Source organism: Nonomuraea sp. NPDC048881, from assembly GCF_040649795.1.
GTDB lineage: Bacteria > Actinomycetota > Actinomycetes > Streptosporangiales > Streptosporangiaceae > Nonomuraea.
On sequence record NZ_JBEZGC010000004.1, the window covers coordinates 173014 to 229341 of the forward strand.

At 72.0% G+C, this 56328-nt stretch carries 56 protein-coding genes (2 of these 56 cut by a window edge); 35 read left to right on the forward strand and 21 right to left on the reverse strand.

Translation table 11 applies throughout. The annotated features are described in order from the left end of the window. The 4 genes from AB0C33_RS15850 to AB0C33_RS15865 all read right to left on the reverse strand — a co-directional run. Positions 1-204, reverse strand: partial view of a TrmH family RNA methyltransferase gene (locus tag AB0C33_RS15850; RefSeq protein WP_358287929.1) — the 5' end (the start) only. Its footprint begins 300 nt before the window's first position; 204 of the gene's 504 nt are visible here — the first part of the coding sequence; its start codon is at positions 202-204; the stop codon falls past the left edge of the window. 92 nt (positions 205-296) lie between these two features. Continuing rightward, complete coding sequence (locus AB0C33_RS15855; protein ID WP_358287931.1) at positions 297-1544, reverse strand: APC family permease; 1248 nt, start codon at positions 1542-1544, stop codon at positions 297-299. A 96-nt stretch (positions 1545-1640) separates the two neighbouring features. Next, positions 1641-2099: a universal stress protein gene (locus AB0C33_RS15860; RefSeq protein ID WP_357699338.1), complete on the reverse strand. Its 459-nt coding sequence runs from the start codon at positions 2097-2099 to the stop codon at positions 1641-1643. Between the two features lie 110 nt (positions 2100-2209). Further along, positions 2210-2827, reverse strand: a complete 618-nt coding sequence (locus tag AB0C33_RS15865) for a DUF998 domain-containing protein (protein ID WP_352327172.1) — start codon at positions 2825-2827, stop codon at positions 2210-2212. A gap of 216 nt (positions 2828-3043) precedes the next feature. Between AB0C33_RS15865 and AB0C33_RS15870 the strand changes: the two genes are divergently transcribed. Continuing rightward, positions 3044-3394 (forward strand): MerR family transcriptional regulator, encoded by a 351-nt coding sequence (locus AB0C33_RS15870; RefSeq protein WP_358287935.1) that lies wholly within the window; start codon positions 3044-3046, stop codon positions 3392-3394. A 77-nt stretch (positions 3395-3471) separates the two neighbouring features. Further along, a complete protein-coding gene (locus tag AB0C33_RS15875) occupies positions 3472-3723 on the forward strand; it encodes an aldo/keto reductase (protein WP_358287938.1) in 252 nt (83 codons plus the stop codon). Here the strand turns inward: AB0C33_RS15875 and AB0C33_RS15880 are convergent. Next, positions 3720-4859 carry a low temperature requirement protein A gene (locus tag AB0C33_RS15880; RefSeq protein ID WP_358287941.1) on the reverse strand — a complete coding sequence of 380 codons (1140 nt, stop codon included), beginning with the start codon at positions 4857-4859 and terminating at the stop codon, positions 3720-3722. The two genes, AB0C33_RS15875 and AB0C33_RS15880, sit on opposite strands and share 4 nt — an antisense overlap. 10 nt (positions 4860-4869) lie before the next feature. Continuing rightward, complete coding sequence (locus tag AB0C33_RS15885) at positions 4870-5802, reverse strand: anti-sigma factor RsbA family regulatory protein (protein ID WP_358287944.1); 933 nt, start codon at positions 5800-5802, stop codon at positions 4870-4872. Positions 5803-5981: 179 nt separating this feature from the next. Here AB0C33_RS15885 and AB0C33_RS15890 point away from each other — a divergent pair, with 179 nt between their 5' ends. Next, positions 5982-6536, forward strand: coding sequence for a DUF1707 domain-containing protein (locus tag AB0C33_RS15890; RefSeq protein WP_358287947.1), 555 nt, complete (start codon positions 5982-5984; stop codon positions 6534-6536). On the opposite strand, the gene AB0C33_RS15895 is transcribed toward AB0C33_RS15890, so the two are convergent. Next, positions 6506-7618, reverse strand: coding sequence for an aromatic ring-hydroxylating dioxygenase subunit alpha (locus AB0C33_RS15895; RefSeq protein ID WP_358287950.1), 1113 nt, complete (start codon positions 7616-7618; stop codon positions 6506-6508). The genes AB0C33_RS15890 and AB0C33_RS15895 overlap by 31 nt on opposite strands. Before the next feature lie 85 nt (positions 7619-7703). Between AB0C33_RS15895 and AB0C33_RS15900 the strand changes: the two genes are divergently transcribed. The 4 genes from AB0C33_RS15900 (at position 7704) to AB0C33_RS15915 (ending at position 10947) form a co-directional block, all read left to right on the forward strand. After that, complete coding sequence (locus AB0C33_RS15900) at positions 7704-8087, forward strand: TetR-like C-terminal domain-containing protein (RefSeq protein WP_358287953.1); 384 nt, start codon at positions 7704-7706, stop codon at positions 8085-8087. 89 nt (positions 8088-8176) lie between these two features. Next, a complete protein-coding gene (locus AB0C33_RS15905; protein ID WP_352351928.1) occupies positions 8177-8545 on the forward strand; it encodes a hypothetical protein in 369 nt (122 codons plus the stop codon). 115 nt (positions 8546-8660) lie between these two features. Further along, entirely contained in the window at positions 8661-10124 is a 1464-nt protein-coding gene (locus AB0C33_RS15910) for a DUF2079 domain-containing protein (protein WP_358287956.1), read from the forward strand. Positions 10125-10155: 31 nt separating this feature from the next. Beyond that, entirely contained in the window at positions 10156-10947 is a 792-nt protein-coding gene (locus tag AB0C33_RS15915) for an NAD(P)-dependent oxidoreductase (protein ID WP_358287959.1), read from the forward strand. Here AB0C33_RS15915 and AB0C33_RS15920 read toward each other — a convergent pair. Next, entirely contained in the window at positions 10944-12026 is a 1083-nt protein-coding gene (locus tag AB0C33_RS15920) for a glycosyltransferase (RefSeq protein ID WP_358287962.1), read from the reverse strand. The genes AB0C33_RS15915 and AB0C33_RS15920 overlap by 4 nt on opposite strands. A gap of 38 nt (positions 12027-12064) precedes the next feature. On the opposite strand from AB0C33_RS15920, the gene AB0C33_RS15925 reads away from it, so the two are divergent. The 3 genes from AB0C33_RS15925 to AB0C33_RS15935 are packed head-to-tail and all read left to right on the forward strand — an operon-like array spanning position 12065 to position 17459. Beyond that, the gene (locus AB0C33_RS15925) at positions 12065-12883 is read left to right on the forward strand and encodes a PIG-L family deacetylase (RefSeq protein WP_357998908.1); all 819 of its coding nucleotides are present in this window, start codon (positions 12065-12067) and stop codon (positions 12881-12883) included. Positions 12884-12932: 49 nt separating this feature from the next. Then, a complete protein-coding gene (locus AB0C33_RS15930; RefSeq protein ID WP_358287965.1) occupies positions 12933-13991 on the forward strand; it encodes a lysylphosphatidylglycerol synthase transmembrane domain-containing protein in 1059 nt (352 codons plus the stop codon). A 51-nt stretch (positions 13992-14042) separates the two neighbouring features. Continuing rightward, positions 14043-17459, forward strand: coding sequence for a BTAD domain-containing putative transcriptional regulator (locus tag AB0C33_RS15935; protein ID WP_358287968.1), 3417 nt, complete (start codon positions 14043-14045; stop codon positions 17457-17459). On the opposite strand, the gene AB0C33_RS15940 is transcribed toward AB0C33_RS15935, so the two are convergent. Then, a complete protein-coding gene (locus AB0C33_RS15940; protein ID WP_358287971.1) occupies positions 17428-17943 on the reverse strand; it encodes a hypothetical protein in 516 nt (171 codons plus the stop codon). The genes AB0C33_RS15935 and AB0C33_RS15940 overlap by 32 nt on opposite strands. A gap of 155 nt (positions 17944-18098) precedes the next feature. Here AB0C33_RS15940 and AB0C33_RS15945 point away from each other — a divergent pair, with 155 nt between their 5' ends. Beyond that, a complete protein-coding gene (locus AB0C33_RS15945) occupies positions 18099-18620 on the forward strand; it encodes a VTT domain-containing protein (RefSeq protein ID WP_358287974.1) in 522 nt (173 codons plus the stop codon). On the opposite strand, the gene AB0C33_RS15950 is transcribed toward AB0C33_RS15945, so the two are convergent. Next, on the reverse strand, positions 18617-18808 hold the full coding sequence (locus tag AB0C33_RS15950; protein ID WP_358287976.1) for a DUF1508 domain-containing protein: 192 nt from the start codon (positions 18806-18808) through the stop codon (positions 18617-18619). The two genes, AB0C33_RS15945 and AB0C33_RS15950, sit on opposite strands and share 4 nt — an antisense overlap. Before the next feature lie 111 nt (positions 18809-18919). On the opposite strand from AB0C33_RS15950, the gene AB0C33_RS15955 reads away from it, so the two are divergent. Further along, positions 18920-19765, forward strand: a complete 846-nt coding sequence (locus AB0C33_RS15955; RefSeq protein ID WP_358287978.1) for a serine hydrolase — start codon at positions 18920-18922, stop codon at positions 19763-19765. Positions 19766-19822: 57 nt separating this feature from the next. Here the strand turns inward: AB0C33_RS15955 and AB0C33_RS15960 are convergent, their stop codons facing one another. Next, entirely contained in the window at positions 19823-20452 is a 630-nt protein-coding gene (locus AB0C33_RS15960) for a hypothetical protein (protein WP_358287981.1), read from the reverse strand. Positions 20453-20649: 197 nt separating this feature from the next. Between AB0C33_RS15960 and AB0C33_RS15965 the strand changes: the two genes are divergently transcribed. Beyond that, positions 20650-20943: a hypothetical protein gene (locus AB0C33_RS15965; RefSeq protein WP_358287984.1), complete on the forward strand. Its 294-nt coding sequence runs from the start codon at positions 20650-20652 to the stop codon at positions 20941-20943. Positions 20944-20947: 4 nt separating this feature from the next. On the opposite strand, the gene AB0C33_RS15970 is transcribed toward AB0C33_RS15965, so the two are convergent. Genes AB0C33_RS15970 through AB0C33_RS15980 form a run of 3 tightly spaced genes read right to left on the reverse strand, consistent with a single transcriptional unit; the run spans position 20948 to position 23041 of the window. After that, entirely contained in the window at positions 20948-21397 is a 450-nt protein-coding gene (locus AB0C33_RS15970; RefSeq protein WP_358287986.1) for a group II truncated hemoglobin, read from the reverse strand. 59 nt (positions 21398-21456) lie between these two features. Further along, positions 21457-22275 carry an RNA methyltransferase gene (locus tag AB0C33_RS15975; protein WP_358287988.1) on the reverse strand — a complete coding sequence of 273 codons (819 nt, stop codon included), beginning with the start codon at positions 22273-22275 and terminating at the stop codon, positions 21457-21459. Continuing rightward, the gene (locus AB0C33_RS15980; protein WP_358287991.1) at positions 22268-23041 is read right to left on the reverse strand and encodes a DUF4184 family protein; all 774 of its coding nucleotides are present in this window, start codon (positions 23039-23041) and stop codon (positions 22268-22270) included. The genes AB0C33_RS15975 and AB0C33_RS15980 overlap by 8 nt, the downstream gene beginning before the upstream one ends. 141 nt (positions 23042-23182) lie before the next feature. On the opposite strand from AB0C33_RS15980, the gene AB0C33_RS15985 reads away from it, so the two are divergent. The 14 genes from AB0C33_RS15985 (at position 23183) to AB0C33_RS16050 (ending at position 39446) form a co-directional block, all read left to right on the forward strand. After that, positions 23183-23821, forward strand: a complete 639-nt coding sequence (locus tag AB0C33_RS15985; protein WP_358287994.1) for a hypothetical protein — start codon at positions 23183-23185, stop codon at positions 23819-23821. 224 nt (positions 23822-24045) lie between these two features. Next, positions 24046-25728 (forward strand): substrate-binding domain-containing protein, encoded by a 1683-nt coding sequence (locus AB0C33_RS15990; protein WP_358287997.1) that lies wholly within the window; start codon positions 24046-24048, stop codon positions 25726-25728. Between the two features lie 139 nt (positions 25729-25867). Beyond that, positions 25868-27451, forward strand: a complete 1584-nt coding sequence (locus tag AB0C33_RS15995) for a sigma-70 family RNA polymerase sigma factor (RefSeq protein ID WP_358288000.1) — start codon at positions 25868-25870, stop codon at positions 27449-27451. Positions 27452-27725: 274 nt separating this feature from the next. Then, the gene (locus AB0C33_RS16000; RefSeq protein ID WP_352327059.1) at positions 27726-28094 is read left to right on the forward strand and encodes a hypothetical protein; all 369 of its coding nucleotides are present in this window, start codon (positions 27726-27728) and stop codon (positions 28092-28094) included. Positions 28095-28105: 11 nt separating this feature from the next. Next, complete coding sequence (locus AB0C33_RS16005; protein ID WP_358288003.1) at positions 28106-29221, forward strand: GNAT family N-acetyltransferase; 1116 nt, start codon at positions 28106-28108, stop codon at positions 29219-29221. Positions 29222-29371: 150 nt separating this feature from the next. Next, positions 29372-30205: a glycosyltransferase family 2 protein gene (locus AB0C33_RS16010; protein ID WP_357978338.1), complete on the forward strand. Its 834-nt coding sequence runs from the start codon at positions 29372-29374 to the stop codon at positions 30203-30205. Positions 30206-30216: 11 nt separating this feature from the next. Next, a complete protein-coding gene (locus tag AB0C33_RS16015) occupies positions 30217-31158 on the forward strand; it encodes a glycosyltransferase family 2 protein (RefSeq protein ID WP_358288006.1) in 942 nt (313 codons plus the stop codon). Next, positions 31155-31958 carry a polysaccharide deacetylase family protein gene (locus tag AB0C33_RS16020; RefSeq protein WP_358288009.1) on the forward strand — a complete coding sequence of 268 codons (804 nt, stop codon included), beginning with the start codon at positions 31155-31157 and terminating at the stop codon, positions 31956-31958. The genes AB0C33_RS16015 and AB0C33_RS16020 overlap by 4 nt, the downstream gene beginning before the upstream one ends. Beyond that, complete coding sequence (locus AB0C33_RS16025) at positions 31951-33267, forward strand: hypothetical protein (RefSeq protein WP_358288012.1); 1317 nt, start codon at positions 31951-31953, stop codon at positions 33265-33267. Before AB0C33_RS16020 ends, AB0C33_RS16025 begins: the two co-directional genes overlap by 8 nt. 989 nt (positions 33268-34256) lie before the next feature. Further along, positions 34257-36506, forward strand: coding sequence for a hypothetical protein (locus tag AB0C33_RS16030; RefSeq protein WP_358288015.1), 2250 nt, complete (start codon positions 34257-34259; stop codon positions 36504-36506). 70 nt (positions 36507-36576) lie between these two features. Further along, positions 36577-37782, forward strand: a complete 1206-nt coding sequence (locus tag AB0C33_RS16035) for a DUF418 domain-containing protein (protein WP_358288018.1) — start codon at positions 36577-36579, stop codon at positions 37780-37782. Positions 37783-37857: 75 nt separating this feature from the next. Beyond that, entirely contained in the window at positions 37858-38196 is a 339-nt protein-coding gene (locus AB0C33_RS16040; protein WP_352351957.1) for a winged helix-turn-helix domain-containing protein, read from the forward strand. Further along, on the forward strand, positions 38196-38462 hold the full coding sequence (locus AB0C33_RS16045) for a hypothetical protein (RefSeq protein ID WP_352326042.1): 267 nt from the start codon (positions 38196-38198) through the stop codon (positions 38460-38462). Before AB0C33_RS16040 ends, AB0C33_RS16045 begins: the two co-directional genes overlap by 1 nt. A 9-nt stretch (positions 38463-38471) precedes the next feature. After that, positions 38472-39446, forward strand: coding sequence for an NAD(P)-dependent alcohol dehydrogenase (locus AB0C33_RS16050; RefSeq protein WP_358288021.1), 975 nt, complete (start codon positions 38472-38474; stop codon positions 39444-39446). On the opposite strand, the gene AB0C33_RS16055 is transcribed toward AB0C33_RS16050, so the two are convergent. Next, positions 39436-39900, reverse strand: coding sequence for a DUF2867 domain-containing protein (locus tag AB0C33_RS16055; RefSeq protein ID WP_358288023.1), 465 nt, complete (start codon positions 39898-39900; stop codon positions 39436-39438). The genes AB0C33_RS16050 and AB0C33_RS16055 overlap by 11 nt on opposite strands. Positions 39901-39952: 52 nt before the next feature. Here AB0C33_RS16055 and AB0C33_RS16060 point away from each other — a divergent pair, with 52 nt between their 5' ends. Continuing rightward, entirely contained in the window at positions 39953-40528 is a 576-nt protein-coding gene (locus AB0C33_RS16060) for a TetR/AcrR family transcriptional regulator (protein ID WP_358288025.1), read from the forward strand. Positions 40529-40644: 116 nt separating this feature from the next. Here the strand turns inward: AB0C33_RS16060 and AB0C33_RS16065 are convergent, their stop codons facing one another. From AB0C33_RS16065 to AB0C33_RS16080, 4 genes are all read right to left on the reverse strand, one after another. Beyond that, complete coding sequence (locus tag AB0C33_RS16065) at positions 40645-41424, reverse strand: class I SAM-dependent methyltransferase (RefSeq protein ID WP_358288028.1); 780 nt, start codon at positions 41422-41424, stop codon at positions 40645-40647. 538 nt (positions 41425-41962) lie between these two features. Further along, positions 41963-43354 carry a xylan 1,4-beta-xylosidase gene (locus AB0C33_RS16070; protein WP_358288031.1) on the reverse strand — a complete coding sequence of 464 codons (1392 nt, stop codon included), beginning with the start codon at positions 43352-43354 and terminating at the stop codon, positions 41963-41965. A 90-nt stretch (positions 43355-43444) separates the two neighbouring features. Beyond that, positions 43445-44197 carry an SDR family NAD(P)-dependent oxidoreductase gene (locus AB0C33_RS16075; RefSeq protein WP_358288033.1) on the reverse strand — a complete coding sequence of 251 codons (753 nt, stop codon included), beginning with the start codon at positions 44195-44197 and terminating at the stop codon, positions 43445-43447. 16 nt (positions 44198-44213) lie between these two features. Next, positions 44214-45251, reverse strand: coding sequence for a phosphotransferase family protein (locus AB0C33_RS16080; RefSeq protein WP_358288035.1), 1038 nt, complete (start codon positions 45249-45251; stop codon positions 44214-44216). Between the two features lie 157 nt (positions 45252-45408). Here AB0C33_RS16080 and AB0C33_RS16085 point away from each other — a divergent pair, with 157 nt between their 5' ends. Continuing rightward, complete coding sequence (locus AB0C33_RS16085) at positions 45409-46491, forward strand: GNAT family N-acetyltransferase (protein WP_358288037.1); 1083 nt, start codon at positions 45409-45411, stop codon at positions 46489-46491. Further along, the gene (locus tag AB0C33_RS16090) at positions 46488-47618 is read left to right on the forward strand and encodes a DegT/DnrJ/EryC1/StrS family aminotransferase (RefSeq protein ID WP_358288041.1); all 1131 of its coding nucleotides are present in this window, start codon (positions 46488-46490) and stop codon (positions 47616-47618) included. The genes AB0C33_RS16085 and AB0C33_RS16090 overlap by 4 nt, the downstream gene beginning before the upstream one ends. On the opposite strand, the gene AB0C33_RS16095 is transcribed toward AB0C33_RS16090, so the two are convergent. Together AB0C33_RS16095 and AB0C33_RS16100 are read right to left on the reverse strand one after the other, a co-directional pair. Beyond that, positions 47590-48309, reverse strand: coding sequence for a hypothetical protein (locus tag AB0C33_RS16095; RefSeq protein WP_358288044.1), 720 nt, complete (start codon positions 48307-48309; stop codon positions 47590-47592). The genes AB0C33_RS16090 and AB0C33_RS16095 overlap by 29 nt on opposite strands. Before the next feature lie 41 nt (positions 48310-48350). After that, a complete protein-coding gene (locus AB0C33_RS16100; RefSeq protein ID WP_358288047.1) occupies positions 48351-49745 on the reverse strand; it encodes a PLP-dependent aminotransferase family protein in 1395 nt (464 codons plus the stop codon). 71 nt (positions 49746-49816) lie between these two features. On the opposite strand from AB0C33_RS16100, the gene AB0C33_RS16105 reads away from it, so the two are divergent. From AB0C33_RS16105 to AB0C33_RS16125, 5 genes are all read left to right on the forward strand, one after another. After that, complete coding sequence (locus AB0C33_RS16105) at positions 49817-50455, forward strand: pyridoxamine 5'-phosphate oxidase family protein (RefSeq protein ID WP_358288049.1); 639 nt, start codon at positions 49817-49819, stop codon at positions 50453-50455. An 85-nt stretch (positions 50456-50540) separates the two neighbouring features. Next, on the forward strand, positions 50541-52892 hold the full coding sequence (locus AB0C33_RS16110) for a protein kinase (protein WP_358288052.1): 2352 nt from the start codon (positions 50541-50543) through the stop codon (positions 52890-52892). Positions 52893-53006: 114 nt separating this feature from the next. Beyond that, positions 53007-54665, forward strand: a complete 1659-nt coding sequence (locus AB0C33_RS16115; protein ID WP_358288055.1) for a protein kinase — start codon at positions 53007-53009, stop codon at positions 54663-54665. 21 nt (positions 54666-54686) lie between these two features. Further along, positions 54687-56078 carry a hypothetical protein gene (locus AB0C33_RS16120; protein ID WP_358288058.1) on the forward strand — a complete coding sequence of 464 codons (1392 nt, stop codon included), beginning with the start codon at positions 54687-54689 and terminating at the stop codon, positions 56076-56078. Positions 56079-56124: 46 nt separating this feature from the next. Further along, positions 56125-56328 carry the 5' portion of a DUF2510 domain-containing protein gene (locus AB0C33_RS16125; protein ID WP_358288061.1) on the forward strand. 981 nt of this gene lie beyond the right edge of the window, so 204 of the gene's 1185 nt are visible here — the first part of the coding sequence; it begins with the start codon at positions 56125-56127; the stop codon falls past the right edge of the window.

The following is a 56328-nucleotide window of genomic DNA, read 5'->3' on the forward strand; positions in this document are numbered from 1 at the left end:
CCTGGCCAGCGCCTCGGGCACCCAGGGCAGGCGGGGCACGGCCAGGCACGCGCCGGCCGCGTCGCAGGTGCGCAGCAGGGTGCCGAGGTTGACGCCGTGCATGGGCCACAAAGGGGCGACGGTGAGATGGCCGAGGCATCGGGGCCGCCTGCGCCGCCGCTGGGCCTGGAGCTCTCTGGGGGTGCGCACCCGGATGCCGCTCATGCGGCCGGGCGGAGGTTCCTTACGCGAACGTTCACGGGAAGGGCGCTTTCGTCGGCACGCCCGGGCCATCGTCGAGAGGAATCACGCCCAGTCTACGCCCGCGAGCCGCTCGCGCGGTGGCGTACGGCCCAGACGGCCAGCCCCACGGCGAAGACGGCCAGCCCCGCGAGCACGGAGGCGAGCGGCAGCGTGAACGCCAGCACCAGGCACAACACCAGCCCGAGCACCGGCACGGCCTTGACCGGCGCGCCCTCGGCCCGCGAGAGGGTCAGCGCGCAGGCGTTGGCGATCGCGTAGTAGACCAGCACCCCGAACGAGGAGAACCCGATCGCGCCGCGCAGGTCGGCCACCAGCAGCAGCACGACCACCGCGGCCCCGACCGCCGCCTCGGCCCGGCGCGGGACCCGGCGCTCCGGGTCGACCGCGGCCAGCACGCCCGGCAGGTCACGCTCCCTGGCCATCGCGAGCACGGTACGGGAGACGCCGAGCAGCAGCGCGAGCAGCGCCCCGAGCGAGGCCACCGCCGCCCCCGCCCCCACGACCGGCACCAGCCACTCCGCCCCCGCCCGGCGCACGACGTCGGCCAGCGGCGCCGGGGACCCGGCCAGCCCGGACGCCCCGAGCGTGCGCAGGGCGGCCACCGCCACCAGCGTGTAGACGACGAGCGTGACGCCGAGGGCGATGCCGATCGCCCGCGGGATGGCACGGGCCGGATCGCGCACCTCCTCCCCCAGCGTGGCGATCCTGGCGTATCCGGCGAACGCGAAGAACAGCAGCCCGGCTCCCTGGAGCACGCCCCACGGGCCCGCGCCGGGCAGCCCCGCGCCCGGCATTCCGGACGGCCGCTCCCCCGCCAGCCCGGCGACGATCACCGCGGCCAGCACGGCGAGCACGAGCACGACGATCACCCGGGCGACCGCGGCCGAACGTTGGACGCCGAACAGGTTGAGCAGCGTGAGCGCGACGACCGCCGCGACGGCCAGCGGTCGGGCCGCGCCCGGGGCGACGTACGAGCCGAAGGTGAAGGCCATCGCAGCGCACGAGGCCGTCTTGCCGACGGTGAAGCCCCAGCCCGCCAGGTAGCCCCACAACGGGCCGAGCCGCCGCCGGCCGTAGACGTAGGTGCCGCCGGACTCGGGATGGAGGGCGGCCAGGCGGGCCGAGGAGGTCGCGTTGCAGTAGGCCACGACGGCGGCGATCGCGAGGGCGACGAGCAGTGAGCCGCCCGCCGCGGCGGCGGCCGGGGCGAAGGCGGCGAACACGCCCGCGCCGATCATCGCGCTCAGCCCGACGACGACCGCGTCGCCGGTGCCCAGCCGCCGCGCCAGGCCCTCGGCCATGCCGCCCCCTCCACCGCCCTTGACCGGGTCACCGGTCAGGAGATCCCGAGGGCCCCACTCTGCCGCACGCCACCGGCATCCTCGCCGCCGGGTCCGTCAGGAGGTCGCCTCGGGGCCCGGGACCACCAGCACGGGACGCCGGGCGTGGTGCAGGACGCGGTCCGAGGTGCTGCCGAGCAGCAACGATCGCACGCCGCCCAGTCCCCGCGTGCCGGTGACGATGAGGGTGGCGTCGATCTCGTCGGCGACGTCCACGATGGTCGACCACACCGCCACCGAGTCCAGGTCGCACCGCGGCGTCGCGTCGAGGCCGGCCTCGCGGGCCAGTTCGGCGCCGTGCCCGGCCAGCTCGGTCATCGCCTGGCCGATCGCCTCGTCCTCGGCCGCGGTGTTGTCGAGGGTCATCATGAGCCCGGCGGAGGCGCGGGCGGAGGTCATCGCCAGCCGCTCCCAGACGGTCAGCACGACGGCGGACCTGTCCTGCACGGCCCGTCCGGCGAACGCGATGGCGGCCTTGGAGTCGTCCGAACCGTCGTAGGCGATCAAAATGGTCATCTTCACAGCTCCTTGGGCGAGGTCAGAGCCCTCCCTCTTTCCAGGAGCGGACCGTTCTCACACGAAAAGGGGCGGGAAGATCATCCCGCCCCTCGCGAACCGGCCAGGCGTCAGGCCAGCACGGCCGACACCCGCCGCGCCGCCGGCCTGAGCATCGACAGGCCCGCCAGCGCCAGCACGCCGATCTCGGTAACGACCACCACGCGCTGGGTCAGGCCCGCCGGGATGTCGTCGTTGCTCAGGGGGATGCCGAACATGCGCACCACGTACGGGACCACGACCAGCAACAGCGCCCCGAGGGCCACGCCGCTCAGCACGCGCATCGCTCTGGCGTACCGGATCCTGGCCTTGGCCAGCAGGAACCCCGCGGCGGGCATCACCAGGAAGGCGGCGAAGGCGGCGTAGCGGTGGATGCCTCCGGACAACGAGAGCGGCACCCCGGGACGGTCGGTCGGGAAGGCCCCGATCAGGAACATGCTCGCCCCCCACGCCACCAGCAGCGCGACGACCCAGCGGTTGGCGCCCGAGCGGCGCAGCGCCTCGGCGATCAGCCCGGACCCCACGGCGAACAGCGTCAGCGAGGCCGGCAGCAGCCATCCGGACGCCTGGAAGGCATACTCGCTGATGACGCTGTGCAACGGGTCGAGGCCCGCCTCGGCGTGCAAGGTGAGCATCGCGCCGGCTCCGGTGCCGATGGCCGTGAATCCGCTGACAAGCAATCCCCTCATGCCTTAAAGCTCGCGTAAGGCGGCCTTGACCGGCATCGGAGATGAGCCCCCAGCGGGCCCTGATCCGTCCCCTAATACCTTGGTCGGCAGAGCCCGGGGACGGGCCCGTGACCTGCGGGAAGACGACCCTGGGTAGGGTCTGCCTCCTCAGGGTGGGTGCAGTCGGCGGCACCCCCGATTTGACTTGGAGTGCACTCGAAGGGTGACTCTGGATACATGACGATCCAAGAGGCCGCCCAGCGTTCGGGTCTCAGCGCCCACACCTTGCGCTACTACGAGCGCATCGGGCTCATCCACTCGGTCGGTCGCAACGTCAGCGGGCATCGCGACTACGCGGAGGCGGATCTCCGCTGGCTGGACTTCCTCACCAAGCTGCGGACCACCGGCATGCCCATCGCCGACATGTGCCGCTACGCGGAGCTGCGCCGCATGGGCGAGCACACCTCCGCCGAGCGGCTGGCCATGCTGGAGCTGCACCGGGAGCGCGTCCGGGCCAGGATCGCCGAGCTGAGCGCGGACATGGACGTCCTCGACCTCAAGATCGACAACTACCGGGAGCGGATGTGAAGACGCGCGTTCTGGGGACCGGCGGCCCGCGGGTGTCGGCCCTCGGCCTGGGTTGCATGGGCATGTCGGAGTAGGTCGTGCTGGCGACCAAGGTCGGCATCAACCGCCACGACGGCACGCGCACGGTCGAGAACAGCCCCGAGTACATCAGGGCGGCCTGCGACGCCTCGCTCCGGCGGCTCGGCATCGACCACATCGACGTCTACTACATGCACCGCCGCAACCCCGACGTGCCGATCGAGGAGTCGGTCGGCGCCCTGGCCAGGGCGGTGCCCGCGGACGCCGTCCGGGGCGCCCGCTACCCGAACATGTCGGAGGTCGAGCGCTAGGCCGCGCGCCTGGTCGCGCCGGTCACGACCACCAGCGCGACCAGGACGAGCGCCGTCAGCGGGATCGGCGCCGGCGTCAGCGCCGACAGCAGCACGAGCACGGCCGCGGCCAGGAAGGCCGCGCTGTCGGCGGCCCCGTAGCGGTGGGGCCGCACGTGCAGCAGCCAGAGCATCGACAGGAACACCGCGACGGGCACCGACACGGCCAGCGCCGCGCCCGTGGCGGACAGGTGGGACGCGCCCGACGCGTGGTCGATGCTCACCTCGACCCCGGCGCTGAACGCCCCGACCGCCGCGAAGATCGCGTAGTGGCCGTACCCCCAGAGGAGGGCGTGCCTGGTGGAGTCGAGGATCTCGGCGGTCGGCGGGTCGAAGTAGAGCCACCACATGGCGAAGGCGATCACCAGCGCGCCCAGGGCCAGGACGATCAGCTCGGGCCGCAGGCCGGCGGTGCGCGCCTCGGCCTGGAAGGCGACCGTGGCGGCCAGCACGTTCTCGCCCATCATGATGATCGTGAACAGGCCGTACCGCTCGGCGATGTGGTGCGGGTGCCAGGCGGTCGGGCTGCCCCGCTCGGCCCACACGGGCACCGCGAGCTCCAGCAGCACGCCGAGCGCGAACGCCGCCAGGTACCACTCCCCCGGCACGACCAGCAGCGGGATCCAGCCGACCTGCGCGACGCAGATGCCGGCGGCGTACCGCACGGCCGTCCGCCGGCCCGGACGGTCGCCGCAGGCCGCCCGCAGCCAGTGGGCGGCCATGGCCAGGCGCATGATGACGTATCCGGCGTAGACCACGCGGAAGTCGTGCTCCTGGAACGCCCTGGGCACCCCGGCGGCGAGCACCAGCACGCCCGCCATCTGGGCCAGCGTGGTCAGCCGGAACAGCCAGTCGTCGTTGTCGTAGGCGGAGGCGAACCAGGTGTAGTTCATCCACGCCCACCAGACGGCGAAGAACGTCGTCAGGTAGCCGAGGACGCCCTCGGCCAGGTGGCCTTCGCTGAGCGCGTGGTGGAGCTGTGAGCCGGCGAACGAGACCGCGACGACGAAGCACAGGTCGAAGAAGAGTTCCAGGTTGGTGGCGACGCGGTGGGACTCGCCCGCGTCGCGCGCCCGCATGGGCCGTAGCCGGATCATCCTCCGATGTCTACACCAGGGAGGCCGGCAGGTCGAAGTAGGCCCGGACCGCGGTCGCGCCGGGGCGGCTGTGGACGCGTACGAGGTCGGCGAGCAGGTTGACGATGAGCAGGCCGCGCGAGCCGGAGCGGCGTGCCTCGACGGGTAGGCGCCCGGCCAGCGGATCGGTGATGTGACCGCCGTCGGCGACCTCGCAGACCAGCCGCGCGTCCTCGATCCAGACCCTGATCAGACCGGCGCCGCCGCCGTAGTCGAGGCTGTTGGCGCCGAGTTCGGCCACCACGAGCCGGATGTCGTCGAGCCGGTCGTCCCCGAAACCCGCCGCCTCGGCCTGGCCGGCCGCCAGGATGCGGGCCGAGGCCAGGTTGGTGTGGTCGAAGCGCAGCGAGACGCACGCGGCCGGCTCGGGGAGCGGCTGGTTGTGCCGGGCGACGACCTCGTCGGGCGCGTAGCCGGGGCTGGTCCGCTCGCCGGAGGCGTCGCGCAGCACCGGGTGGGTGCGCTCGGCCTCGCGCAGCACCTCGGGCGTCAGCCCCGCCAGGTCGTACGGGCACAGGATCGTGACGCGCCGCCCCGCGAACGACAGGTTGATCAGCGCCTCGTGCTGGGCGCAGGCCGGGTATTCGGTCGCCGAGCGGCCGGGCCAGATCGGCTCGCCGATGATCCGTACGTGCTCGTCAGGATGCCGGTCGGCGACGGCCCGCAGCACGGCCGGGATGATCCGCCCCGGGTTGCGGCCCGCCACGCCCATGTCGAGCATGGTCACCCGGGCCGCGTCGGCGCCCAGCCCCGCCTCGATCTTGGCGAGGTTCGCGGCGGGCACGGCCACCGCCACGGGCTCCCCGGCGGCCAGCCCATCGCGCACGAAAGCCGTGGTGGCAGCCACATATTCCGGGTCACCTCGGTAGAAGAGGGCCGGATGCACGAAAGGGTCCGCCGACATCAGGCACACGGTACCTCCGCATGAGGACTCTTAGACAATCAAATGGGTATTTACAGGGCGTGAAGCGACTTCAGCTCGTGCGCAGGCCCCCGCGGGGGCGCCGGTACTCCCACCTCGATCTGCGGACCCCTTCCGGGCGACGCCTCCCGTTCTGACCGCCGCGAACCTATGCTCAGGACATGTCGGAAATGCAGATGCGGGTCTCCGACGAGGACCGGGAGCGCGCGGCGGAGCGGCTCCAGCACGCCTTCGCCGAGGGCCGCCTGACGCGTCCCGAGCTGGAGGACCGGCTCGGGCTGGCGCTCACCGCCAGGACCTACGGCGACCTGCTCGGCCTGACCACCGATCTGCCCGCCCCGGCGGCCCCGGCCGACGACGTGGTCGAGCTGGAGTCCAAGAGCGGGCACGTGCGCCGTTCGGGTGACTGGGCCGTCCCGCGGCGGCTGCGGATCTCCTCCAAGTACGGCGGCGTCGATCTCGACCTGTCCCAGGCCGTCATCCCCCACCCGGTCGTCGACCTCGAACTCGACCTGGACTACGGCTCCGCCAGGATCACCGTGCCGGAGGGCGCCGTGGTGAACGTGGACGCCTTCCGGACCGACTGGGGCCAGACCGTCGTCGGCGACGTGCCGGGCAGGCGGCGGCCCGGCGTCCTCTACCTGGTGGTCGGCGGCCGGGCCAAGTACGGCGGCCTGCGGGTGCGCTATCCGCGCAGGCGCTGGTTCACCCACTGATGGAAGGCCGAGATGTGGTGCTCGCTCGGCACCAGCACGCCGCCCGCCCGGTAGGCGCGTGACCCCATGCCGAGCTGGGTCCGCTCGCAGGCGTCGAAGTCCTGCTCGTTGACCCGGTGGAACAGCTCGACCGACGGCGTCAGGTCGGCCCCCGAGGCCACCACGTCGGGGTGGTAGAGCCAGTCGCACTCGACCACCGTGCGGTCGGCGGCCATGGGGAACATCCGGTGCAGGATCACGTGGTCGGGCACCAGGTTGACGAACACCTGCGGCTTGACGGTGATCGCGTAGTAGCGGCGGTCCTGCTCCGGGGCCACGTCGGGGAGCCGGCCGAAGCCCGCGCCGCCGTCCACGGTGAATCCCTCGACGCGCTCGGCGAACTCGGCGCCGTGGCCCACGTAGTACTGGGCGGCGTACCCGCCGGCGAACTCGGGCAGCACGGCCACCAGCTCGGGGTGGATCGTGGCGCAGTGGTAGCACTCCATGAAGTTCTCGACGACCAGCTTCCAGTTGGCCTTGACGTCGTAGACCACGCGGCGGCCCAGGGCCAGCCGGTCGACGTGGTAGTTCTCGATGGCGGCCGGGTCGCCCAGGCGTTCGGTGGCCGCGGCGGTGACGGTGTCCTCGAAGGACGGCGGCTCGTCGGCCAGGCACACCCAGGCGTACCCCAGCCATTCGCGCAGGCTCACCGGGACCAGGCCGTACTCGACGCGGTCGATGTCGGGCATCTTCGCCAGGTTGGGGGCGGCGGCCAGCCTGCCGTCCAGGTCGTAGGACCAGGCGTGGTAGGCGCACCTGATCGTCCTTCTGACCTCGCCCCGCTCCTGCACGCACAGCCGCGCGCCGCGGTGGCGGCAGACGTTGAGGAAGGCGCGCAGCAGCCCGTCCCGCCCGCGCACCACGAGCACGCTCTCCGCGCCCACCTGGACGGTCCGGAACGCGCCCGGTTTCGGCAGGTCGCCGGCGCGCACGGCGCAGAACCACATGCTCTCGAAGATCTTGGCCTGTTCCTCGGCGAACAGGTCGGGGTCGGTGTAGGAGCGGCCGGGAAGCGTGGAGATCAAGCTCGACGTGGTGGTCAACCGACACCCCTTGTTGCGTATTACGCACCGAGTTGCTCTATATGCGACATCGTCCGGCGGCCTTCACGAGGCTGTCAAGAGGTAGGTGCTGAACCTGCGCAGCGACGCCGTGTGCATCCTGGTCGCCATCCAGTCGGGGACCAGGCCCGCGAACGAGCGCTGCCGGTTGGTCACCTCCGTACCGGCGATCATGGCGGGACGCCGCGCGATCACGCACGTCGCCGTCCCCGACACCGGCTCGTTCGAAGGCGACCTGCGCGTGGTGGTCTCCGACCCCCTCGCCCTGTGGGGCCACCCGGGCGTCGCCCGCCTGACCAGGCAGATGTACGGCGAGGCCGGCCGCGACCCCGCCGTGGCCGAGATCGTCCGCACCGGCATGCGCACCCGGATGCGGCGCTCGCAGGTCGTCTACATGCCTGACGCCGAGGAGGTCGTCCACGTGCTGGGGCGCGGTTTTACGCCCACCTGACGGCCGGAATGTTAGTGGCGTGCAAGCGGGGATCAACCAGAGATCGCTAATGTCCTCCTCGTACGGAAAACCAACGAAGGGCACCAAAAATGACTCCCCCTCGCCGACTCGCCCTCGCAGTCGCGACGATCTCCCTTGCCGCTCTGTCCACCGCCTGCGGTGTCGGCCAGGCCGTTGACTGCAACACCGCCGTCAACGAGCTCTCGAAGATCACCACCGAGTGGAGCGGCGCCATCACGAAGAACGCCACGGACGCCGCGGCGGTCGGGGACGCCTCCAAGGCCGCCGCCGCCAAGACCAAGGAGCTCGCCGGCAAGTACGACGGCGACGTCGCGGCCGCCCTGAACGACTTCGCCGCCGGTTTCGAGAGCCTGCAGAGCGGCGACATCAGCAAGACGACCGAGTTCAGCGGCAAGATGAGCGGCTTCACCTCGAAGATCACCGCCGCCTGCTCCTGACCGGTCCGCGGTCGCCGCACCGCCTGCGGGGGGCAGGCCGGCGCGGTGACCGCCTCATCCGGTCCGCCGGTACGGGGTACGGACAGGACCGGATGATCCCCTTACGCTTGCTGCCGTGACCGACGAAACGGTGATCACACGGCCTCCGGCAGGCACCGCACTCCCCGCCAGAGTGCTCTTCCGCCACCGCGTGCGGGTCGGCGCGATCGCGCTGCTCGCCGCGGTGGCGTACGCCGTTCTCGGGCTGGTCAAGCTGGCCACCTTCCGGGCGACCACGTTCGACCTGGTGATCGTGGACCAGGCGGTGCGCAACTACGCCCGCTTCCGGCCGCCGTACGTGCCGGTGCTCGGCGTCTTCCACGAGCGCGGCACGGACTACCTCCAGCTCGCCGACCACTTCTCCCCGATCTACGCGCTGCTCGCGCCCTTCTACTGGGTGCACGACGGGCCCGAGACGCTCATCGTGGCCCAGGCGCTGCTGTTCGCCGGGGCGATCCCGTTCCTGTGGCTGTTCACCCGCCGCGTGCTGGGCGCCGGGCCCGCCTACCTGGTCGCCGTGGCGTACGCGCTGTCGTGGCCGATCGCCCAGGCCGTCGCCTTCGACGCGCACGAGGTGATGTTCGTCCCGCTGCTCACCGCGATCATGATCGAGCGCTACCACGCCGGACGCGTGCTGCCGGCGTTCCTGGCGATGCTCGGGCTCCTGCTCGTCAAGGAGGACATGGGACTCCTGGTGATCGGGGCGGGGCTGTACCTGTTCGTCGTCGGCGACCGCCTGCGCGGCCTCGTGTGCGCGCTGGTCGGCGCGGGGGCCGTCGTGCTCGTCCGGGGCCTGCTGATCACCTCGTTCGGCGGCGACAGCAAGGACTTCTGGGCCTACGGCCACCTCGGCCCCGACGCGCCCGCCGCGCTGCTGGCGATGCTGCGCGACCCGCTCGCCGCCCTGCTGCTGCCCTTCAGCGACGAGGCCAAGGTCGACACCCTGTTCCTGCTGGCCTGGCCGACGTTGCTGCTCTGCCTGCTGTCGCCGCTGTCGCTGGCGGCGCTGCCGCACGTGCTCGAACGCCTGCTGTCCGACCGTCCCCAGTGGTGGCAGGCCGACTTCCAGTACAGCGCGTTCACCGTGCTGATCCTGTTCTGCGCCGGCGTGGACGGCCTGGCCAGGCTGCTGCGCTGGACCGGTCGCGCCGACCGGCAGGGGCTCAAGCTGGCCTGGGCCGCCGCGGCCTGCGCCGTCGCCCTCACCCTGGTGCCCAGGTTCGCGCTCGACCAGCTCTACCATCCCGCCTTCTACAAGGAGGACAAGGCCGCCGCCGCGGCCGAGGCGGTGAGCAGGGTGCCCTCGGGGGTGACGGTCGAGGCGGTCAACTCCGTGGGCCCCGCGCTGTCCTCGCGCACCACCGTCCTGCTGTGGAGCGCGGCCCCGCGCGGCGCGCCGTGGATCGTGGCCGACACCGCCCGCTGGGAGTTCCCCTTCGGCTCCGCCGACGACCAGCGCAACCGGGTCGAGCAGCTCCAGACCGAGGGGTACACGAAGGTGTTCGAACGCGACGGGTACGTCGTGCTCCGGCGCAACTGACCGCATCGGCCCGATGCCGCACAATGTCGGCATGAAGATGATCGTGCTCACCGGCGCAGCCGGCATGGTGGGCGGTGCCGTACGCGAGCGGCTCCGCCGGTCCGCCACCAGGCTCGTCCTGGCCGACCGGGCGCCCATGGAGGCCGGGCCGGGCGAGGAGGCCGTCCGCACCGACCTGTCGGACCTGGCCGAGACCGTGGCGCTGGTCAAGGGCGCCGACGCGATCGTGCACCTGGCCGGGGTGCCGGACGAGGCCCCCCTGCCGGACCTGCTCGACGGCAACGTGCTGACCACCCACCGCGTGCTGGAGGCGGCCCGGCTGGCCGGCGTGCCGCGCGTGGTGCTGGCCAGTAGCAACCGCCTGACCGGCATGTACCCGGCCACCGCCACGATCTCCCCCGACCTGCCGCCGCGCCCCGACGGCCTGTACGGCGTCAGCAAGGCCGCCGTCGAGGCCCTCGGCCGCCTGTACGCCGACAAGTTCGGCCTCGAAGTGGTCTGCCTGCGTATCGGCAGCCTGGAGCCCGAGCCCCAGGACGTCCGCCACCTGGCGACCTGGCTGAGCCCGCGCGACTGCGCCGGGTTCGTGCACGCCGCCGTCACCACGCCCGGCCTGCGCTTCCTGGCCGCCTACGCCGTCTCGGCCAACACCCGCCGCTTCTGGCTGCTGTCCCCCGAGCTCGGCTACGAGCCCGAGGACGACGCCGAGTCGTACGCCTCCCGCGTCACCGGCACGCCGGCCGCCTTCTTCACCGACGACACCCCGCAGGGCGGCGACTTCGCCGCGCCGGAGTACACGCTGCGCAGGGGCGGCCTGGCCTAACGCGCGATCGCCTGCTCGTAGGCCCGGTCGAACCCCTCCAGCACCCCGGCCCACGAGCCCGCGACGGGCGGCGTCGAGCGGTTGTGCGCGGCGATCTCCCGGCGCAGCCCGGCGTCGGAGCACAGCCGCGCCACCGCCCCGGCCAGGTCGTCCAGGGTGCGGCCGAGCAGCCCCTCGGTGCCGTCCTTGACGAAGTCGGCGACGCCGCTCTGGGCCCTGGCCACCACCGGCACGCCGGCCGCCCGCGCCTCCAGCGCCGCGATGCCGAACGACTCCCTGGGCGCCGGGGCCACGAAGACGTCGGCCGACTCCAGCAGCTTGGCGATCTGCTCCCGCGAATAGCGGCCCGGCAGCGACACCCAGCCGGTCATGCCGTGCTCGGCCAGGAAACGTTCCATGCGGGCGCGCGCGGGGCCGTCGCCGACGATCGTGGCGCGCATCGGGATCGCGGCGGGCACCCGCGCCCGCGCGGCCCGCAGCAGCCTGAGCAGCCGTACGGGCTGCTTGCGCGGGGCCAGCCGGCCGACGGCCACCACGTGCACCTCCGCCCGCTCCGGCGGCACGCCGGGGGCGGGCGCCCAGCCCGACAGGTCGAGGCCGTTGGAGACCACCCGCACCGGCACGCCGGGCCCGGCCACCGCCCTGATGGGCGCCGCCGCCGCGGTGCTCACCGTGGTGGCCACCAGCCCCCAGCGCTGCCAGCCAAACGCCAGCCGCAGCAGCCGGTAGAGCCCCCGCGTGACCGGGTCCCACATGCTGTGCACGGTGACCACGCACGGCACCCCCGCCCGCCGCGCCGCCCGCACCCCCATCCAGGCGAACGGCGAGACCGCGCCGGTGTGCACGTGCACCACGTCGGGCCGGACGACGGAGACGCCCCGAGTGAGATGCCCCACTCCGAACGGATGCACCGGCAGGTCGAACGGCATCCTGGCGACGACCCTGCGCACCCCCGGCAGCGCCTCGCCCCTGGTCGCCGTGGCCACGACGACGTCGTGCCCGGCCTCGCGCTGCGCCCGCACCAGGTCGGCCACCTGGACCTCGATCCCCCCGAGTCGCGGCAGGTAACAGTCACTCACGTGAAAGATCCGCACCCCTCCCAGACTAATCTGGGCGTGTGCCTCCACGTACCGCGGTCTTCTTCCACGCCCATCCTGACGACGAGGCCCTGCTCACGGCGGGCACCATGGCGATGCTCGCGGCCGAGGGCCACCGCGTGGTGCTCGTGGTCGCGACCGCCGGCGAGCGCGGCCTGGCCGAGATCGGCCCCGGCGAGGAGCTGCGCGAGACCAGGCTCAAGGAGCTCTACGAGTCGGCCGCGCTGCTCGGCTGCGCCCGCGTCGAGTGCCTGGGCTACGGCGACTCCGGGCTCAGCCCCAAGGGCGGCGTCGCCGAGGAGCGGCCCGACAACGCCTTCATCGACGCCGACACCGAGGCGGCGGCCAGGGCCCTCGCGGCGATCCTGGAGGAGGAGAAGGCCGACCTGCTGTCGATCTACGACCCGGCCGGCGGCTACGGGCACCCCGACCACGTGCAGGTCCACCGGGTGGGCAAGCGGGCGGCGCAGATCGCGGGCACGGAGATCGTCCTGGAGGCGACGGTCAACCGCGACCCGCTGGTGCGGCTGCTGCGCATGGCGGGCCGGGTGTACAAGTTCCCGCCGGAGTTCGACGTGCGCACGTTCGAGAGCGCGTACTCGGCGAGCGACACGATCACCCACCGGGTCAACGTCCGCCGCTACGCCCGGCAGAAGCGCGCCTCGATGGCCGCGCACGCGTCCCAGGCCAGCGGCGGCGACAGCGACCGCACCCTCGCCGTCATGCTGAAGGTCCCCGGCCCGCTCTACCGCCTGGTCTTCGGCACCGAGTGGTTCGTACGCCGCGACCTGCCGCCCGGCACTCGTCTCACTCACCCTTTCGACCCATGGCCGAAGTAGCACCTGAGGGTGACGTGCCGGCTCCGGCGACCCGTCAGACTGGTGGGCGATGAAGAACAAGCCGCTCCAGATCGCCCTGTCCGTCCTGTCGCTCGGGCTGGCCGTGCTGCTCGTGGTCTACCTGCCGCAGATCGTGCACGCGCTCACCGGCAAGCCGGTCTCCTGGCGCGAGATCGGCGCGGTCTTCGGGGCGCTCAGCTTCGGCCAGATCGCCCTGATGACGGCCCTGTGGCTGCTGAGCCTGCTGGCGTACACGTTCGTGCTGACCAACTCGCTGCCGGGGCTGAACAACCTCCAGGGCCTGGCGCTCAACGCGGCGGGCAGCGCGGTCAGCAACCTGCTGCCGTTCGGCGGCGCGGTCGGGGTGGCGCTGTCGTTCGCCATGACCAGGGGCTGGGGCTTCGCCAACCGGCCCATCGTGGTGATGACGCTGGTCAGCGGCATCTGGAACACGTTGTTCAGGTTCATCCTGCCGGCCGTGGGCATCATCGCGCTGCTCATGGCGGGCGAGGTGCTCGATCCGGCGTTCGTCAGGGCGGGCTGGACGGGCGCGATCTCCATCCTGGTGCTCTGCCTGGTCGTGGCCGTCGCCCTCTACTGGGACCGCGCCGCCGTCGTGCTCGGCCGGGCGCTCGACGGGCTCACCCGGCTGCTGCGCCTGAAGGTGCACGCCTCCGAGGCCTTCCACCGGCTGCGCGCCGACACCACGGAGGTCGTCCGCACACGCGCGCTCGGCCTGTCGCTCGGCATGGTGTTCTTCCTGGGCTTCCAGTGGGCGATCATGGCGGCCTGCATGACGGCCACCGGCGCCTGGCCGGGTCTGGCCCAGTCGATCGCGGTCTTCGCGCTGTCCCGGGTGCTCACCAGCGCCGTGATCACGCCCAGCGGGGCCGGGATCATGGAGAGCGGGGTCGCCGCGATGCTGATCACCTTCGGCGTGCCGGGCACTCCGGCCGTCGCGACAGCACTACTTTTCGGCTTCTGGACTTACACTATCGAGATCCCGTTCGGCGGTCTCGCGCTCGGCGCGTGGGCGCTCCTGCGCAGGCGCAACGGCCGGAACGCCGCCGCGGAACCCCCGTCCGCGATCTCGAAGGCCCCGCAGTGACAATCCCAAAGCCATCAAAGACCTTGTGCGCCCTTCGGAAGCACGCATAGCGTGGCGGCTGACATGGTGGCGTTCCGGGTTCTGGGGCCAGTCGAGGCGTACGAACACGACGACGAACTCGACCTCGGCGGGTTGCGGCAGCGGGCCGTCCTCGCCCGACTTCTCGTGGCCAGAGGTCAGGTCGTGCCGGTTGACACGCTTCTTTACGACCTGTGGGACGACGACGCCGCCAAGGGCGCCCAGTCGGGCCTGCAGGTCTACATCTCCCGCCTGCGCAGGGTGCTCGAACCGGGCCGGCCGCGCGGCGGCCCCAACCGCCTGCTGGTGACCGTCGCCTCCGGCTACGCGCTGCGCGTGGCCGCCGAGCAGGTCGACGCGCTGCGCTTCGAGCAGCTGGTCAGGGCGGCGGGCGAGCACCTCGAAGAGGGCGACCCGCAGTCCGCCCGCGGCCGCCTGGAGAAGGCGCTCGGGCTTTGGCGCGGCACCCCCTACTCCGACTTCGCCGACCAGCCCTGGGCCGAGGCCGAGGTCAACCGGCTGGCCGAGCTGCGTCTGGTGGCCCGCGAGCGGCACGCCGACACCGGCCTGCGGCTGGCCCTGCACGCCGAGACCGTCCCCGACCTGGAGGCGCTGACCACCGAGCACCCGCTGCGCGAGGAGGGCTGGCGGCTGCTGGCGCTGGGCCTCTACCGCTGCGGCAGGCAGGGCGACGCGCTGGCCGCGCTGCGCAGGGCCAGGAACATGCTGGCCGACGAGCTGGGCATCGACCCCGGGCCCGCGCTGCGCAAGCTGGAGTCCGACATCCTGGCCCAGGCCCCCGAGCTGGAGCTGGCCGCGCCGCCGCGTCCCGCCCGGCCCGCCCCGGTCACCGACACCTGGCCGCCCCGCCCGGCCGCCGCGCACGTCGAGCCGCCGCCGCTGGAGCCCGAGCCGTTCGTCGGCCGCGACGCCGAGCTGGCCAGGCTGACCACGGCCGCCTCGCGCACCGGCCGCTTCCAGGTCGCGATCGTGACCGGCGTCGCGGGCGCGGGCAAGACCACGCTGCTGCGCCAGCTCGACGGCAGGCTCGGCGCCGACGGCTGGATCACCGCCTCCGGCGCCTGCCCCGACTCCAGCGCCACCCCGCCGGGCTGGGCCTGGGTCGAGATCCTGCGCTCGCTGATCGGCACGACCGGCGCCGGCGAGTACGCCCAGCTCCTGGCCCCCCTGCTCGACGACACCGCCCCCGACCCCGACGAGGACGAGGTCTCGGGCGGCTTCCGCCTGCACCGCGCGGTCGGCGGCTACCTCGCCGGCGTGGCCCGCCGGGCGCCGGTGCTGCTCACACTGGAGGACCTCCACTGGGCCGACGACCAGACGCTGGCCCTGCTGCGCGCGCTGCCGAGCCTGCTGGCCACCAGCCGCGTCCTGCTGGTCGTGACGTGCCGGGAGAGCGAGCTCGACGACCGCCAGTCCGACGTGCTGGCCGCGCTGGCCCGTCTTGAGCCGCTGCGCGTGGGCCTGTCCGGCCTCGACCCGAAGGCCGTGGCCGAGCTGGTCAAGGCCACCTGCGTCCGCGAGATCGACGAGGACGCGGTCGAGTCCATCGTCGAGCGCACCGGCGGCAACCCGTTCTTCGTGCGCGAGACCGTCCGGCTGCTCGACGCCGAGGGCGCGGCCGACCGGGCCAGCGCCACGCAGGTGCTCTCGCGCGTGCCCTCGGGCGTGCGCGACGTGCTGCGGCGGCGCATCTCGCGGCTGCCCGCCGGCGCCCAGCAGATCCTGCTCCAGGCCGCGGTGATCGGCCGCGACGTCGACCTCGACGTGCTGGTCACGGTCGCCGGCGACGAAGACGCGGTGATCGAGGCGGTCGAGGCCGCGCTGCTGGCCGGGCTGGTCACCGAGCCGGGTCCCGGGCTGCTGCGCTTCGACCACGACCTGGTGCGCGACACGATCTACTCCGACGCCTCCCGCCTGCGCCGCACCCGCCTCCACGCCGCGGTCGCCGCGGTGATCGAGCAGCGCACGTCCTCCGACGTGGCGGCGCTGGCCCACCACTACTTCCTGGCCGACGCGGCCGAGAAGGCCGTCCACTACGCGGGTCTGGCGGCCGAGCAGGCCGAGCGGCGCTTCGCCCACCGCGAGGCGGCCACCCTGTGGGAGCAGGCCATCGCGGCCTTCGACCGCGGCGGTCCGCGCAAGGACGACAAGGGCCGCGAGTCCGAGCCGCAGCGCGCCAAGGAGCGGCTGCGGCTGATGCTCCGGCAGATCAAGGCGCTGGCGTTGTGCGGCGACATGACGGCGGCCAGGCTGCTGCGCCGCCAGGCCATGGACGCCGCGCTGCCGCTCGGCGACCTGGAGATCACCGCGAAGGTGGCCGCGTCGCTGGCGGTGCCGCACAAGGGCATGGCGCGCGACTTCACCCGTACCGCGTGGGAGATCGTCGACGTCACCGAGAAGGCGCTCATGGAGCTGCCCGCGGGCGAGCAGCGCCTGCGGGCGAGCCTGCTCACCACGCTGGCGCTGGAGCTGGAGGGCTCCTCCGCGCCCGAGCGCGGGCGGCAGGCGTCGCTGGAGGCGCTGGAGCTGGCCAGGCAGAGCGGCGACCCGACGCTGATCGCGGCGGCGCTGAGCGGCCGGCTGCGCCAGTCCTACGACATCCCGGCCGTCGACACCCGCGAGGGCATCGGCAGGGAGCTGCTGGAGGTCGCCCAGCGCTCGGGCCAGATGGCCACGCAGGCCCTGGCCCACCTGGTGCTGCTGGAGTGCGCGGCGGCCAGGGGCGAGTTCGCCGTCGCCGACGAGCACGCCGCCGCCGCCGACCGCCTGGCCAAGCAGTACGACCTGTCCGCTCCCGCGGCCGTCGTCGTCTGGTACGCCGGTCAGCGCATGATGATCGCCGGCGACTACGCGGGCGCCGAACGCACCTACCGCGAGGCCGCCAGGATGACCGCGCGGGCCGGCATGCTCGAAGGCCGCCAGGACCTCCCGTTGATCACCGCGTTCTGCCTGCACCTGGTCGACGGCCGGGCGGCCGAGACCGTCGAGCTGCTGGCGCCGGCCCATCAGCGCGGCGCCAAGTGGACGCTCGACGCCTACGCCCTCGCCCTCGCCTCGGCCGGGCACCTCAACGACGCCAGGGCCGTGGCCGCCACCCGCCCGCCCGTCCGGCCCGACTTCCTCTACGAGCTGGTGATGACCTGGCGGGCGCTGGCGGGCATGCTGCTCGACGACCGCGAGCGCATGGTCGACTGCTACGACAAGCTCAAGCCGTTCGCCGACCGGGTGGCCGGCGCGGGCACGGGCGTCGTGGCGTTGTGGCCGGTGGCGCTGACCCTGGGCGACCTGGCCATCCGGCTGGGCCAGCCCGACGCGGCCCGCGAGCACTACGAGAAGGCTCTTGAGGTGGCCCAGCGGGTGGGCGTGCCGCGCTGGGTGGAGGCGGCGCGCCGGTCGGTCAGCAGCTCACCTGGAAACGCTCGCTCGTGACGGTCCCGCCGGGCCGGGCGATCAGCTCGACCCGGTACCACCCGGCGTTGCCGGAGATCTGCGGCTGCCACTCCACGCTCCGGCTGCCGCCGGCGAACCCGGAGTGGTCCGCCAGGTAGGTGCGCCACGTCCCGGTCGCCGGGCTCCAGCGCGACAACCGCCAGCGGTACAGGACCGTCGTGCCGGGCCGCGGGTTGACCAGCAGGCCGCGGGCCAGGAACGACTTGCCGCAGCCGGGGGCGCCGTCGGTCAGGGCGCTGAGGGCGATCTCGCCCGCGCGGGCTGGGGCGCTCTGCCGGGCCGGGGCGGTGATGGGCAGCTCGCGGGCCGAGAGGGTGACGGTCCGCACCGGCTCGGCGGCCGATCCGGCGCTGCTGTAGGCGGAGAAGCCGACGTAGGCGCTGGTGAAGGCGAGCGCGGCCACGAAGAGCTTGACCGCGTTGGCGGTACCGCCGGCCAGGACCACCGCACTTCTCGACGACATGATCAACACCCCTTTTGCTCAGTTCAGGTATAGGGCGGGATGGTTGAGGGGTGGTTGTCGGCTACTTGCAGCCGGCGACCCGGCCTTGCAAGCTGATGTGGCGGAACGCCTCTTCCTTGACTAAGGTAAGGCTGACCTAAGGCGTTGGAGTGGGGGTGAGCGGGCTCATGTGGCATGCGGCTGCCGCCCTCCCCGATCCCGGCCGGCCGTTCTGGTTCGGGCTGCCGTACTGGCTGGTGGGGGCCGTTCTCATCCTCGCGCTGTTCGGCGCGTTCCAGGTCTACTACTGGGTCGGCCGCAAGCTCGGCGAGAAGCTCTACGAGTCCAGGGTCGGCGTGCGGCTCGGCCGCGAGCGCATCGCGCGGATCGAGGGCGTCGTCGAGAAGTGGGGCGCGCTGGCCGTCTACGGCTGCTTCTGGGTGCCCATGCTGCGGCACACGCTGCCGTGGGTGGCGGGCGCGCTGCGGGTGTCCTATCCCTGGTACGTGGTGGCGAGCGCGCTCGGCTGCCTGACCTGGGCGCCCATCTGGTGGTTCGGGCTCACGGCGCTGGTGTGGGGCTGGCTGCAACTGGCCGCCCGCTCGCCCGTCAGCGCGCTGGTCCTGCTGCTCGCGGTCGCGGCGGGCGTGGCCTGGTTCTTCGTCCGCCGCCGGCGCAAGGCCCTGGCCTCGTCCTAGATCGTGGCCGGAGTCTGGTCGTCGATGGCGGCCTCGGGAGCGTTCCTGCGCACGGTCTCGATGCCGTTGACGCAGGCGGCCTTGCTCGGATAGCCCTCGCCCACGGCCAGCGTCTGCCCGTTGTTCGCGACGAGCGCGAAACGGAACGCGCCCCGCTCGTCCTGACTGATGATGAACCTGCCTGCCACGGCCTCGTCTCCCCGCAGATGTCGGATCTATCAAGCATTTACCCCCAACTGAGGACCACTTACGGCCGAGTTTCGCAAACCAACCCTTGATCTCCTGCGAACATGTCTGGCATGCGTATTGGGGGTTTCATCGGCTCTGCCGTACTCGCGTTGGTTGTGGGGATCTCTTACCCGGCGTCCGCCGCACGGGCCGCCGACGTCCCGACCGTGAAGGCGGAGGCGGCATATGTAGTGGACTCGGACGGAACGATCCACTTCGCGAAGCGGGAGACCCGGCGGGTGCCGGTGGCCAGCCTGGTCAAGGTGATGACGGCCTACGTCGTCCTGCGCGAGGGACGCCTGAACGAGCCGATCACCGTCACCGCCGCCGACGTGAAGCACGCGACCAGCAACGGCGCGACCACGGCCGGCCTGCGGAAGGGCGAGCGCCTCACGGCCAGGGACCTGCTGTACGGCCTCATGCTCCCCTCGGGCGCCGACGCCGCCAACGCCCTGGCCAGGAAGTACGGGCCGGGCAAGACCGCGTTCGTGGCCAAGATGAACCGGGCCGCGCGCTCGCTCGGCCTCGGCGACACCCGCTACACCAACCCCGACGGACTGCCCACGCCGGCCAACGGCGGTTACTCGACCGCCGTGGACCAGGTCACGCTGGCGCAGCGGGCGATGGCCGACCCGGTCTTCCGCACGGTGGTGGGCAGCAAGGTGTACAAGGTCGCCAAGTCGGCCCTGCACGGGGCGCACACCTGGCGCAACTCCAACAAGCTGCTCGGCCGATCCGCGGACGTCGTGGGCGTGAAAACCGGATACACGAACGCGGCGCGGTACTGCCTGCTGTTCGCGGGCGACCGCGGTGGCAGGCGGGTGTTCGGCGTTCTGCTCCACGACGGGGACGAGCGCCGCTTCAGCACCGCCGAGCAACTGCTGGACTTCGCGGGCGAGCAGATCGCCGGCGGCTGACCGCCCGAAGCCGGCCGGACGTGAGCCGGCGACTGACCCGCGGGAGCCGGCCGGAGATCAGCCGAAGGTGAGCCGGCCCGCCGCGGACAGCGTGCCCAGGCCGCCGGTCGCGCAGGCCAGGAGGCCCATGGCGGGCGTGATCGTGCCGCGGACGCGCTCGCGGTCCAGCGGCCCCGACACGACCGTGCCGGTCAGGAAGCTGTCGGCCGGGCTCTGGGTGGCCAGCCGGTCGGCCCGCGTACGCACCTCCGAGGTGCCGACCGGCCGCCCGTCGAGGCCGAACCAGGTGATGCGGGCGGTGCCGTGGACCTGCCGGGCGCTCGCGCACGACGCCCGGCCGACGCTCTTCAGGGTGACCCAGCCCGAGCGCAGGTAGGGGGCCGAGCCGTCGGCCGACAGGCAGCCAGTGAGCTGGAGGTTGCCGCGGGCCGACACCGGCTTCGCGGTCAGGCCGATGCGCGGGCTGAAGGTCAGCGGCCGACCAGCCGGGGAGCTGACGGCACAGCTCAGAGCGCTGCGATCGGCGGAGGCGGCCCGCGGATGCGTGGCCGCCTCCGGGCGCACGGCCGCTCCCGCACGGGTGACGCGCAGAGTCGTGAACGCGGGCGAGCTCGTGAACGCGGACGGGGCCATGAACGCGGGCGGGGTGGCCGCGACCGCGGCCGCGATGATCCAGGTCGGCTTCACGGGACCTCCGTCGGTCGCTCTCGGTGATCGGCGGATCACATCTTGCCGCATCCCGTCGTGGTTGAGGCCGCCGATCTCGGGTACCGGCTCGTCGCAACCGACGCCACCCAGGCCGACTTCGGCCGCCCGAAGCCGACCCCACGGTCGATTCGCGCAGATTAGGGTGGTGAATGTACCCCTCCGCAATAAGGAAGATCATGGCGGAATTCATCGAAGTCCGCACGACGATCGAAGGCCATGAGCAGGCCGCCGCGCTCGCGCACACGATCCTGCTCGCGGGGCTGGCCACCTCGATCGACATCGCGGAAGTCCCGGCCGCGGAGGCCGGGCTCTCCTGGCAGCTCACCCTCATCACACCACGCGAACAGGCCGCCGAACTGGCGGCGCACATCGGCGCGAACGGCGGTGCCGGCACCGTCGAGGCCCAGCCGGTGCTGCACGACATCGACGCCTACCCCGACTGGCTCATCGAGGACACCGACCGCCCCTGACCGGCTACTCCGGCGGCCGCTCCCAGTCCCAGCGCGGCACCTCGCGCAGCGGGTGGAGCTGGTCGTCGGTCTCGGCGTGGGAGTTCTGCAACGCCACCTGCGTGCCGAACTCCACGTGCGAGCGGAGCGAGGCCCGGAACGGCTCGTCATCGGGCAGCCCGGCCGCGTCGGCGGCCTCCATGTACAGCTCGACGAACCGCCGCCGCTGGGCCTCCTCGATGCCCAGCCCGCGGTGCGCCTCGATGAGCAGCGGGAAGCCGCCCATCTCCGCCGAGAACGTGTCAGGGCCGCCGAACGTCTCGACGGTGAAGGCGGTCAGGTTGTCCACGTGGCTCGCCTTTCCCTCGCCGAAGAGCGGCTGGAGCAGCGGGTCGGCCAGCAGGCTGCGATAGAAGATCTCGATGAAGCGGCGTAAGCCTTCTTCGCCGCCGGCGTGCTCGAACAGGGTCTGCATGATTACAGGGTTACACGCCTGGTCGAAGCGCCACCAGACCCATTCGCACGCCCGGACGGTCAGCGCGCGGCGGCCGAGCGCATCAGCCCGTGGCAGGCGATCGCCGCCGCGGCCACCACGTTGAGCGAGTCGACGCCCGCGTCCATCGCGGCCGGGCTCATGGGGATGCACACCGCGTGGTCGGCCTCGTGCAGCCAGTGGGAGGACAGGCCGTCGCCCTCGGCGCCGAGCAGCAGCGCCACCCGGTCGCCCATCGGGACCCGGTCGAGGGGGACCGCGCTCTGGTCGGGGGTCAGCGCCAGGGTCTGGAACCCGGCCGCCCGCAGCTCGCCGAGGCCGGTGTACCAGTCGTCGAGCCGCGCGTACGGGATCGAGAAGACCGCGCCCATGGAGACCTTCACCGCCCGGCGGTAGAGCGGGTCTGCGCAGCGCGGCGAGAGCAGGACGCCGTCCACGCCGAGCGCGGCCGCGCAGCGGAAGATCGCGCCGACGTTGGAGTGGTCGACCAGGTCCTCCAGGACCAGCAGCCGGCGGGCGCCGCCCTTGATCAGGGTCTCGGCCGTGGGCAGCGGCAGGCGTCGCATGGAGGCCAGCGCGCCGCGGTGGATCTGGAAGCCCGCGATGCCGGCCATCAGCTCGTCGCTCACCTCGTAGACGGTGGCGTCGCCGATGACGTCGGACAGCGACTCGTACCAGCGCCGGGTGGTCAGGACCGAGCGGATGGGGTAGCCGGCGGCGATGGCCCGCCTGATCACCTTCTCCCCCTCGGCGAGGAACAGGCCGCGCTCCGCCTCCAGGCTCTTGCGCAGCTCGACGTCCCGCAGCCGGGTGTAGTCGGCGATTCGGGGGTCGTCGGCGTCGAACACGTAGTCAGGCACCTTCCGATACTGCCATGCGCCGCCTGACCTGCCAGACGATCGCGTAGCAGGCCAGGACGGCCGACAGCCCGATCACGGTGCCCGCGCCCGTCTTGGTGAGCACGCTCCGGAAGCCGAAGGCGGGGTTGGGCTCGTCCACCAGCGGCCACACGAGAGCGCCGGCGACCGTGCCGAGCGCGCAGGCGGCCAGCACGGCCCACCGCACGGCGGGCGCGAGCCGCAGACGGCCCGGCACGCCGGCCGCCTCGGTGCGGGACAACGCGCGCCAGGCCCACCACACGACCACGGCCAGCCCGACGGCCGACGAGGTGTACTGCAGCACGCTGAAGAGCCTGGTCGTGCCGAAGACAGGGGTGTCCGGCCAGGCGCCCCAGCGGGCGGAGGCGTAGGAGTGCGTGAAGGAGTCCCAGAACAGGTGGGTGGCCGAGCCGATCACGCTGCCGGCCACCACCGGCAGGATCCTGAGCCGGCCCGGCCGCAGGAGCGCCGCGGCCGGGCCGGCCAGGGACGGCGGCAGCAGCGAGACCAGCGGATCGCGCAGCACGAGGTGGAACAGCGGCAGGAGCAGCAGCACCGCGGCCAGGTCGAGGGTGAGCACGCCCTGCCAGGAGTGCCAGTCGCCGTAGACCGGCAGGAACGGCAGGAAGATCGGCAGGTCGGGGACCATCGCCCCGAGCGCGAGCGCCCACGGATCGGCGAACCGCCGCGCCCGTCCGGAGGCCACCAGAGGCAGCACGGCGGCGATGTGACTGGGCGTGAACGGCACGATCCCTCCCCCGGACGCGATCACCGCCATTATCCGGTGAATCTTGAACATCCTTTGCCGCACAGGCCTTAAAGTCACTCCAGGTCATGGGTACGTTACGTAACGCTGTCGACGGCCGGATAGCCGGGAGTTCGGGGGTTCATGGTGTCTGACCAGCGGATTCATGAGCATCCGGCCGCGACGGCCGACTGGCTGCGGGCCGCCCGCGCCGCGCGTGCGCTGTCGGTGGCCACGCTCGCCTGGCTGGCCGTGGAGAGCACGCTGGGCCTGGCCGCCGGGCTGTCGGCGCATTCCGTCGCGCTGATCGGGTGGGGGCTGTCGGCCTTCGCCGAGGCGGGGGCGAGCCTGATCGTGGTGTGGCGCTTCACCGGCGCCCGCACGCTGTCGCCGCACGCCGAGACGACCGCCAGGCGGGCGGTGGCGGTGAGCTTCTGGCTGCTCGCGCCCTACCTCGTCGGGCACGTCGCGCACGACCTCGACGCCGGCCACCGGGCCACGCCGACCGTGCTCGGCATCGTGGTCACGACGGTCAGCCTGGTCAGCATGCCCGCGCTGGGGCTGGTCAAGCGGCGGCTGGGGGCCCGGCTGGCGTCGGCGGCGACGTCCGGCGAGGGCACCCAGAACCTGATCTGCGCCGCCATGGCGGCCGGCGTGCTGGCCGGTCTGTGGCTGAACACGCTGGGCTGGTGGTGGGTGGATCCGGCCATGGCGGTGGCCCTCGCGGCGGTCGCGGTGCGTGAGGGAGCGCGCGCCTGGCGCGGTCACGCCTGCTGCCATTGACCGCCACTCTCCGTAATAGGCGCACCAAAAGAGCGGTTTTGCCACACAGAGCCCACCGAGTAGTGTTCCCGGAGTATTGCGGAGCAACTCCCGCTAGGGTCTCCGGAAGGTCTCAACACACCTAAGAGGACATCGTGGGGCGACACCGGACAGACGAGCTCGATGGCGGCTACCGAGCCCAGGAACCACCCTCCCGCAGACGGTCGGTCAGCGGGCGTGGCAGGGTGCTCGTACCGCTGGCCGGGGCCGTCGCGCTGGCCGTGCTCCTCGGTGTCGCGGCGTTCGTGATCTTCAATCGGGAGCACGACTGCTCGGCCGGCAAGCTGCCGCTGCGCGTCGTGGCCACCCCCGACATCCACCCCGCGCTCAACAAGATCGCCGCCAACTACACCAAGGCCCTGCACTCGATCGACAGCAAGTGCGTCGAGGTCACCGTGACCAGGGAGGCGGCGGCCAAGACCGCGAACGGGCTGGCCGCCGGCAAGTCCGGCGCGGACGTGTGGGTGGCCGACTCCAGCCTGCTGGTGGGCAACCTCCGCAACTCCCCCGCGGGCTCGGCGCTGCCGGAGCCGGCCGGCTCGGTCGCCCTGTCGCCCGTCGTGCTGGCCGCGGCCAAGTCCGCCGCGGCGAAGCTGTCCGGCAGCCTGACGCCGAGCTGGGCGGGCATGATCGCGGCGGCCAACGTGGCCAACCCCGACGGCCCCGGCAGGAAGGTCCGGGTGCTGGCGCTCGACCCGCAGAAGAACTCCGCCGGGCTGGCCGCGCTGCTGGCCGCCGCCACCTCGGCCAAGGAGGCCGGGCAGAACAAGGCGCTGGTCGGCGCGCTCAAGGAGATCTCCGGCCAACTCGCCTCCGACCCGGCGGCGCTGCTGGCCAGCCTGACGGTGAAGTCGGGCAGCAAGGTGCCGGTCGGCGTCGCCTCCGAGCAGGCCGTCTACGCCCACAACGCCAAGAAGCCCGAGGCCCCGGTGGTCGCCCTCTATCCCAAGGAGGGCACGCTCAGCCTCGACTACCCGATCACGATCGTCACCAAGGACCCGGCGACCCAGAAGGCGGCCGCGGACTTCAGGCAGGACCTCGGCACGGACGCGGCCAAGAAGATCCTGCGCGACGCGGGCTTCCGCAGCCCCGACGGCAAGGCCGGCGAGACGCTGACGAAGGAGAAGGGGTTCGTCCCCGACAAGCCGGAGGCGCTGCCGCGGCCCGACGCCAAGAGCGTGGCCTCGATGGTGCAGACCTGGTCGCGGCTGAACCTCGGCACCCGGCTGCTCACCCTGCTCGACGTCTCCGGCACGATGGCGCTGCCCGTCCCCGGCACGAACATGACCCGCATGCAGGCCATCAACAAGATCGCCATGGAGGGCCTGGGGCTGTTCCCGGCCGACTCCGAGCTGGGCCTGTGGACGTTCTCCACCCACATGGACGGACAGGGCAAGGACTGGCAGGAACTCGTCTCCGTCGGCCCGCTCGCCGAGTCCACCAACGGCGTGCTCCGCAAGCAGGCGCTGGTCCGCCAGTTCGGGCAGATCCAGGCCAAGGCCACCGGCGACACCGGCCTGAACGACACCATCAAGGCCGCCTACGGCGAGCTGACGAAGACGTACCAGGAAGACAAGATCAACACCCTGCTGATCCTGACGGACGGCGCGGGCAACGACGATCCCGACGGCGGCGTCTCGAACGCCCAGATCCTGCAGTACCTCAAGAAGACCTACAACCCGAAGCGGCCGATCAGCATCCTGCTCATCGCCTTCGGGCCGGAGGCCGAGGCGGGCAGGAAGCAGATGGACACGCTGGCCAAGACGACCGGCGGCGAGGCCTACATCGCCAAGGACGTGCTCCAGGTCCGCGACTTCTTCCTCCAGGGCATGGAACGCCGTCTCTGCGCCCCCGACTGCGACGGCTGAGCCACTCCCGTCACACGGATCACGACGTCATGCCGGTTGGGCATGACGGCTGCCGCGCCGGTCAACCTGGCCGATCGAGGCGGCGTCCTCTCCCGCGTGGGGGCTTGAGCGCCCGTTCCACCCGCGGGGAGGGGAATCCGTGCCTGGATGGCCGACGGTCGGCCGCGCCGACGATCAGGAACTGGTCGCCGCTCTGCGGCGGGCCGACACCGACGCTCCCGCCGCCCTGTACGACTCCTACGGCGAACGGCTCTACGACTACGCCCTCTCGCTGATCGGCGACCGGGACTCGGCCGCCGACGCCGTGCACGACGCCCTGGTGACCGCGCAGGGCTGCGTGGACCGGCTGAAGGAGGCCGGCCGCCTGCGCGCCTGGGTGTACGCGCTGACCAGGTTCCAGGTCCGGGCCAGGATGGCCCACCGCGGCACGCCCGCCGGGGGCCTGCCGCAGGCGCATCCGTCCGGGCCGCCGTCCGGGCCGCCGTCCGGGGAGCCCGACTCCGAGCTGGCCGGGCTGGTCCGCGAGACGCTGGGCGAGCTGAGCGGGAACGAGCGCGAGATCGTCCTGCTGTCGCTGCGGCACGGCCTGACGCCGGTCGAGGTCGCCTCGGTGCTGGGGCTGACCTCCCGTCAGGCCGCCACCCGGCTGGGCCGGGCCCGCGACCAGCTGGAGAACGCGGCCGCGGCGGTCGTCCTGGCCAAGACGGGCCGGGCGCACTGCCCGGACCTGTCGGCGATGGTGGACTCCTGGGAGGGGCCGCTCACGCCGTTGCTGCGGCGGCGGCTGTCGGGACACATCGCCGGGTGCGAGGTGTGCACCGAGGGCAAGCACCGGCAGGTTGCGGCCTCGCGCCTGCTCGACCTGGTGCCGCTCGAGTTCCCGCCGCTCTCGCTGCGCCGCCGGGTGGTGGACACCTGCGTCGATCCCGGGCGCGACCAGACCAGGACGCTGATCACCGACCGCGGCGACAACTTCGACCGCACCGGCTTCCCGGTGGCCGCCGAACGGCGCTCGCGCCGCCGCCGTCCGCGCCGACTCGGGCCGGTGGTGCTGGCCGGGGTGTGCGTGCTGGCCGCGACCGGGGCGGTGGTCGTGCTGAACGGCGGCGACGCCGCGCAGACCGCGCTCACCCTGACGCCCACGCCCACGCTCGCCCCCTCCTCCGAGCGCACGCCGGAGCCGGCGCCGGAGGAGGAGGAGGAGGAGGAGGAGGACGTGACGCCCGAGCCCACGCCGAGCGCCGACGCGCCGGAGGCGTCCCCGTCCGCCACGCCGACGGTCCGGCGGCCCGCCCGGCGGCCCGGCGGCGGGCCGGTCGCGCCCACGGTGAGCCGCCGCAGGCCCGCGCCGGTCGCCCGGCTCGGCACGACGTGCCCCGCCTCGATCGCGGGCGCCGCCAAGATCGGGCTGCGCGCCCGCAACGCCGCGGTCTCCTGGGTGGCGACCGCGTCACAGGGCCTCGACGTCTTCCCCGCCAGCGGTTCGGTCAAGGCGGGCGGCTCGGTGTCGATCTGGGTGACCGTCGTGGACCCGAGCGCCGGCGGCCGCGGCCGCGTCTCGTTCACCTCGAACGGCGGCGCCGCCAGCTGCTCGCTGGCCTGGAACGCCGACCGCGCCCCGGAGTCCGATCCCCCCTCCGACCCGCCCACGCCCACCGCCGAGCCGTCCGAGGCGCCGAGCGAGGGACAGACCTCGAATGTGGACGCCGCGCCACAAGGGTGACGAACAGCCCCCCTGGAAGAGCGGACATAACGGGATAAACAGGACCCTGGCTCGAACATCATAGGCCACATAGGGCATTCTGGTTAGCTTGGGGAACACGCCCGGAAACCCGGAGTCACCACGTCCTGTGGCGGAAGTCACAGGAGAAACTTCGCCATGCCGGTGAACCTCAACGGCTCACCAAGCGTCGGCATTGACGTGCCCGGACCAGGATTGGTCCCATGAAAATCGATCAACCATGTCTTGACCAGAAAGAGCAGGAGAGAAACAGGAGATGCTCAAGCACCGCAGAGCGCTGGCATGGCTGCTGGCGCTCGCCTGCATAGCGGGGGCCGTGGTCGCGCTGTTCGACCTCGACACCCCGCTGCGCCCGTTCTTGATCTCCCTGTTCCTCATGGTGGTGCCGGGGGCGGCGGTGGTGGGACTGTTGCGCGATCGTGACCCCCTTGCCGCACTATCAGTAGGAGCCGCGGCCAGCCTCGTCCTGAACGTGCTCCTCGCCGAAGCCATGCTGCTGTTCAACGCATGGTCGCCCAGAGCCGGCGTGGCGACGGTCGCCGTGCTCGGCGGGTTCATGTACGTGCTTCGCGTGTTGTACCGGGGGAAGAACATGCAGACCGAACAGGGGGCCAGGGCAAGGTGAACATCCAGGTAGTGCGCCCGAGAGACCTCGGCGACTCCGAACGCGCCCGATGGCGCGAGCTCCAGAAGGCCGATCCGAGTCTGGACAACCCGTTCCTCTCCGTCGAGTTCGCCGTGGCGATGGACCGCTTGCGTGACTACGTGAGGGTGGCGGTCATCTCCGACGGCAACCGCATCGCCGGGTTCTTCCCGTACGAGCGGCACAGCTTCGGCATCGGCAAGCCGCTCGGCGGCTTCCTCACCACCTGCCACGGCCTGATCGCCGTCCCCGACCTGCACCTCGACGCCAAGCAGCTGCTGCGCGCCTGCAAGCTCAGCGTGTTCGACTTCGACCACCTGGTCGCCGGCCAGCCGACGTTCGCCCCGTACGAGGCCGACGTGCGCCCGGCCCCCGTGATGGATTTCACCTCCGGCTTCGACTCCTGGCTGGAGCAGGTCAAGGCCAACTCCCCCAAGAACCTCAAGACCGTCCGCTACAAGGAGCGCAAGTTCGGCCGCGAGCAGGGCGGGCTGCGCTTCGAGTGGAACGCCACCGACCCCGAGGTCCTGCGCACGCTGCTGGCCTGGAAGTCCGACCAGTACCGGCGCACCGGCCGGGTCGACCGGTTCGCCCAGCCCTGGATCGTCGAACTCATCGACATGATGCATGCCGAGAAGTCATCGGACTTCTCCGGCATCCTCACCATGCTTTATGCCGGGGACGTGCCTGTCGCCGGGCATTTCGGTCTCCGTACGGCCACGACGCTTGTAGGGTGGTTCCCCGCCTACGACACCGAGTACGCCCGTTACTCGCCCGGCATCGTTCACCATCTGCAGATGGCCGAGGCCGCCGCGAACGACGGGATGCACATGGTCGACATGGGCAAGGGCGGCAAAGAGTACAAAGACTGGCTCAAGAGCGGGGTCCTGTACGTTGCCGAGGGCCGCATCTCACGACCGTCCGCGACAGCGGCCGTCCACTGGATGGGCCGAACTCCTTTCAACAAAGCTCGAACAATCGTCTTGGATCGACCGTCTCTTTATAAGGCGGCCGACCGCGTCCTCAAGGGCTTTGGTCGGGTGCGCACCTCGATGCAGCAGCAGCAGGAGTCACCCAATGTAGTCAAGGAACCAACGGGAGCCGGCTGAACGCTCCCGGCACCACCCCCCGGCACCAGCACACACCCTCACTCCACAGGACCCAACAATGCACCGCTCGTCGGCTCCGCCATTCCCGCAGCACCCGGGGATGACTCCGTGCGGTGAGCAGGGCCGGGTCCCGGAAGGATATCCCTCGCCATGAGTCCCGAGATCACCAAGCACAACGGCAAGGTCCAGAAGTCGCCCTTGCGTTCCATGCCGCCCCCTTCGAGCTTCACGCCCGTCACCCCTCACCTGGCCATTTCCCCTACGGTGAGCGTGGTCGTCCCGGCGATGAACGAGGCCGAGAACCTGCCGCACGTCTTCGCGACGATCCCCCAGTGGGTCGACGAGATCGTGCTCGTCGACGGCAACTCCGTCGACGACACGGTCGAGGTCGCCAAGCGCCTGCGGCCCAACGTGAAGATCGTCACGCAGACCGGCAAGGGCAAGGGCGACGCCCTGTCCGCCGGCTTCGCCGCGTGCACCAGCGACATCATCGTCATGATCGACGCCGACGGCTCGACGGACGGCCGCGAGATCATCTCGTTCGTGGGCGCCCTCGTGACCGGGGCCGACTTCGTCAAGGGCTCGCGCTACGCCGCCGGCGGCGGCAGCGACGACCTGACGCTCAACCGGCGCCTGGGCAACAAGGTCCTCACCGGCATCGTCAATGTGATGTACAAGACCAGCTACACCGACCTGTGCTACGGCTACAACGCGTTCTGGGCGCGTCACCTCGACGTGCTCGACCTCGACTGCGACGGCTTCGAGGTCGAGACCCTGATGAACGTGCGGGCGGCCAAGGCCGGGCTGAAGGTGCACGAGGTGCCCAGCCACGAGCGCAACCGCATTCACGGCGAGAGCAACCTGCGTGCCGTACGAGATGGCTTCCGTGTGCTCAAGACGATCCTGAAGGAGTGGCGCCGCCAGCCCTCCGCCCCTCAGCCTGAGCCCACCGCCACTCCCGCCGCTGACCGAGGCGTCGCGTAAGAGGAACCGTTGTGAACACGTCTGTTGTCATCTGCGTCTACACAGAAGAGCGCTGGGAGGACATCAGGCAGGCAGTCGAGTCGGTCGAGAACCAGAGCCGCCCGGCACACGAGCTGATCCTGGTGGTCGACCACAATCCGGACCTGCACCTGAAGCTCAAGCGCGCCTATCCACAGGCCATCGTGGTGGAGAACACGCACGAGCAGGGGCTGTCCGGCGGCAAGAACACCGGCGTGGCCACGGCCACCGGTGAGATCGTCGCGTTTCTCGACGACGACGCGGTCGCCGACGCGGGGTGGCTGGAGGCTTTGGAGGAGGGCTTCCAGGAATCCGGTGTGGTGGGCGTGGGCGGGCGTACCGACCCCTTGTGGGCGTCGAAGCGCCGGCCCCGCTGGTTCCCGTACGAGTTCGACTGGACGGTCGGGTGCACGTACCGCGGCATGCCCGCGGTACGCGCGCCGATCCGCAACGTCATGGGCGGCAACGCCGCCTTCCTGCGCGAGGTCGTCGCCGAGGTCGGCGGCTTCCACAGCGGCATCGGCCGTAGCGTGCAGGGCCGCAAGTCGCGCCCGCTGGGCTGCGAGGAGACCGAGTTCTGCATCAGGCTGAGCCAGCGCAAGCCGGGCTCGGTCATGCTGTTCGAGCCCCGCGCGGTCATCGGGCACAAGGTGTCCAGGCAGCGCGAGGGCTTCGCCTACTTCAGGTCCAGGTGCTACGCGGAGGGCCTGTCGAAGGCCCTGGTCACGCGGGAGGTCGGCACCCAGGACGGCCTGGCCAGCGAGCGCGCCCACGCCATGAAGACGCTGCCGCTCGGCGCGCTGCGCGGCGTGGGCGACGCCCTGCGCGGCGATCCGTCCGGGCTCGGCAGGGCCGCCGCGATCGTCGTCGGCCTGGCCTGGACGACCTGGGGTTACGTGGTCGGCACGGCGAGGCTGAAGGTGGCACGCTCATGATCCGCATTCCGATCCTGATGTACCACTCGGTCAGCGACAGCCCCAACGACGAGACGCGGCCGCACGCCGTGCGGCCGTCCGACCTGGCCGAGCAGCTCGCCTACCTGTCGGAGAGCGGGTTCACCCCGCTCACGCTGGGCGACCTGGTGGCCGCGCTGAACAAGATCGACGGCCGTACGGTGCCGGCGAAGCCGATCGTCCTGACCTTCGACGACGGCTACGCCGACTTCCACAGCCAGGCGCTGCCCCTGCTCGACCGCTACAACTTCCCGGCCACGGTCTTCCTGACCAGCGGCTGGGTGTCCGACGCCGGCAAGGACGCCGCGGGCCGTCCGCTCGACGACATGCTGTCGTGGGGCCAGGCCCGCGAGGCCGCCCAGAACGGCATCGAGATCGGCGGCCACAGCCACAGCCACCCGCAGCTCGACCAGCTCCGCACCGACGACCTGCGGCAGGAGCTGCGCAGGAACAAGGGCCTGCTGGAGGAGAAGATCGGCGCGCCGGTCGCCACCATGGCCTACCCCTATGGCTACTCCAGCGCCCGGGTCCGCCACGAGGTGCGCAAGGCCGGCTACTTCGCCGCCTGCGCCGTGAGCAACACCATCGCGGCCGACCGCCACGACATGCTCGCCATCCCCCGGCTGACGGTCGGCAAGCCGACGACCATCAGCATGTTCAAGCGCGCCGTCGAAGGCAACGCCGTACCTCTCATCTACCTGCGCGAACGCATCCTCACCAAGGGGTACGCGGTCGTCCGGCGGACGAGGTACGGGCTGCAGCGGGTGCGCGGAAATGTCTAGCCTGCGGGAAAAGATCCTCCGCGACCTCAGCAATCCGCTCTTCCGCCAGGGTTACGCCCTGATGGCCAACACGGTCGTCACGGGCACCCTCGGCATGGGCTACTGGCTGCTCGCGGCGCACTTCTACACCCCCGAGGAGTTCGGGCGCGGCCAGGCGGTGATCACCGCGATGCGGCTGTTCGCGTCGCTGACCGCGCTCGGCTTCGTGGGGGCGCTGGCCCGCTTCCTGCCGGTGGCCGGGCGGCGCACGCCCGAGCTCATCCTGCGCGGCTACGGCCTGGCCGCCGCCACGGGCGGGGTCGCGGCGCTCGGCTTCCTGCTGACGCTGCCGCTGTGGGGGAAGACGTACTCGGTGCTGGCCGGGTTCGGGCCGGGGCTGTTCTTCCTGGCCTCGGTGCTGGTGTGGGCCGTCTTCACGCTCCAGGACGTCGTGCTCACCGGGTTGCGCAGGGCCACCTGGGTGCCGGTCAACAACCTGGTGTTCGGCCTGGTCAAGATGGGCCTGCTGGTCGCGCTGGCCGGCGCGCTGCCCGACGGCGGGATCTTCGTCTCGTGGATGATCCCCACCGCCCTCGCGCTGATCCCGGTCAACTGGCTGATCTTCGGCGTCGTCGTGCCCCGGCACGTCAAGAGCCTCGGCACCGCCCACGAGCCGCCCGGCCTGCGGCAGATCGGCCGGTTCCTGGCCGGTGACTTCCCCGGCACCCTGTCGATCCTGGCGATCGTCTACCTGGTGCCCGTGGTGGTGGCGACCAAGGTGGGCGAGGCCACGTTCGGGCGCTTCTCGATGGCCCACACGCTGGCCAGCATGATCGAGCTGCTGGCCATGAACATGGCGGTGTCGCTGACGGTCGAGGGGTCGTTCGACCGTTCCAAACTGGCCCTGAACTGCCGGCGGGCGCTGCGGCGCGGCTTCATGATCGTGACTCCGATCATCGCGGTGGCGATCATCGGGGCGCCGCTGATCCTGACCGTCTTCGGCGCCGAGTTCGCCGACGAGGGGTCCACGCTGCTGCGGCTGATGGCGCTGGCCGTGCTGCCGCGGGTGCTGATCGAGGTGTACCTGAGCGCGTTGCGGGCGCAGAGTCACGCGCGCACGCTGGCGCTCGTGCAGATCGGGCTGGCCGTGCTGGTGCTGGTGTCCACGGTGGCCCTTTTCCCGCACTTCGGGGTGAACGCCGTGGGGTACGGGCTGCTCTTCAGCGAGCTGCTGGTGGCACTTCTGATCTTCGGAAATCTACGCAAAATACTCAATTTTGGTGAAACTGGGCAGCCGACTGTCACTCAGGGGTCGTCCGGGGCCGCATGATGGTCAACGTGAGGCAACGGGACGGCGATGGCATGACTAAGGGGAAGACCGGCTCCTCCGACGTTCGCAAGGACGCCGGGGAGGAGACAGAGACGCCCTTCGATCCGGAGGCCACGGGGGTGATCCCGCGGCTGACGTTCGACGACGGTCAAGGGGGCGCTCCGGCGTCCCCGCCGGCGTCGGACGAGGAGGCGCCTGAGGCGTCCGGCTCCCCGGCGGAGGTGAACGCCGAGACGACGACGGCCTTCCGCGTCCCCGGAACCGTGCACATCGGCCACCCTCCCACGACAGACGAGCCCGCTTCCGGGCCTTCGCAGGCGTTCGCCGAGCGTGACGTCGCGGCCCAGCCGAAGACGGCGGGTCCCAACGCGTTCACCGCCAGGGCACCCCACGCCCCGGCCGAGCCGTCCGACACCGAGAGGCCCGCGGCTTCGGACGCGAAGAGCTCACCGACCGCCGGGACCATGCCGATGCCTGCGGCGGAGTCTCCCCAGGCTCCCGCCGCCGGGGCCGCCAAGGGCGGCTCCCCCACGACCGCTGACAGCGGCGACAGCTCCTCGAAGAGCTCCGCGACACCCCAAGGCGCGGGAAGCGGCCCGAAGGGCTCCGACTCGGCTGGCGCGGCTGGGTCGGGTGCTGCGGGATCGGCTGGATCGGGTGCTTCGGGATCGGCCGGGTCGCCTGCGACAGGGTCTGCTCGTTCCGGGGGCTCCTCCGACGCGGGTGGGGCCTCGCCGAACGGGGAGGCGGGCCCTGGCCGCACCGGGGTCGCCGACGCGGGGAACGCAGGCGCATCCGGCGCGGATGCCGCCCGTGCGGCCGTCGCCGGTACGTCTGGTGCGTCCGGTCCGCAGGGCAGCGGGCCCCAGAAGGCCGGCGCTGTCGTTGACGGTGAGGATGATGGTGACGGCAGGACCGTTGCCTTCCGGGCGCCTGTTTCCCGGACGGCCGATGCCGGTGCCGTCGCGGCGTCCGGGGTCGGGGCTCCGGTGGTCGAGCGCGCTCCGGCGGCTTCCGGTGACGGGCAGGCCGTGGGCGGCCCGCTGGGCGGCGATGGCGCGCCCGCGGCCGCGGGGCAGACGGGCCGGACCGCCGGCGGGCGGGTCGGGGCGCTGGTCGCCAGCGCGCCCAAGTGGCTGCCCGTCGTCCTCGTGCTTGAGGGCCTGCTCATGTACATCCTCGCCCTGCGCGTGCCCCCGGGCCCGCTGTGGGGTGTGGACCCGGAGAACATCAACGGCCTGGGCCTGATCTCGGCGCTGCCGGCGACCGCGTTCGTCGCCCTCCTGATCATGATCGTGTCGTTCTTCGTCACGGTCGCCCAGAGCACCGACCGCAAGTTCCTGCTGCTGTTCCAGATCGCCGCCATCACGTTCGCCCTGCACGGCGCGGGCGCCCTGGTGGCCACCGAGCCGCGCTTCCCCACGGCGTACATCCACGCCGGTTTCGTGGAGTTCATCTCCAGGACGGGCGAGACGGCGATCAGCATCGACGCCCGCATGGGCTGGCCGGGTTTCTTCGCGTTGTTCGCGTTCGTCACCAAGGCCGCCGGCATCACCGACATGACGACGATCCTGCAGTGGACGCCGCTCCTGTCGAACCTGCTCTACCTGCTCCCGTTCGTCCTGATCCTGCGTCAGGTGGTGGCGACGACGCGGGCCCGCTGGTTCGCGGCGCTGCTGTTCATCCTCGTGCAGTGGATCGGACAGGACTACTTCTCGCCGCAGGGGTTCACCTTCGCCCTGTATCTGGCGTTCGTGGCGATCCTGTTGCGCTGGTTCGGACGGGTGGAGCCGCGCACCAAGCCGATCCCGCCCAAGGGGCTGCGCAAGCTGCTGGGCAAGCTCGACGCCATGACGCCCGGCGAGATCGTGAACACCGGCACCTACCGGGCCGACAAGCTGCTGATGCTGCTGATGCTCCTGGCGTTGTTCTTCGCGTCGGTGGCCTCGCACCAGATCACGCCGTTCATGATGCTCGGCGTGGTGACCGCGTTCCTGATCTTCAAGCGGACCTCGCTGACCTGGGCGCTGCCGTTCTTCCTCGGTCTCGTGACGCTGGCGTGGATCAGCTACATGACGGTCGGGTTCTGGGCGGGCCAGATCGACGCGATCTTCGGCGGCCTGGGCAAGATCCTGCAGAACATCGGCAGCGCCACCTCCGACCGCGTCGAGGGCAGCGACCCGGCGCACGCGCTGGTGTTGCAGGCGCGGCTCGGCATCCTCGGGGTCATCCTCTCGCTGGCGGCGGCCGGGCTGTTCCGGCGGCTGCGCCGCGGGGTGTTCGACCGGTCCGCGCTGATCCTGCTGTGCGTGCCGGTGCTGGCGCTGGGGCTGCAGAGCTACGGCGGCGAGATCGGGCTGCGCATCTACATGTTCGCGCTGCCCGGCTCCTGCCTGCTGGCCGCCTACGCGTTCTTCCCGAACCTGCCGGCCGACAGCGCGGACGTGCGCGAGGAGACCGTGCCGCTGCGCAGGCGGAACGTGCGCTTCAACCCCGAGCTGACCAGGAAGATCTCGGTCGTGCTCGCGGCCTGCTTCGCGGTGCTGTTCGCCTTCGCGTTCCTGCTGGCCCGGTACGGCAACGAGAAGTTCGAACGGGTCACCACCGGCGAGGTCGCCGCCCTGCACTACGTCTACGACCACGACAAGCCGAGCGCCAAGGTGCTCTACCTGGTGCCCAAGGAGGGCCCCGAGGTCACGCCGACCCTGCCGTGGGGCGAGCGGGACGTCGAGCTGGTCAACTTCGGCGTCCAGGCGCGGGTGCACAAAGACCCGACGCAGATCGCCGACGCGGTGGCCAAGCTGAAGGAGCAGCCGCGCAACTCGTACCTGATGGTGAGCCGCGGGCAGGTCAGCTACCTGCAGCTCAACGAGGGCTTCCCGGAGGACTGGGGGCAGCGGTTCCGGGCCGCGCTGGACGCCTCGCCCGACCTGAAGAAGGTCTTCTCCAACGACGACGCCGCGCTCTACACGTGGAAGAAGTTCGTGAAGGGCACGGAGATCCCCGACCCCGCCCCCTACAAGGGACGTGGCGACCCCACCTCGCCGTGGACGCCCGTCGGCATCGGGGCGCTGGTCGTGACGTGGGTGGCGCTGTTCGGCTACGAGGTCATCGGGCTGAACGGGCCGAACCGGGCACGACGGGCGCGCAGAGGCCTGATGTTCCTGGCCATCCCGTCGTTCTTGATCTCAATAGCAGTGATCGTGGAGAGATTTATCCACATCGCACTAAATAACTGAATTCACAGGAAACGCTAAGGTTTTGCGGGATGATGTAGGCCTGATGAGGACACAGGAGACACTTCCCGCCATGCCCGATGCACGACTCGCGGCCGCGAGGATCACTTCTGTGGACGCCCTGCGCGGCTTCTCGCTGCTGGGGATCCTCGTCGTCAACATCGCCTTCCTGGCCTCCGGTTACCGGATGGCCGGGATGGCGGAGCCCGGCTTCGACTCCTCGCTCGACTGGGTCGTGCGCTGGCTCGTGACGCTGTTCATGGAGAACAAGTTCTACCTGCTGTTCTCCTTCCTGTTCGGCTACAGCTTCACGCTCCAGCTCGACTCGGCCGTCCGGCAGGGGCGGGCGTTCGTGCCGATGTTCCTGCGCCGCCTGGGCGGGCTGCTGCTGATCGGCCTGGCCCACGCGGTGCTGCTGTTCCCCGGCGACATCCTCACCACGTACGCGTTCGTCGGGATCGCGCTGCTGGTGCTGCGCCGGATCGGCCCCAAGACCGCGATCGTGCTGGCCGGGCTGCTGACCCTGGTGCTCGCGTTCGGGTTCCTCATGCTGGCCCTGCTGGCGATGGTCGGCCTGGACGCCTCCGGCACGGTCGCCGAGGGCACCGCCGAGGCCGCCAGGTCCGACACCGCCCTCGGCGGGGTGTTCTGGCAGATCATCTCCGAGCACATGCGCAAGCTGTCGCTGATCGTCCTGCTGCGGGTGCTGTTCCAGGGGCCGGCGGTGCTGGCCGCGTGCCTGATCGGGCTGGCGGTCGGCAAGCTGGGCGCGCTGCGGAACCTGTCGGCGCACAAGGTGGCGCTGCGCAGGCTGCAGTGGACCGGGTTCACGGTCGGGCTGGCCGGCGCCTTCGTCTACACGCAGTCGGCCTGGAACGGCACGGTGAACAAGTTCCTGGGCGAGGCGATCGACCTGGTGACCGCGCCGCTGCTGGCCGCCGCGTACGCGGCCACGTTCCTGCGGGTGCTGCCGTACCTGCCGCGGGTGGGCCGGGCCCTGGCCGCCCCCGGGCGGATGGCCCTGTCGAACTACCTGGGCCAGTCGCTGATCTGTTCGCTGATCTTCACCGGTTACGGCCTGGCCCTGGTGGACCGGGTCAGCCCCGCCGTCGAGGTGCTGATCGCGCTGGCCATCTTCACCGTCCAGGTGCTCTACAGCCACTGGTGGCTCAAGGGACACCGGTACGGGCCGGTGGAGTGGGTGCTGCGCTTCCTGACGTACTGGCGCAGGCCCACGGGCGAGCGGCACAAGGCTCCCGACTCCGCGCAGACCGTCTGAAATCTTCTGCCCAAAAACCCTTTGGGCGAGGTACGCTCTCATGTGTAAGGAAAATCTTTCACGTGACGGGAAATCATGACCGATGCCGGGCCGACCGGTGACGAGCTGGTCGAGATGCTGGCGGCGCTGGGCAACCCCCTGCGGGTGCGCATCGTCGCGACCCTGGCCGCCGGCCGCGACTATGTGAGCCACCTGGCCCGCGAGATCGGCGTCAGCCGTCCGCTCCTCCACATGCACCTGCGGCGGCTGGAAGCGGCCGGCCTGATCGTCGGCACGCTGGAGCTCTCCGAGGACGGCAAGGCCATGAAGTACTACGAAGTCACCGACTTCGACGTCCACCTCACCGCAGCGGCGCTGGCCGAGGCGGCCAAGACCCTCACCGCGCCCGACCCGGAGCCCAAGGAGCGCCCCTGATGCCCACCGCCTGGCCCGAGGTGATCTTCATCCTCGGTGTGCTGCTCGTGACCGGCTTCCTGATCTGCCTGGTCATCGTCGGCCTCTTCGACTTCCGCAAGGCGAAGCTGGAGGCCCTGCAGAAGGACGACCTGCGCCGGCTCGTGCACCGGTTCGAGCAGCTCGCCGAGAACACCCTTGACGCCCAGCAGCGCTCGGCCGCCGACCTGGCCGAGCTGCGCGCCCGCACGGCGTCCATCGAGCAGATCCTCAGAACCGTCGAGTAGGAGCGTGTCATGAAGGCCATCCGTTACGCCGCCTACGGGCCGCCCGAGGCCGTCATCGAACTGCGCGAGGTCGATCCGCCGCCGGTCGGCGACGACGACGTGCTGGTCCGGGTGCGGGCCGCGGCCGTCAACCCGGGCGACTGGCACTTCGTGCGCGGTCTGCCGTACGTGATGCGGGCCGTCTCCGGGCTGCGCCGCCCCAAATTCGACGGGCTCGGCATGGACCTGGCCGGTCAGGTCGAGGCGACGGGCCGCAACGTCACCCGGCTGAAGCCCGGCGACGAGGTGTTCGGCCACTTCCGGGGCGCCTTCGCCGAGTACGTCGCCGTCCCCCAGGACAAGGTGCTGCTGGAGAAGCCGGCCGGTTCGACGTACGAGCAGGCGGCGGCCGTGCCGCTGGCGGCGCTGACCGCCTACGAGGCCCTGGCCACCAGAGGCGAGGTCAAACCGGGGCAGAAGGTCCTGGTCGTCGGCGCGGCGGGCGGGGTGGGGACGTTCGCGGTGCAGATCGCCAAGGCACTGGGCGCCGAGGTGACCGGCGTGTGCAGCGGCGGTAAGGCGGAGCTCGTCGCGTCCTTGGGGGCCGACGAGGTCATCGACTACACCCGGCAGGACTTCGCCCAGTATCCCGGCCGGTACGACGTCATCCTCGACAACGTCGGCGACCGGCGTCTCGCGGACTACCGGCGGGCCCTCGCCCCCACCGGCGCCTACGTCCCCAACGGGGGCTCCGGCGGCGGGTCGCTGCTCGGGCCGACCGGGCGCATCCTGCGCGTGCTCGTGACCAAGCCGTTCGTCCGGCAGCGCCTGGTCAACTTCGTCACGGCCGCGGACCGGGACACGCTGGCCGCCGTGCGCGGGCTCGTCGAGGCGGGCCAGGTCGTCCCGGTCGTCAGCCGGACGTACCGGCTGGACCAGGTGCCCGAGGCCATCGCCCACGTCGAGCAGGGCCACGCCACGGGCAAGGTCGTCGTCACCCTCTAGGCGCACCCAGGCGGCGCTGGGCGGAGCGGAGCATGGCCCGGACGACGATCGGGTGCACGAGGCGTACCGGCCAGAAGTAGAGCCGGCCGCGCCGGCCCTTCAGCCGGACGGTGGTCGTGACCCGCACGAGCCGGGCCTCGCGATCGACCCCCACCCCGCAGCGGAAGTCCAGGTGCCGGTCGTCGGCCGCGATCAGCGCCTCCTCCCCCTCGACCCGGGCGACCCGGAAGACGTCGCGCGGCGCGCGCGGGATGCCGACCAGCGGCACGACCGCCTGGCGCAACCACAGGGCCGCGGCGATCCAGCGGGGCATCGACCTGATCGAGAAGACGGCCTTCGCCCAGGCCCGCGGGTCGTCGGTCGCGCGCGGCGGCACTACGCCGACGACCACGTCGGCGTAGTCGGGCGCGGGCATGTCGTCCAGGGCGGACGACCAGTAGACGGGTGTTCTCATGACGCCTCCATACGGTGCCGTATGGCGAGGACTATACGGTACCGTATGGCGAATGGCGCAAGGGGGCCGGATCACGGCGGAACAGTGGGTGGACGCGGCGTACGCGCGGTTCACCAAGATCGGGCTGGACTCGGTGCGGGTCGAGGCCGTCGCCCGCGACCTCGGCACCACCAAGGGCTCCTTCTACTGGCACCACGCCGACCGCGGCGCGCTCGTCCGGGCGGTCATGGAACGCTGGGAGGCCGAGGAGACCGAGCACATCATCGCGGCCGCCTCCGCCGAGGCCGAGCCGCGCGCCCGGCTGCGCGCCCTGTTCGGCACGGTCGCGGCCCGCGCGGGGCGGCGCGGCGGCGAGAGCCGCCTCTACCTCGACGCCGAACGCGAGGGCGTCGCCGACATCGTCACCCGGGTCACCCGCCGCCGCGTCGACTTCGTCGCCGGGCTCCTGGTGGGGCTGGGCTTCGACGAGGAGGAGGCGGAAGGGCGGGCGCTGCTCGCGCTGGCGGTGGTGCTCGGCCTCCAGCAGCTCGAACGCGGCACGCGGCCGCACATCGTGCTCGACCAGGCGCTCCTCACCGAGACCGCCTTCACGATGGCCGTCACGCCGCCACCCGCCCAGGGCGAGTGAGGGCCGATCGCGGAGGCCCGTCCCGGGCCGATCGCGGAGGCCGTCAGGGCCGACCGTGGAGGCCCGTCAGGGCCGCGTCGGGCCGCCACTGGGCGGTCCGGGCGGGTTGCCTGTTGTCAGGCGTCTGGGCCGTTGCGCTGGAGTTCCAGGAAGTCCTGATCGCAGCTCAGGCGGTAGCCGTCCGGGGTGCGGAAGTGTTCCTGGAGGTAGGCGGCGACCTCGTCCATGGCGGGCGGCTGCGACAGCGGGACGACGTTCAGCATGAACTGCGCGACGGCCAGGGCGGTCTCCAGGTCGGGCATGGTGACGGAGGCCGGGTCGGTGCTGATGCCGATCTCCCATTCGGTGCCCGCGGTGGCGGCGAAGGCGCGCCCGAGGGCGTCCAGGTCGTAGCGGTGGCCGGTGAAGCGGCGCAGCAGGCGCATGCAGTCGCTGTCGGGGTTCTGCATGACGACCACGGCGAAGCCGCCCTCGGCCGTCCAGGAGGCCAGCCTCTGGAGCTGCCGCAGCCAGGACTCTTGCGGCAGGTAGTACAGGACGTGCGCGCACAACACAAGGTCGGCGGTCTCCTCCGGGTCGGCGGTGGCGATGTCCTGACCGAGGATCGTGGCCTCGGGACACCTGCGGGCCAGTTCGGCCCGCAGGTGCTCGTTCGGCTCGATGGCGATCGTCCGGTCGAACCTGGGGGCCAGCCACGCGGTGGTCTCGCCCGTCCCCGCGCCGGCGTCGATGAGCGTACGGCGGTGGGGCAGCCGTCCCACGACCCGGGCCAGTTCTTCGCGGGCCCGGATCTTCTGGTCGGTGTGGGCCAGGAAGGTGGCGAAGGCGGCGTCGTAGGCCGCGCTCATCGGGTCGAGGATGTGCACGATGGGCGGCTCGGCGTTGCTGTCGGTCATCACGGTCCCCGGCATCACAAGTCAGTCACTTTCAGCTTATGGAGCACCACTCTACGTTCATGGGTGTCGGGATCGGTGAAGCGGTGGACCGTACCGGGCGGCTGCCCCGGAACGGGCCCGGGGTCGTGAAGCCGGGGTCGTGAAGCCGGGGTCGTGAAGCCGGGTCGTGAAGCCGGGTCGTGAAGCCGGGGTCGGGTGGGGAGGGGCCTGGGTGCGGGCTCGGGTGTCGGGAGTCGCCGGGGGTGAGGGCGAGGCAGGCCGGTGGGTGAGGGCGATGCCTAGGCTGAGGGGCTTTCGTGGGTGTTCGACGCATGGTGACGGTGTCGTGGAGTCCGGTGTAGGAGCCGCGGCGAACCCCAGGAGCCGAGGCGCAGGTGAGCGCCATACGTCGCCGATGACCAAGAACGACGCGCCAACCAGGGATGCGCAAGGCGCCCTTCCAGGGGGTGCCGAAGGCGCCCTTCCCGGGGGGAGGGGGGACCATCAGCGCCGCAGGCGCCGGGTTTGGGACCATGGGCGCCGCAGGCGTCGGGTGCCGTCAGGCGCCGCCTCTTCCCGCCCACTTGATCTCGTACGCCCCCAGCGTCACCGCCTTGCCGTCCACCGTGGCCGTCACCTCCCGGTCGGACGTGTTCACCATGACGACCTGCTGCTCCTGCGCCAGCACCTTCACCTTCGGGTCGGACGACGTCACCGCGCTGTCGAGCCGCGCCCCTGCCGGGAACCACCGGGTGAACCCGCTCAGCAGCCCCGCCATCGGCATCTCGTCCCCCCGCCCGGGCGCCCAGAGGCAGCCGTCGCACTGGCCCGTCCCCTTCACCTGCGGGTTCCAGTACAGGGCGGTGGTGACGCCGCTCCTGGCGAACTCCATCATCGCCGCCGCCTGCACGGCCGTGCGCCGCTCCTCGCTCCACCCGGAGTTCTCCGGCTCGACGTACCACTCGGCCCACCAGACGGGCAGGTCGTCGCTCTTCTCCCGCAGCCACTTCGTGATCGCGCCGAACTTGCCCAGCGCGCCGAAGTCGTCGGGAACGTTCCCCTTGTCGGTCGTCATCGAGGCGCCGTCCACGACGATGAAGTCGGCGCCCTTCTTGTGCTCGATCCAGTACTCGATGGCGTCGAGCGCCCGCTGGTCGACGGTCCCCCACGGGCCCTTCAGCTCGGACGGCCCGCCGCCCGAGCCGGTCTCGATCGGCATGTACGGCCCGCCCACCTTGATCTGCGGGTCGACCTTCTTCAACGCCGTGTAGACCTTGTTGTAGAGCTGGGTGTATCCCTCGGCGTCCCAGCGGTTGGTGGAGGGGTCCCAGAAGCCCTTGAACTCGTTCCACACCATGTAGTACTTGACGGTCGGGTACTGCCGGGCCACCCGCGCGGCCAGCTTGGCGTAGTCGTCGAAGTGCTCCGGTTTGGGGGCGACGGTGTGGTTCTTGCTCCAGTCGGTACGTCCGGGCTGCCCGCCCTTCATCCAGTCGGGCGCGCAGCACAGGGTGATCACCGGCACCGCCCGCGACGACGCCATGAACGTCAGCCGCCGGTCGAGGTCGCGGAAGCTGAACTGGCCGGGGCTCGGCTCGGGGTTGCCCACGCCCCAGCCCATGATGTGCTGGTTCTGCAGCATCGGCACCCGTCCGAGCATGCCCCTGGCCTGTTCGACGACCGGGCGCGGCTCGGTCTCGGTGCTGTACTGCGTGTGCGTGATGCCCCACCGGGGCCAGTCGTGGAGCACGGGCGGCTGTTCGAGCCGCGGCGGCGCCTGGGTGGGCCCGACCTCGGCCACCTCACCGCCCTTGAAGCCCTCGCGGGAGCTCGACCGCATGCCCGCGTAGACCATGATGCCGACGACGAGCACGACCGCGAGGACGCCGGCCCCCAGGGCGATCGGCCATGGCGACCGTTTGCGCGCGTGTCTGCCCTCGGTGGGAATCACGGAACGCTCCTTACCATCACGCAACGTACAAGGGCCAGGCAGTGCCCGGCCCTTATGACGGTAATCGTTCCGCTTGCAGCAGACTTGCTGTCAATCGGAAGCGGGTGGGCGCTGACCGCCCGCGGGCCCGGGAACCCCCGAGTAACGGTACGGCACCGGCTGCCTACCCGGCTGCACGATGAGCAGGGTGCCCGGCGTCTCGGCGTAGAAGGCGGACTCGACGGCGGCGGCGACGTCCTCGGCCGTGAGCAGCGGGAATCCGGCGTCGACGAACATCTCCCGCGCGGCGGCCACCAGCGGAGTGTCGGTGAATCCGGGGCAGACGGCGTTGATCCGGATGTTCTGCTGGGACAGCGGCTCGGCCAGCGCCCGGACCAGGCCGACGACGGCGTGCTTGGTCATGGTGTAGATCGGGTCGCCGGCGAAGGCCACCAGCCCGGCCAGCGAGGACGTGGCCACGATCGCGCCGCCGCCCGACCTGGCCAGCAGCGGCACGCTGGCGCGCACGCCGAAGACGACGCCGTCCACGTTCACGCCGACGACCGCGCGGTAGCGCTCCAGGTCGAAGTTCGCCAGGTCGACGCCCCCGGAGATGCCGGCGTTGAGGTGCACCAGGTCGAGGCGTCCGTACCGCTGCTCGGCGAGCGCGACGGCCTCCAGGGAGGCTTCCTCGGTGCTGACGTCGGCGGCCAGCCACGCGCCCTCGACCTCCTTGGCCACCCGCTCGACGCCCTCGCCGTCGCGGTCGACGAGGACGCACTTCGCGCCGCCCGACGACAGCCGCCGGGCCACCGCGGCGCCGATGCCGCTGGCCGCTCCGGTGATGAGTGCAACTGTGCTCATGGAACTCCTTGCGGGGTCAGGGCTGGTCGAGCATGCGATGGGCGCGGGAGATCAGCGTCGGCACGGCCGCGCCGATGCGGTCGAACCCCTCCCCCACGGTCTTACCCTGCTTGAAGCGGGCGTGGATGCCCTCCACGATCACCGCCAGCTTGAAGTTGCCGAAGGCCACGTAGAACCCGAGGTCCGAGATGTCGCGGCCGGAGACCTTCCCGTAATGGGCGGCGAACTCGGCGGCGTTCATGAACCCCGGCGCCACCGTCACGTCGCCCGACACGGGGATGCGGGCCCGCTCGTCGTCCCCGCGGTCGTGCCAGTACGTCAGCGTGAGCCCCAGGTCGGCCAGCGGGTCGCCGAGCGTGGACATCTCCCAGTCGACCACGGCCATGATCTCGATCTCGGCCGGCGGCGGCGCCAGGCGCACCAGCGTGTTGTCCAGCCGGTAGTCGCCGTGCACCAGGGTGCTGTCGGACGCGGCGGGCAGCCGCTCGCGCAGCCGCCGTACGAGGCTGTCGTAGTCGGGCAGGTCGGCGGTCTTCGACCGTTCCCACTGCTGGCACCACCGGTCGAGCTGCCGGGCCAGGTACCCCTCGGGACGGCCGAAGTCGCCGAGCCCCACCTCCCGGTAGTCCACGGCGTGGATGGCGGCCAGCACCTCGGCCAGCCGCTCCGACAGCCGCCGCGTCTGGGCCGGCGTCGGCCGCCCCAGCTCGTCCTTGGTCTGCACGGCGGCGCCGGGCACGTACCCCATGACATAGAACGGCGCCCCGACCACCTCCTCGTCGGCGCAGAAGGCGACGGGCTCGGGCACCGGGACGGGCGTCGGCGCCAGCGCGGAGATGACCCGCCACTCCCGCCGCATGTCGTGGGCGGTGGGCAGCACGTGACCCAGCGGCGGTCTGCGCAGCACCAGCCGGCGCTCGCGCGCCTCCACCAGGTAGGTCAGGTTCGACCTGCCTCCGGAGATCAGCGAGACGGACAGCGGCTCCCCGGCGTCCGGCACGTTCCTGCCCAGCCACGAGACCAGCCGCGGCCAGTCGATCCCTGGTACCGTCATGGACACACATTAGAACGCCACTCGGTCCTGAAAGCCAGCTGAGAGTTGCATAACAGTAGGCCCGGCACATCCCAGGCATGGGCGCCCATCCTTTAACCTGGCCCTACACCTCTGACCGCATGCTGGTCAGGTTGTGGTAAGCCGACAGTAGGAGCCCATGCGCGTCACCGTTGCCCACCCTCGCGATCTGGGACAGCCCGAGCTCAGCCGATGGCGCGCCCTGCAGGAGTCCGACGCCGCCTTCGACAACCCCTTCCTGTCCCCGGAGTTCACGGTCACCGTGGGCGAGCTCCGCGACCTGGTCCGAGTGGCCGTCCTGTACGACGGGCCGGACATCGTCGGCTTCTTCCCCTTCGAACGCCATCCGCTGGGCATCGGCAAGCCGGTCGCCGCGGGGCTGACCGACGCGCAGGGCCTGGTCCACGCCAAGGGCCTCGACCTCGACCCGCATCGGTTGATCAAGGACTGCGGGCTGTCGGTCTACGAGTTCGACCACCTGGTCTCCGGCCAGCCGCTGCTCGACGGGCGGTGCACCACGCACCCCTCGCCGATCATCGACCTGCGCGACGGGTGGGGCCCCTACACCGAGACGTTGCGCGTCCGGTCCGGCAAGACGTACAAGTCGACCCTGGCCAAGTCGCGCAAGCTGCAGCGCGAGTCGGGGCCGCTGCGCCACGACTACGCGATCGCCGAGACCGGGCCGCTGCACACGCTGCTCGGCTGGAAGACCGACCAGTACCGGCGTACCGGGCGCACCGACCGGTTCTCCCAGCGGTGGATCGTCGAGCTGGTCGAGCGGCTGCTCGCCACCCGGTCCGACAGCTTCGCCGGCGTCCTCGACATGGTCTACGTCGACGACGTGCCGGTGGCCGGGCACTTCGGGGTGCGCACCCGCACGACGCTGGCCGGCTGGTTCCCGGCCTACGACACCGCCTACGCCAAGTACTCCCCCGGGCTCATCCACCACCTGGCGATGGCCGAGGCGGCCGCCGCGTCGGGCGTCCAGGTGATCGACATGGGCCGGGGCGAGAAGGAGTACAAGGAGAAGCTCAAGAACGGCGAGCTGGAGGTGGCCGAGGGCCGTGTGGCCAGGGCAGGCGTGGCGGCGGGGGTCCACTGGATGATGCGGGTGCCGGTGCGCAAGACGCGCGCCACGGTGATGGCCAATCCGCTGCTGCTCAAGACCGCCGACAAAGCGTTGAAAACTTTTGGGCGATTGCGTACCGTCCTACAAGGGTGAGACTCATCGCGGAGCGCACCGGGCGGCACTGCCTGTGGCTCCCATCCAACCGCCTCGGCCTCTACCTCGCGCTGCGCCACTGGTGCCTGCCGGGTCAGCGGCTGCTCATGTCTCCGGTCTCGGCCGACGAGATCCTCTTCCTCGTGCTGGCGGCCGGTCTGCGCCCGGTGATCGCGCCGTTGTCCCCGCGTGACGGCAACATCGACGTCTCCCGCGTCGACCTGTCCACGGTGGACGCCGTCCTGACGACGAACCTGTACGGCCTGCCCGACCAGGTGTCGGCCTTCGCGGGAAAGATCCTGATCGAGGACGTGGCGCACGCTCTGGAGACCGCTCCGGGCGGGCGCCCGCTGGGCACGTTCGGCCAGGCGGGGGTCTTCAGCCTGTCCAAGCATCCGGGCGCGGGCTCGGGCGGCGTGCTCGCGGTGACCGACCGCGCCGACCTCGAAGCGCTCGAACGCGCCCGCGACGAGCTGCTCGTCCCCGGCGCGCTGCGCGCCGACCTGTTCAGCGTGGCCACCTCCATGGCCCGGCAGGCGGCGCTCAGGCTCGACCTCGTCCGCCCGGCGCTCGCGCTGATGCGCGCCCTCGGCATGCAGGAGGAGCGCGAGGGCTACCGCATCGCCCTGGAGCCCGACGCGCTGGAGCTGGCGCTCAAGCAGGTGCCCGCGCTGCCGCCGTTCGACCCGTGGGTACGCGCCGACCTGGCGGCCTACCGCGCCCGGCGGGGGCGGCTGGTCCGCTGGTACCAGTCCAGGCGCCTGGCCAAGGTGCCCGGCGAGCGGGCGCGGCGGCTGGCCGGGATCGCCCGGCTGGCCGAGTTGCCCACGGTGGCGCCCGCCGTGCTGGACAACCTGGACCAGCCGCTGTTCCGCGTCCCACTGCTGGTGCGCGACAGGGACGCGGCCGTCGCCGAGCTGGAGCGCCGCGGGGTGGCCACCGGCTACCTGTACGACCCGCCGTACGACGAGTACGCCCTCGGCTTCACCGACGCCTCGCCGGACCCGGGTCCCGCGCGCTGGTGGGCCCGGCACGTGCTGCCCGTGGACCCGCTGTACGCGGCCCGCTCGCTGCCCGTCCTGCGCGGTCTGGAGCCGCCTATGTGGGGTCCGCGCGAAGCAGTCTGAGGAACGCGCGCAGCCCGGTGATGATCTCCTGGTTGTCGTTGAGGCCGTCCACGGTCTCCTCGAAGCGGCGGGCCATCAGCGTGATCCGGCGGTCCAGGTCGTGGTCGGCCCGTTCCAGGCCGGCCCTGGTGGCCGCGAGCTCGCCGCCGAGCTCCTCGGCCTGCCGGGTGAGCCGTTCGGCGGCGGCGGACAGCGCCTCGACCTGGTCGCGCAGCGCGATCACGTCGAGGCGCGGGTAGCGGACCTCGCGTCCCAGCGTCCTGACCCGCTCGCGCAGGTGCCCGACGTAGGCCCCGGCCGGCCGGAACGCGGTGGCCAGCAGGTAGAACCCGGCGAAGTAGTAGCCGATCTGCCGCCCGGAGAAGAACGTGACCACCGCGACCACGACGGCCGAGACCACGTGCCCGGCGACCGCGAGGACGAGCATGCGGCGGGCGATCGTCCTGGCCTCCTCCGCACCGCGGGCCGGGACGTCGATGCCGGTCTCGCGGGAGACCTCGATGTCGCGCACCACCTGCCGGGCGGCGAACGACAGGTTCCACGGGAAGGTCAGCAGGACGGCCAGCCAGACCAGGCAGATCGCGCCCAGGCCCAGCGACAGGAGGGTGGACAGGGGCACGCCCGCGTACAGGACGAGCCACGCGGTAACCGCCGTGACGATCAGCGAGGCCGGCAGGAGCCAGGGTTTCATGCCCGCCACCCTGCCGACGGCGGCCCGGCGGGCGCCAGCGCTCAGATACTCAATCCGGTCTGAGCATCCCGGATCAGCCCGGCCAGCACCGCGCAGCCGCGCCGGACGTCCCTGAGCGAGGCCGAGCCGTAGCCGAGGACCAGGCCGTGCAGGCGGGCGCGGTCGTGGTGGTGGCGGTCGGCGGGGTCGAGCAGCACGCCGCGCTCCCTGGCCCGCTCCACGACCTCCTGGACGTCGCCCGCCGGCAGCTCGGCCAGCACGTGCAGCCCGGCGGTGTCGCCGCGCAGGCGGCAGACCGGGCCGAGGATCTCCACCACGGCGGCCCGGCGGCGGGCGTACTCCAGGCGCATCCTGCGCAGGTGGCGGTCGAGGTCGCCGCGTTCCAGGAGGGTGGCGACGGCCTGCTGGACCGGTCCGCTGGTGCGGTCGGAGACCGCGGCGCGGAGGGCGGCGATCCGGCTCACCAGGTCGGGCGTGCCGACCAGCCAGCCGACGCCGACGTCGGGGGCCAGGGTCTTGGACAGCGAGCCGAGCAGCACGACGCGGGTGGGGTCGAGGCCGTAGAGGGCGGGGAGAGGGGCGACGTCGTAGCGGAACTCGGCGTCGTAGTCGTCCTCGACGATCGTGGCGCCGGTGCTCCTGGCCCAGGACAGCAGGCGTTCCCGGCGCGGGATCGGCAGCCGCCCGCCCAGCGGGTACTGGTGGGCCGGGGTGGTGTAGAGGACGCGCAGGTCGCGGGGCAGGTCGTCGACGATCACGCCGTCCTCGTCCACCGGGCAGGGCACGACCTCGGCGCCCCTGGCCGCGAACACCGTGCGGGCCACGTGGTAGCCCGGGTCCTCGACGCCCGCCCGCCCGCCGCCGGCCAGCAGGGCCAGCGCGCACAGGTCGAGCCCGTTGCCGGTGCCCCTGGTGACCAGGACGTTCTCGGGGCCGACGGCCATGCCCCTGGCCCTACGCAGGTGGTCGGCGAGCAGCTCGCGCAGGCGCGGCAGGCCGTGCAGGTCGGGCGAGTCGCCGGGCGGCAGCTCGCCGGCGCTGCGCCAGGCCCGCTTCCAGGCGGCCCGGTCGTAGTCGCGCACCCAGGGGTCCCCGGGACGCAGGTCGATCCACTCGCCCTCGGGACGGCGGGCGGGCGGCGCCGGTTCGTACGGGCTCTCGCGCGGCGGGACGTGCGACTCCATGGCCGCCACGAACGTGCCGGACCCGTGGCGCCCCTCCAGCCAGCCCTCGGCGTAGAGCTGCTGGTACGCCTCGGTGACGACCGTCCGGCTCACCTTGAGCTGGTCGGCCAGCGCCCGCGTGGACGGCAGCCGCTCGCCCGGCGCGAGCGCGCCGCCCATCATGGCGTGCCGCAGCCAGCCGGCGAGCTGGGTGGTCAGCGGGACGGCCGAGTCGCGGGACAGGGATACCGGCAGGTCAATGTGGGTGCGCACGAAAGTGGTCTCTAGGAAGGGTCGGTTAGTGGCCCTACAGGATAGGTCCACTTCGCGATTAGCGTCGAATCATGCTCTCCTCCACCCCGCGCACGGCTCTCGGCCGAGAGAAGCACCGCGGCAGCACCGACCGGAACGATCTCTACGAGGTGCTCGACAGCGGGCTCGTCTGCCATCTCGGCGTGGTGGCCGACGGCCATCCCATGGTCGTGCCCACCGGCTACGGACGGATCGGCGACACCCTCTACCTGCACGGCTCCACCGGCGCGCGCTCGCTGCGGGCCGGCGACGGCACCGAGGTGTGCGTCACCGTCACCCACCTGGACGGCATCGTGCTGGCCCGCTCGGTCTTCAACCACTCCCTCAACTACCGTTCGGCGATCGTCTACGGCCGCGCCCGGCTGGTGAGCGACCCCGACGAGCGGCTGGCGGCCCTGCGGGCGCTCACCGAGCAGCTCGCCCCCGGCCAGTGGGACTACGTCCGCCCGCCCACGCGCAAGGAGCTGGCCGCCACCGCCGTGCTGGCCCTGTCGCTGGCCGAGGCGTCGGTCAAGATCCGCAGCGGGGCGCCGGAGGACGAGGAGGAGGACTACGCGCTGCCGGTCTGGGCCGGGGTGCATCCGCTGGTCACGACCTGGGGCGAACCGCAACCGGATCCGGCACTTCCAGAAGGTATCGATATACCGGTTCACATCCTCCGTCGGGAGTAGTTCCATGAATCCGGAACCACCTGGCAAACCCGACTCCTTGATCACGCGTCTCATCAGGTGGGCCGGCTCCTGATGGGAGAGGGCGATGGAGTGGAGTGCTCCCGGTTACACGGAGATCAGACAGCTCGGCGCGGGCGCGAGCGGGCGCGTCGTGCTGGGCGTGCACGACGAGACGGGCGTGAAGGTCGCGATCAAGTACCTCTCCGAGGCGCTGTTGCGCGACCCCGCCGCCCTGTCCCGCTTCCAGGCCGAGGCGCGGGTGCTGACCTCGCTGCGCGACCCGAACATCGCCACGATGTGGGAGTACATCCAGGAGCCGAACGGCGCCTGCATCGTGATGGAGCTGGTCAACGGCGTCTCGCTGCGCGCCCTGCTGCGTGAGAACGGCACGACCGAGCCGGAGGCGGCGCTGGTCGTGCTGAAGGGCTCGCTGCTGGGCCTGGCCAGGGCCCACGCGTCCGGGGTCGTGCACAAGGACTACAAGCCCGAGAACGTGCTCGTCCGCGACGACGGGATGAGCAAGCTCGTGGACTTCGGCGTCGCGGTGCCACAAGGCACGGCCACGCATCCGGAGGGGACGCCGCCGTACATGGCGCCGGAGTTGTGGGCCGGCCGGCCCGCCTCGCCGGCGACCGACGTGTACGCGGCCACCGCGGTCTTCTTCGAGTGCCTGACCGGGCACCGGCCGTACCGGTCGACCGAGCCCAGCGTGCTCGGCTACCAGCACGTGCACGCGCCGGTGCCCTTCCACGACGCGCCCGAGGCGGTCCAGGGGCTCGTCCGGCGCGGCCTGGCCAAGGAGCCGCGGGACCGGCCGCCGAGCGCCCTGGCCTTCGTCGAGGAGCTGGAGGCCACGGCGCGGGCGGCGTACGGCGAGGACTGGGAGGAGCGGGGCAGACGGCGCCTGGCCGCGCTGGTCGCCCTGCTCGCGCTGCTCCTGCCGGCCCCGCCGCAGCCCGCCCCCGAGGTCACCACGTCCCTGGCCAGGACGGTCTTCCGCGGCCTGCGGTCCAACGCGGTGCGGGTGGGCATGGGCACCGCCCTGGTGGCGGTGGTGACGGTGGCGGTGGTGGTCGCGCTCGCCGCCCGGCGGCAGCCTGCCGAGCAGCCGGTCGGCGCGGCCGTCGCGGTGCCGCCGGCCACGACCGAGGCGGTGACCGCGCCGCCGAGCACGGCCGAGGCGGTGCTCGCGCCGCCGACCACCCCCGAGGCGACGCCGCGCACCTCGCACGAGGGGCCGCCGTCGCCGGCGTCCCCGCCCGAGCTGCTGCCGCCGCCGACGACCTCCAGGCCGCCCGTCACCACCCGGGCGCCGCGCACGCCGACGGCCGGCCCCACGAGGAAGCCGACCAGGACCGCCACGCCGACGCCCAAACCGACGCCCACCCGGGCCCCGACGCCGTCCCCCACACCGACCCCCAAACCGACGCCCACCCCGACGCCCGTCGCGACCGTTCTCGGGGTGAGCGTGGGTGACGTCACGGTCGGCGGTGACGGCGTCGCGCGCGCCTCCGTCACCGTCCGGACCGCCGGGGGCGCTCCCGTCAACGCCACCGGGACGTGGACCGCGCCGGGCGGCGAGGGCCACGTCCAGCGCCTGCGGCTGAGCGGCGCGACGTCCTACACCCGCGCCTTCACCTGGGACCTCGGCGAACGGCCGTGCGACGGGACCGTCACGCTGACCGTCGTCACCTCCCCCGCCGCGCCGGGCGGCGCCCGGTCCTCCTCGGTGCCGGTGCCGGCCTGCCAGACGCGGGTGAACGGGCTGTTCGTCTCGCTGGCGATGCCCGACGCTCCGGGGCTGACCGCGCGCGCCCGGGTGGGCGTGACCGCCGACGGCACCGGCGAGCTCCCGGTCGAGGCCGCGTTCGCGGTGGACGGCGAGACCGTCGGCACCCGTACGGCGAGCCTGTCCGGCCGGACCTCCTACTCCCGCGTCTTCACCCACACCTTCCGCGCGCGCCCGTGCGGTTCCACCCTGTCGGTACGGGTCCGCGCCGGCGACCGCGTCCGGACCGCCCGGGTCGAGGTCACCTGCCCGCCCGCCGTGCGACGGGTCTCGATCGTCAGGGCCGGGCCGGGCGAGGGCGGCCTGGCGGCGACCGTCTCGGTGGTCACCGCCGACGACCGGCCGGTGACGCTGGAGGTGGGGTTCCTGCTCGGCGGCGAGCCGGCCGGCTCGGAGCGGCTCACGCTGTCCGGCGGCACCACGTACACCAGGACGGTGAGCCGGGCGCTCAGGACCGTCCCGTGCGGCACCACCTGGACCGTCACGGCGAGCACGACGCCGGAGGCGGCCGGCGGCCCGGACCAGGCGAGCGGAAAAACCCCAGAATGCCCCAGAGAGACACCCAAGCCAGAAGAAACCCCAAAACCACAGGAAACGCCCAAACCACAGGAATCCCCACAATCCGATAAGCCCGGCACGGTGGACTAACCTCGCAAATTCGGCCATATCGGCATATCGGTGGCGGGAAAGCCCTTCCCTCTGGTTAAGCTACGCAGCGTTTGATGCGGGTGGGGGCCCGAATGACTCCAGAGGAGACCGTTTATGTACGGCGATGGGCAGTGGGGGGTCCCCGGCTACACCGAAGTCCGGGAACTGGGCAGCGGTGCCGCCGGCCGGGTGGTCCTGGCCACGCGTGACCACGACGGCGTGGAAGTCGCCATCAAATATCTGAACGACGAGCTCAGGGCCGACATGGGCTTCGTGGCCAGGTTCCGGCACGAGGCCCGGCTGCTCGGCACCCTGCAGAGCTCGCACCACGCGCGCCTGATCGACTATGTCGAGTCGGGGCAGGGCGCGGCGATCGTCATGGAGCTGGTCAACGGCGTCTCGCTGCGCGAGATCCTGCGCTCCGAGGGGCCGACCGGGGCCGAGGCGGCGCTGGTCGTGCTCAAGGGCTCACTCCAGGGGCTGGCCGCCGCGCACGCGATCGGCGTCGTCCACCGCGACTTCAAGCCCGAGAACGTGATGGTCCAGGGCGACGGGGTCAGCAAGCTGGTGGACTTCGGCATCGCGGTCCGGGCCGGCGAGGGGGCCAGCGCCGCGGGCACGCCGCCGTACATGGCGCCAGAGCAGTGGGCGGGCGGGGCCGCCGGGCCGGCGACCGACGTCTACGCCGCCACCGTCGTGTTCTTCGAGTGCCTGACCGGCACCCGGCCCTTCCGGGCGCCCAACATCGCCGCGCTCGCCCGCCAGCACCAGAGCGCGCCGCCGCCCGTCGAGGAAGTGCCCACGGCGCTCCAGAGCCTGGTCGAACGCGGCCTGGCCAAGCAGCCGGGCGAACGGCCGCCGTCCGCCGAGGCGTTCCTGACCGAGCTGGAGGCCATCGCGGCCGAGGCGTACGGAGCCGACTGGGAGGAGCGCGGACGCCGCCGCCTGGCCGCGCTCGCCGGCCTGCTGATCCTGCTGTTCCCGAGCCCCCTGCACGATGCCGCCGAGACGCGGACCGCGCTCACCGAGACCCGTTTCCCCGACCCCGCCCGCCTGCTGAGCAAGCTCTCGGCCAAGATCGCGATCGGCGCGGTCGCCGTGGGCGTGGTGGTGGCCGTGGGCGTGATCCTGGTCAACTCCTCCTCCGACGAGCCGGTGCTGCGGGCCCAGACGAGCGAGGTCACGCCCAGCGCGACCGACCCGGTGATCGACGAGGAGCCCACGGAGGAGGAGCCGACCGCGACGCCCGAGGAGACCACCCCGGAGCCGGACCCGACGCCGACCTCCGCGGACCCGGCCGTCTCGACCCCGCCGCCCGTCCTGCCGACGGCGACGGCGGCGGCCTCGCCGTCCAGGACGCCCAAGCCGACCCCGACGCGGAAGCCGACCAGGCGGCCGGTCAGGACGCCGAAGCCGACCCCGACCGACTCCCCCGAGCCGGACATCACCGGCAAGAACAGCACGACCAGCGACGGCAGCAAGCCCACCTCGGCCACTCCCACGCCCACCCAGACCTCCGCCCCGCCCACCAGGACGCCCCCGACCAGGACGCCCCCGAGCAGCCCGCCGCCTTCGGAGACGGAGGAACCCAGCCCGACCGGGACGCCGAGCGGCGGCGACGGCGAGGGCGGCGGCACCGAGACGCCCACCCTGGACCAGGTGGGCAAGGCGCAGGCCGGACTCCTCGCGCTCGGCCTGATGACGTCCGGCGCGGTTCCGGTCACACTTGCGGTGAAACGTCGCATGACAGGACGCCACAGAAAGCAGCGCTAGACGCGCCGGGGGGCAAGGGGGATGGACAACCACAGGAACGGTATCGCCGGATTCCGGCTGACCGAGCACACGTGGATGACCGAGCTCGGCAACTGGATCGACGCCATCTCGCCGGACGGCCGCAGGGCCGGGGCGCTGCTGTTCGACCCGCGGGTCATCGGCCTGCCCGGCGTCCGGGAGCGCGTGGTGAACACGGTCATGACCGACCAGCATCTCGTGCTGGGCGGCATGGGCGGGCTGATCCCGGTGGCCGACGTGGTCGCGGCGGGCGACCAGGTGTGGCTGCTCACCGCGCAGGCGGTCAGCCCCACGCTGGCCGACCTGCTCGCCGGCGCGCCCGTCGATCCGGCGGGGGCGGCGTCGGTGCTGACGGAGACCGCGCAGACGCTGCTCGCGCTGCACGCCGCCGGGGTCACGCACGGCTCGGTGCATCCGGGCACGGTGGTGATCACCGCCGAGGGGGCCGCGCTGCTGTCGGAGCGCGGCCTGTCCGACGCGATCCGCGGCCAGGTCTCGCCGCGCGAGCGGGACGCGGCGGGCTGGGCGTCGCTGGCCCGCGGGCTGGCCGCGTCCTTCACGCAGACCGCGCCGCGGGCCGCCGGCCTGTTCGAACGGGCCGCCGGCACGGCCACCACACTCGGCCTCGAACCGGCCCGCGCCATGCTGAGCCAGGAACGCGCGGCGCTGCCCGGCGGCCTGATCAGCCGGGACGCGCTGGCGCGGGCGGCGCGCGGCAGATCGGCGTTCGCGCAGCCGCCGTCGTTCGCCGCGCAGCCGCCGCCGGCGCCCCAGGACGAGGGCGACATCGTCACGCTGCTGCACGTGCCGGCGTCGGGGTCGCCGCCGCGCCTGCAGTTCGGCCCTGGGGTGGGCGGCCCGGGAGCCGGTGCCGGCACCGTGCGGCAGCCCGGGACGACGGCCGAACGCATCTGGCGCGAGGGACGCGACGGCGCCGCGACCGTCCACCAGCCGGAGAAGCGGTCCCAAGGCCGGGTGGCCAAGGTGTCACGGCGACGGCGGCGGCGCACGATCCTGTCCACGGCGCTCTTCGCGGTCGTCATGGCGGGCGCGATCGTGGCCTGGTTCAGGCTGACGGACGCCCCCGAGCTGGCGGTGCGGTCCATCGACGTGGTGGCGCCGAAGAAGACGCTGGGCTGCGGCGGCGCGATCGTCCTGACCGGGACGGTGGTCACCAACGGCGGCGTGGGCGAGATCCGCTACGAGTGGCGCAAGAACCTGGACAAGGAGGTCGTCAAGGGCAGCCTGCGCACGAGCGCCGACAAGACGTCCTACTCGGTGCCGCTGCGCTGGACGTTGTCGGGCAAGAGCAACGTCAAGGCCACGGCCACGCTGAAGGTGCTCTCGCCGGGCCCGGCGCGTACCGACAAGGCGAGCTTCACCTACAAGTGCTGACCTTCCCTGAATGCGCAACAAAGCGGTTCTTACTAATCTGACGGGCATGACCACGCAGACCCCCGCGGGCTGGTACCCCGACCCGTACGGAGAGCCGCAGCTCCGCTGGTGGGACGGCAACCAATGGACGGACGCCACCCACGCGCAGGAGCGGCAGCCTCAGCCGCAGCAGCCGTCCTCCGGGCCGCAGCCGGGCCCGGGGCCGCAGTCCCAGTCGTCCCCCGACTGGTCGGCCACCCCGGCGAACCCC

What these genes read in the sequence shown, in the direction of transcription:
- AB0C33_RS15855 (WP_358287931.1), bottom strand. Translation starts at nt 1,544, where the DNA reads ATGGCCGAGGGCCTGGCGCGGCGGCTGGGCACCGGCGACGCGGTCGTC.
- AB0C33_RS15860 (WP_357699338.1), bottom strand. Translation starts at nt 2,099, where the DNA reads ATGACCATTTTGATCGCCTACGACGGTTCGGACGACTCCAAGGCCGCC.
- AB0C33_RS15865 (WP_352327172.1), bottom strand. Translation starts at nt 2,827, where the DNA reads ATGAGGGGATTGCTTGTCAGCGGATTCACGGCCATCGGCACCGGAGCC.
- AB0C33_RS15870 (WP_358287935.1), top strand. Translation starts at nt 3,044, where the DNA reads ATGACGATCCAAGAGGCCGCCCAGCGTTCGGGTCTCAGCGCCCACACC.
- AB0C33_RS15880 (WP_358287941.1), bottom strand. Translation starts at nt 4,859, where the DNA reads ATGATCCGGCTACGGCCCATGCGGGCGCGCGACGCGGGCGAGTCCCAC.
- AB0C33_RS15885 (WP_358287944.1), bottom strand. Translation starts at nt 5,802, where the DNA reads ATGTCGGCGGACCCTTTCGTGCATCCGGCCCTCTTCTACCGAGGTGAC.
- AB0C33_RS15890 (WP_358287947.1), top strand. Translation starts at nt 5,982, where the DNA reads ATGTCGGAAATGCAGATGCGGGTCTCCGACGAGGACCGGGAGCGCGCG.
- AB0C33_RS15905 (WP_352351928.1), top strand. Translation starts at nt 8,177, where the DNA reads ATGACTCCCCCTCGCCGACTCGCCCTCGCAGTCGCGACGATCTCCCTT.
- AB0C33_RS15915 (WP_358287959.1), top strand. Translation starts at nt 10,156, where the DNA reads ATGAAGATGATCGTGCTCACCGGCGCAGCCGGCATGGTGGGCGGTGCC.
- AB0C33_RS15930 (WP_358287965.1), top strand. Translation starts at nt 12,933, where the DNA reads ATGAAGAACAAGCCGCTCCAGATCGCCCTGTCCGTCCTGTCGCTCGGG.
- AB0C33_RS15940 (WP_358287971.1), bottom strand. Translation starts at nt 17,943, where the DNA reads ATGTCGTCGAGAAGTGCGGTGGTCCTGGCCGGCGGTACCGCCAACGCG.
- AB0C33_RS15955 (WP_358287978.1), top strand. Translation starts at nt 18,920, where the DNA reads ATGCGTATTGGGGGTTTCATCGGCTCTGCCGTACTCGCGTTGGTTGTG.
- AB0C33_RS15965 (WP_358287984.1), top strand. Translation starts at nt 20,650, where the DNA reads ATGGCGGAATTCATCGAAGTCCGCACGACGATCGAAGGCCATGAGCAG.
- AB0C33_RS15970 (WP_358287986.1), bottom strand. Translation starts at nt 21,397, where the DNA reads ATGCAGACCCTGTTCGAGCACGCCGGCGGCGAAGAAGGCTTACGCCGC.
- AB0C33_RS15985 (WP_358287994.1), top strand. Translation starts at nt 23,183, where the DNA reads ATGGTGTCTGACCAGCGGATTCATGAGCATCCGGCCGCGACGGCCGAC.
- AB0C33_RS16000 (WP_352327059.1), top strand. Translation starts at nt 27,726, where the DNA reads ATGCTCAAGCACCGCAGAGCGCTGGCATGGCTGCTGGCGCTCGCCTGC.
- AB0C33_RS16010 (WP_357978338.1), top strand. Translation starts at nt 29,372, where the DNA reads ATGAGTCCCGAGATCACCAAGCACAACGGCAAGGTCCAGAAGTCGCCC.
- AB0C33_RS16020 (WP_358288009.1), top strand. Translation starts at nt 31,155, where the DNA reads ATGATCCGCATTCCGATCCTGATGTACCACTCGGTCAGCGACAGCCCC.
- AB0C33_RS16025 (WP_358288012.1), top strand. Translation starts at nt 31,951, where the DNA reads ATGTCTAGCCTGCGGGAAAAGATCCTCCGCGACCTCAGCAATCCGCTC.
- AB0C33_RS16035 (WP_358288018.1), top strand. Translation starts at nt 36,577, where the DNA reads ATGCCCGATGCACGACTCGCGGCCGCGAGGATCACTTCTGTGGACGCC.
- AB0C33_RS16040 (WP_352351957.1), top strand. Translation starts at nt 37,858, where the DNA reads ATGACCGATGCCGGGCCGACCGGTGACGAGCTGGTCGAGATGCTGGCG.
- AB0C33_RS16045 (WP_352326042.1), top strand. Translation starts at nt 38,196, where the DNA reads ATGCCCACCGCCTGGCCCGAGGTGATCTTCATCCTCGGTGTGCTGCTC.
- AB0C33_RS16050 (WP_358288021.1), top strand. Translation starts at nt 38,472, where the DNA reads ATGAAGGCCATCCGTTACGCCGCCTACGGGCCGCCCGAGGCCGTCATC.
- AB0C33_RS16055 (WP_358288023.1), bottom strand. Translation starts at nt 39,900, where the DNA reads ATGAGAACACCCGTCTACTGGTCGTCCGCCCTGGACGACATGCCCGCG.
- AB0C33_RS16060 (WP_358288025.1), top strand. Translation starts at nt 39,953, where the DNA reads ATGGCGCAAGGGGGCCGGATCACGGCGGAACAGTGGGTGGACGCGGCG.
- AB0C33_RS16065 (WP_358288028.1), bottom strand. Translation starts at nt 41,424, where the DNA reads ATGACCGACAGCAACGCCGAGCCGCCCATCGTGCACATCCTCGACCCG.
- AB0C33_RS16075 (WP_358288033.1), bottom strand. Translation starts at nt 44,197, where the DNA reads ATGAGCACAGTTGCACTCATCACCGGAGCGGCCAGCGGCATCGGCGCC.
- AB0C33_RS16080 (WP_358288035.1), bottom strand. Translation starts at nt 45,251, where the DNA reads ATGACGGTACCAGGGATCGACTGGCCGCGGCTGGTCTCGTGGCTGGGC.
- AB0C33_RS16085 (WP_358288037.1), top strand. Translation starts at nt 45,409, where the DNA reads ATGCGCGTCACCGTTGCCCACCCTCGCGATCTGGGACAGCCCGAGCTC.
- AB0C33_RS16095 (WP_358288044.1), bottom strand. Translation starts at nt 48,309, where the DNA reads ATGAAACCCTGGCTCCTGCCGGCCTCGCTGATCGTCACGGCGGTTACC.
- AB0C33_RS16105 (WP_358288049.1), top strand. Translation starts at nt 49,817, where the DNA reads ATGCTCTCCTCCACCCCGCGCACGGCTCTCGGCCGAGAGAAGCACCGC.
- AB0C33_RS16110 (WP_358288052.1), top strand. Translation starts at nt 50,541, where the DNA reads ATGGAGTGGAGTGCTCCCGGTTACACGGAGATCAGACAGCTCGGCGCG.
- AB0C33_RS16115 (WP_358288055.1), top strand. Translation starts at nt 53,007, where the DNA reads ATGTACGGCGATGGGCAGTGGGGGGTCCCCGGCTACACCGAAGTCCGG.
- AB0C33_RS16120 (WP_358288058.1), top strand. Translation starts at nt 54,687, where the DNA reads ATGGACAACCACAGGAACGGTATCGCCGGATTCCGGCTGACCGAGCAC.